Annotated in this window: 43 protein-coding genes, 1 tRNA gene, 2 rRNA genes and 1 pseudogene (2 of these 47 only partly in view); 22 read left to right on the top strand and 25 right to left on the bottom strand. The window is 42.3% G+C overall.

What is annotated here, in order from left to right; all coding sequences use genetic code 11:
- The 12 genes from DK428_RS08835 to proQ all read right to left on the bottom strand — a co-directional run.
- Positions 1-1,069, bottom strand: a 23S ribosomal RNA gene (locus DK428_RS08835) (it extends 1,828 nt beyond the left edge of the window).
- Positions 1,070-1,323: 254 nt separating this feature from the next.
- A tRNA-Glu gene (locus DK428_RS08830) sits at positions 1,324-1,399 on the bottom strand.
- A gap of 96 nt (positions 1,400-1,495) precedes the next feature.
- Positions 1,496-3,035 (bottom strand): 16S ribosomal RNA (locus DK428_RS08825).
- The 16S and 23S rRNA genes sit together here with 1 tRNA gene alongside, the layout of an rRNA operon.
- Before the next feature lie 379 nt (positions 3,036-3,414).
- The gene (gene sucD, locus DK428_RS08820; RefSeq protein WP_109059412.1) at positions 3,415-4,293 is read right to left on the bottom strand and encodes a succinate--CoA ligase subunit alpha; all 879 of its coding nucleotides are present in this window, start codon (positions 4,291-4,293) and stop codon (positions 3,415-3,417) included.
- An 11-nt stretch (positions 4,294-4,304) separates the two neighbouring features.
- A complete protein-coding gene (gene sucC, locus DK428_RS08815; protein ID WP_109065194.1) occupies positions 4,305-5,474 on the bottom strand; it encodes an ADP-forming succinate--CoA ligase subunit beta in 1,170 nt (389 codons plus the stop codon).
- Between the two features lie 93 nt (positions 5,475-5,567).
- Positions 5,568-6,773, bottom strand: coding sequence for a 2-oxoglutarate dehydrogenase complex dihydrolipoyllysine-residue succinyltransferase (gene odhB, locus DK428_RS08810; RefSeq protein WP_109065193.1), 1,206 nt, complete (start codon positions 6,771-6,773; stop codon positions 5,568-5,570).
- 131 nt (positions 6,774-6,904) lie between these two features.
- Positions 6,905-9,709 carry a 2-oxoglutarate dehydrogenase E1 component gene (gene sucA / locus DK428_RS08805; RefSeq protein WP_109065192.1) on the bottom strand — a complete coding sequence of 935 codons (2,805 nt, stop codon included), beginning with the start codon at positions 9,707-9,709 and terminating at the stop codon, positions 6,905-6,907.
- 244 nt (positions 9,710-9,953) lie between these two features.
- The gene (locus tag DK428_RS08800; RefSeq protein WP_005702723.1) at positions 9,954-10,592 is read right to left on the bottom strand and encodes an MBL fold metallo-hydrolase; all 639 of its coding nucleotides are present in this window, start codon (positions 10,590-10,592) and stop codon (positions 9,954-9,956) included.
- A 68-nt stretch (positions 10,593-10,660) separates the two neighbouring features.
- Positions 10,661-11,221 carry a peptidoglycan L,D-endopeptidase MepK gene (gene mepK, locus DK428_RS08795; RefSeq protein ID WP_109065191.1) on the bottom strand — a complete coding sequence of 187 codons (561 nt, stop codon included), beginning with the start codon at positions 11,219-11,221 and terminating at the stop codon, positions 10,661-10,663.
- Between the two features lie 70 nt (positions 11,222-11,291).
- Complete coding sequence (locus tag DK428_RS08790) at positions 11,292-12,812, bottom strand: L,D-transpeptidase family protein (protein ID WP_109065190.1); 1,521 nt, start codon at positions 12,810-12,812, stop codon at positions 11,292-11,294.
- An 84-nt stretch (positions 12,813-12,896) separates the two neighbouring features.
- Positions 12,897-14,954: a carboxy terminal-processing peptidase gene (prc, locus tag DK428_RS08785; RefSeq protein ID WP_109065189.1), complete on the bottom strand. Its 2,058-nt coding sequence runs from the start codon at positions 14,952-14,954 to the stop codon at positions 12,897-12,899.
- 68 nt (positions 14,955-15,022) lie between these two features.
- A complete protein-coding gene (proQ, locus tag DK428_RS08780; protein WP_157952198.1) occupies positions 15,023-15,649 on the bottom strand; it encodes an RNA chaperone ProQ in 627 nt (208 codons plus the stop codon).
- 214 nt (positions 15,650-15,863) lie between these two features.
- Here proQ and DK428_RS08775 point away from each other — a divergent pair, with 214 nt between their 5' ends.
- The 3 genes from DK428_RS08775 (at position 15,864) to DK428_RS08765 (ending at position 20,393) form a co-directional block, all read left to right on the top strand.
- A complete protein-coding gene (locus DK428_RS08775; RefSeq protein ID WP_109065187.1) occupies positions 15,864-17,144 on the top strand; it encodes a paraquat-inducible protein A in 1,281 nt (426 codons plus the stop codon).
- On the top strand, positions 17,110-19,761 hold the full coding sequence (locus DK428_RS08770) for a PqiB family protein (RefSeq protein WP_109065186.1): 2,652 nt from the start codon (positions 17,110-17,112) through the stop codon (positions 19,759-19,761). Before DK428_RS08775 ends, DK428_RS08770 begins: the two co-directional genes overlap by 35 nt.
- A gap of 287 nt (positions 19,762-20,048) precedes the next feature.
- The gene (locus tag DK428_RS08765) at positions 20,049-20,393 is read left to right on the top strand and encodes a YgiW/YdeI family stress tolerance OB fold protein (RefSeq protein WP_109065185.1); all 345 of its coding nucleotides are present in this window, start codon (positions 20,049-20,051) and stop codon (positions 20,391-20,393) included.
- 176 nt (positions 20,394-20,569) lie between these two features.
- On the opposite strand, the gene pepT is transcribed toward DK428_RS08765, so the two are convergent.
- On the bottom strand, positions 20,570-21,811 hold the full coding sequence (gene pepT, locus DK428_RS08760) for a peptidase T (protein ID WP_109065184.1): 1,242 nt from the start codon (positions 21,809-21,811) through the stop codon (positions 20,570-20,572).
- 267 nt (positions 21,812-22,078) lie between these two features.
- On the opposite strand from pepT, the gene potA reads away from it, so the two are divergent.
- From potA to cdd, 5 genes are all read left to right on the top strand, one after another.
- Positions 22,079-23,197: a spermidine/putrescine ABC transporter ATP-binding protein PotA gene (gene potA / locus DK428_RS08755; protein WP_109428567.1), complete on the top strand. Its 1,119-nt coding sequence runs from the start codon at positions 22,079-22,081 to the stop codon at positions 23,195-23,197.
- Positions 23,181-24,041 carry a spermidine/putrescine ABC transporter permease PotB gene (potB, locus tag DK428_RS08750; RefSeq protein ID WP_109065182.1) on the top strand — a complete coding sequence of 287 codons (861 nt, stop codon included), beginning with the start codon at positions 23,181-23,183 and terminating at the stop codon, positions 24,039-24,041. Before potA ends, potB begins: the two co-directional genes overlap by 17 nt.
- Positions 24,041-24,814 carry a spermidine/putrescine ABC transporter permease PotC gene (gene potC / locus DK428_RS08745; RefSeq protein WP_109065181.1) on the top strand — a complete coding sequence of 258 codons (774 nt, stop codon included), beginning with the start codon at positions 24,041-24,043 and terminating at the stop codon, positions 24,812-24,814. Before potB ends, potC begins: the two co-directional genes overlap by 1 nt.
- A 130-nt stretch (positions 24,815-24,944) precedes the next feature.
- On the top strand, positions 24,945-26,042 hold the full coding sequence (locus DK428_RS08740; RefSeq protein WP_162616595.1) for an extracellular solute-binding protein: 1,098 nt from the start codon (positions 24,945-24,947) through the stop codon (positions 26,040-26,042).
- A gap of 115 nt (positions 26,043-26,157) precedes the next feature.
- Entirely contained in the window at positions 26,158-27,054 is an 897-nt protein-coding gene (gene cdd, locus DK428_RS08735; protein ID WP_109065179.1) for a cytidine deaminase, read from the top strand.
- 82 nt (positions 27,055-27,136) lie between these two features.
- Here the strand turns inward: cdd and prfC are convergent, their stop codons facing one another.
- Complete coding sequence (gene prfC, locus DK428_RS08730) at positions 27,137-28,720, bottom strand: peptide chain release factor 3 (RefSeq protein ID WP_109065178.1); 1,584 nt, start codon at positions 28,718-28,720, stop codon at positions 27,137-27,139.
- Positions 28,721-29,599: 879 nt separating this feature from the next.
- Here prfC and DK428_RS08725 point away from each other — a divergent pair.
- The 7 genes from DK428_RS08725 (at position 29,600) to ggt (ending at position 37,341) form a co-directional block, all read left to right on the top strand.
- Positions 29,600-30,613: a porin gene (locus DK428_RS08725; RefSeq protein ID WP_109065177.1), complete on the top strand. Its 1,014-nt coding sequence runs from the start codon at positions 29,600-29,602 to the stop codon at positions 30,611-30,613.
- Between the two features lie 231 nt (positions 30,614-30,844).
- Positions 30,845-31,705: a phosphoribosylaminoimidazolesuccinocarboxamide synthase gene (locus DK428_RS08720; RefSeq protein WP_050693459.1), complete on the top strand. Its 861-nt coding sequence runs from the start codon at positions 30,845-30,847 to the stop codon at positions 31,703-31,705.
- 64 nt (positions 31,706-31,769) lie between these two features.
- Complete coding sequence (locus tag DK428_RS08715) at positions 31,770-32,600, top strand: SDR family oxidoreductase (protein ID WP_109065176.1); 831 nt, start codon at positions 31,770-31,772, stop codon at positions 32,598-32,600.
- 168 nt (positions 32,601-32,768) lie between these two features.
- The gene (gene argG / locus DK428_RS08710; RefSeq protein ID WP_109065175.1) at positions 32,769-34,106 is read left to right on the top strand and encodes an argininosuccinate synthase; all 1,338 of its coding nucleotides are present in this window, start codon (positions 32,769-32,771) and stop codon (positions 34,104-34,106) included.
- Positions 34,107-34,354: 248 nt separating this feature from the next.
- The gene (locus DK428_RS08705; RefSeq protein WP_109065174.1) at positions 34,355-34,600 is read left to right on the top strand and encodes a YgjV family protein; all 246 of its coding nucleotides are present in this window, start codon (positions 34,355-34,357) and stop codon (positions 34,598-34,600) included.
- A gap of 178 nt (positions 34,601-34,778) precedes the next feature.
- Positions 34,779-35,429 (top strand): IS1595 family transposase, encoded by a 651-nt coding sequence (locus DK428_RS08700; RefSeq protein WP_109092133.1) that lies wholly within the window; start codon positions 34,779-34,781, stop codon positions 35,427-35,429.
- Between the two features lie 139 nt (positions 35,430-35,568).
- Positions 35,569-37,341: a gamma-glutamyltransferase gene (gene ggt / locus DK428_RS08695; protein ID WP_109063673.1), complete on the top strand. Its 1,773-nt coding sequence runs from the start codon at positions 35,569-35,571 to the stop codon at positions 37,339-37,341.
- Positions 37,342-37,733: 392 nt separating this feature from the next.
- Here the strand turns inward: ggt and qseC are convergent, their stop codons facing one another.
- The 3 genes from qseC to DK428_RS08680 form a co-directional block, all read right to left on the bottom strand.
- Complete coding sequence (qseC, locus tag DK428_RS08690; protein ID WP_204352458.1) at positions 37,734-39,104, bottom strand: quorum sensing histidine kinase QseC; 1,371 nt, start codon at positions 39,102-39,104, stop codon at positions 37,734-37,736.
- Positions 39,088-39,759, bottom strand: coding sequence for a response regulator (locus DK428_RS08685; RefSeq protein ID WP_109063671.1), 672 nt, complete (start codon positions 39,757-39,759; stop codon positions 39,088-39,090). The genes qseC and DK428_RS08685 overlap by 17 nt, the downstream gene beginning before the upstream one ends.
- Positions 39,760-39,853: 94 nt before the next feature.
- On the bottom strand, positions 39,854-40,285 hold the full coding sequence (locus DK428_RS08680; protein WP_109063670.1) for a YgiW/YdeI family stress tolerance OB fold protein: 432 nt from the start codon (positions 40,283-40,285) through the stop codon (positions 39,854-39,856).
- Positions 40,286-40,406: 121 nt separating this feature from the next.
- On the opposite strand from DK428_RS08680, the gene DK428_RS08675 reads away from it, so the two are divergent.
- Both DK428_RS08675 and fdhE read left to right on the top strand, forming a co-directional pair.
- Positions 40,407-41,522, top strand: coding sequence for a pyridoxal phosphate-dependent aminotransferase (locus DK428_RS08675; RefSeq protein WP_109063669.1), 1,116 nt, complete (start codon positions 40,407-40,409; stop codon positions 41,520-41,522).
- Between the two features lie 89 nt (positions 41,523-41,611).
- Positions 41,612-42,529, top strand: coding sequence for a formate dehydrogenase accessory protein FdhE (gene fdhE / locus DK428_RS08670; protein ID WP_109063668.1), 918 nt, complete (start codon positions 41,612-41,614; stop codon positions 42,527-42,529).
- Between the two features lie 89 nt (positions 42,530-42,618).
- On the opposite strand, the gene cpdB is transcribed toward fdhE, so the two are convergent.
- Positions 42,619-44,595 (bottom strand): 2',3'-cyclic-nucleotide 2'-phosphodiesterase, encoded by a 1,977-nt coding sequence (gene cpdB / locus DK428_RS08665; RefSeq protein ID WP_109063667.1) that lies wholly within the window; start codon positions 44,593-44,595, stop codon positions 42,619-42,621.
- Between the two features lie 202 nt (positions 44,596-44,797).
- On the bottom strand, positions 44,798-47,023 hold the full coding sequence (locus tag DK428_RS08660; protein ID WP_109063666.1) for a TonB-dependent hemoglobin/transferrin/lactoferrin family receptor: 2,226 nt from the start codon (positions 47,021-47,023) through the stop codon (positions 44,798-44,800).
- A gap of 183 nt (positions 47,024-47,206) precedes the next feature.
- Between DK428_RS08660 and DK428_RS08655 the strand changes: the two genes are divergently transcribed.
- From DK428_RS08655 to DK428_RS08640, 4 genes are all read left to right on the top strand, one after another.
- On the top strand, positions 47,207-48,106 hold the full coding sequence (locus tag DK428_RS08655; protein ID WP_109063665.1) for a siderophore ABC transporter substrate-binding protein: 900 nt from the start codon (positions 47,207-47,209) through the stop codon (positions 48,104-48,106).
- A gap of 76 nt (positions 48,107-48,182) precedes the next feature.
- Positions 48,183-49,148, top strand: coding sequence for an ABC transporter permease (locus tag DK428_RS08650; RefSeq protein ID WP_048750275.1), 966 nt, complete (start codon positions 48,183-48,185; stop codon positions 49,146-49,148).
- On the top strand, positions 49,138-50,079 hold the full coding sequence (locus DK428_RS08645) for an iron chelate uptake ABC transporter family permease subunit (protein WP_109063664.1): 942 nt from the start codon (positions 49,138-49,140) through the stop codon (positions 50,077-50,079). Before DK428_RS08650 ends, DK428_RS08645 begins: the two co-directional genes overlap by 11 nt.
- An 11-nt stretch (positions 50,080-50,090) precedes the next feature.
- Positions 50,091-50,849 (top strand): iron ABC transporter ATP-binding protein, encoded by a 759-nt coding sequence (locus tag DK428_RS08640; RefSeq protein ID WP_109063663.1) that lies wholly within the window; start codon positions 50,091-50,093, stop codon positions 50,847-50,849.
- 113 nt (positions 50,850-50,962) lie between these two features.
- On the opposite strand, the gene fdhF is transcribed toward DK428_RS08640, so the two are convergent.
- Entirely contained in the window at positions 50,963-53,122 is a 2,160-nt protein-coding gene (fdhF, locus tag DK428_RS08635) for a formate dehydrogenase subunit alpha (RefSeq protein WP_239493762.1), read from the bottom strand.
- Positions 53,123-53,360: 238 nt separating this feature from the next.
- Here fdhF and DK428_RS08630 point away from each other — a divergent pair, with 238 nt between their 5' ends.
- The gene (locus DK428_RS08630; RefSeq protein WP_109063662.1) at positions 53,361-54,446 is read left to right on the top strand and encodes an ATP-binding protein; all 1,086 of its coding nucleotides are present in this window, start codon (positions 53,361-53,363) and stop codon (positions 54,444-54,446) included.
- Between the two features lie 373 nt (positions 54,447-54,819).
- Here DK428_RS08630 and DK428_RS08620 read toward each other — a convergent pair whose 3' ends face one another.
- The 5 genes and pseudogenes from DK428_RS08620 to DK428_RS08600 form a co-directional block, all read right to left on the bottom strand.
- Positions 54,820-55,533 carry an HvfC family RiPP maturation protein gene (locus DK428_RS08620; protein WP_109063661.1) on the bottom strand — a complete coding sequence of 238 codons (714 nt, stop codon included), beginning with the start codon at positions 55,531-55,533 and terminating at the stop codon, positions 54,820-54,822.
- On the bottom strand, positions 55,523-56,443 hold the full coding sequence (locus tag DK428_RS08615) for an HvfB family MNIO-type RiPP peptide maturase (RefSeq protein ID WP_109063660.1): 921 nt from the start codon (positions 56,441-56,443) through the stop codon (positions 55,523-55,525). The genes DK428_RS08620 and DK428_RS08615 overlap by 11 nt, the downstream gene beginning before the upstream one ends.
- A 77-nt stretch (positions 56,444-56,520) precedes the next feature.
- Positions 56,521-56,757, bottom strand: coding sequence for an oxazolone/thioamide-modified RiPP metallophore HvfA (hvfA, locus tag DK428_RS08610; RefSeq protein WP_109063659.1), 237 nt, complete (start codon positions 56,755-56,757; stop codon positions 56,521-56,523).
- A 34-nt stretch (positions 56,758-56,791) separates the two neighbouring features.
- Positions 56,792-57,232: an HvfX family Cu-binding RiPP maturation protein gene (locus DK428_RS08605; protein ID WP_109063688.1), complete on the bottom strand. Its 441-nt coding sequence runs from the start codon at positions 57,230-57,232 to the stop codon at positions 56,792-56,794.
- Positions 57,233-57,468: 236 nt separating this feature from the next.
- A pseudogene (locus DK428_RS08600) lies at positions 57,469-57,671 on the bottom strand (integrase core domain-containing protein); its annotated part runs 34 nt beyond the window's last position; the annotation flags it as partial.

Genomic DNA, 57,671 nt, shown 5'->3' with positions numbered 1-57,671 from the left:
GCTTCTAAGCCAACATCCTAGCTGTCTAAGCCTTCCCACTTCGTTTCCCACTTAATATAGACTTTGGGACCTTAGCTGGCGGTCTGGGTTGTTTCCCTCTCCACGACGGACGTTAGCACCCGCCGTGTGTCTCCTGAGTATCACTCTTCGGTATTCGCAGTTTGCATCGGGTTGGTAATCCGGGATGGACCCCTAGCCGAAACAGTGCTCTACCCCCGAAGGTGTCCGCTCAAGGCTCTACCTAAATAGATTTCGGGGAGAACCAGCTATCTCCCGGTTTGATTGGCCTTTCACCCCCAGCCACAAGTCATCCGCTAATTTTTCAACATTAGTCGGTTCGGTCCTCCAGTTAGTGTTACCCAACCTTCAACCTGCCCATGGCTAGATCACCGGGTTTCGGGTCTATACCTTGCAACTAATCGCCCAGTTAAGACTCGGTTTCCCTTCGGCTCCCCTATTCGGTTAACCTCGCTACAAAATATAAGTCGCTGACCCATTATACAAAAGGTACGCAGTCACCCTTGCGGGCTCCCACTGCTTGTACGTACAAGGTTTCAGGTTCTATTTCACTCCCCTCACCGGGGTTCTTTTCGCCTTTCCTTCACAGTACTGGTTCACTATCGGTCAATCAGGAGTATTTAGCCTTGGAGGATGGTCCCCCCATCTTCAAACAGGATATCACGTGTCCCGCCTTACTTGTCGTTAGCTTAGTACCATAACCTGGACTTCGAGTACGGGGCTATCACCCTGTGTCGCTGTGCTTCCCAGCACATTCCTCTGTCTCTGTCATTATCACTAACAGGCTCCTTCGCGTTCGCTCGCCGCTACTAACGAAATCTCGGTTGATTTCTTTTCCTCGGGGTACTTAGATGTTTCAGTTCTCCCGGTTCGCCTCATTATCCTATGGATTCAGATAATGATAGTGGGTTCTTCACCCACTGGGTTTCCCCATTCGGACATCTTGGATTAAACGCCTCTTATCGACTCATCCAAGCTTTTCGCAGATTAGCACGTCCTTCGTCGCCTCTGATTGCCAAGGCATCCACCTTGTACGCTTTGTCACTTAACCATACAACCTCAAGTATTCTTATAATTAATTCAATTTCATAAACTTAAAAGTTAATTTAAATCTAAAATCCACTTAAAATCACAACATTGAATCGAAAACACTTAACGTCGCTAAGCAGTAACAGTTAATTTATTAAGAGCAATCGCCTTTTATCAATTACTCTCACTCAGACTTTCTTGAAAGTCTCGTTTTCAGCTTGTTTCCGGTTTGTTAAAGAACAGGTTTTATAAAGAAGATGAATAATCATCTTTATATGGCGTCCCCACGGGGATTCGAACCCCGGTTACCGCCGTGAAAGGGCGATGTCCTAGGCCTCTAGACGATGGGGACAACATATAAAGATGCTCTCTTTTCTTCCTTTGCTTTGCTCTTCTCTTGTCTACAATCATCAGCCAAACTGTGTGGACACTTAAGTTCGTCTTTCGGTAAGGAGGTGTTCCAACCGCAGGTTCCCCTACGGTTACCTTGTTACGACTTCACCCCAGTCATGAATCATACCGTGGTAAACGCCCTCCCGAAGGTTAAGCTATCTACTTCTGGTACAACCCACTCCCATGGTGTGACGGGCGGTGTGTACAAGGCCCGGGAACGTATTCACCGCGACATTCTGATTCGCGATTACTAGCGATTCCGACTTCATGGAGTCGAGTTGCAGACTCCAATCCGGACTTAGACGTACTTTGTGAGATTCACTCCACCTCGCGGCTTCGTCGCCCTCTGTATACGCCATTGTAGCACGTGTGTAGCCCTACTCGTAAGGGCCATGATGACTTGACGTCATCCCCACCTTCCTCCGGTTTATCACCGGCAGTCTCCTTTGAGTTCCCGACCTAATCGCTGGCAACAAAGGATAAGGGTTGCGCTCGTTGCGGGACTTAACCCAACATTTCACAACACGAGCTGACGACAGCCATGCAGCACCTGTCTCATGGTTCCCGAAGGCACTCTCATATCTCTACAAGATTCCATGGATGTCAAGAGTAGGTAAGGTTCTTCGCGTTGCATCGAATTAAACCACATGCTCCACCGCTTGTGCGGGCCCCCGTCAATTCATTTGAGTTTTAACCTTGCGGCCGTACTCCCCAGGCGGTCGATTTATCACGTTAGCTACGGGCACCAAGCTCAAAGCCCAATCCCCAAATCGACAGCGTTTACAGCGTGGACTACCAGGGTATCTAATCCTGTTTGCTCCCCACGCTTTCGCACATGAGCGTCAGTACATTCCCAAGGGGCTGCCTTCGCCTTCGGTATTCCTCCACATCTCTACGCATTTCACCGCTACACGTGGAATTCTACCCCTCCCTAAAGTACTCTAGACCCCCAGTCTGAAATGCAATTCCCAGGTTAAGCCCGGGGATTTCACACCTCACTTAAAAGTCCGCCTGCGTGCCCTTTACGCCCAGTTATTCCGATTAACGCTCGCACCCTCCGTATTACCGCGGCTGCTGGCACGGAGTTAGCCGGTGCTTCTTCTGTGATTAACGTCAATCGTGATGCCTATTAAACATCACGCCTTCCTCGTCACCGAAAGAACTTTACAACCCGAAGGCCTTCTTCATTCACGCGGCATGGCTGCGTCAGGGTTGCCCCCATTGCGCAATATTCCCCACTGCTGCCTCCCGTAGGAGTCCGGGCCGTGTCTCAGTCCCGGTGTGGCTGGTCATCCTCTCAGACCAGCTAGGGATCGTCGGCTTGGTAGGCCATTACCCTACCAACTACCTAATCCCACTTGGGTTCATCCTATGGCATGTGGCCCGAAGGTCCCACACTTTCATCTCTCGATTCTACGCGGTATTAGCGACAGTTTCCCGTCGTTATCCCCCTCCATAAGCCAGATCCCCAAGCATTACTCACCCGTCCGCCACTCGTCAGCATAAGTACAAGTACTTACCTGCTACCGTTCGACTTGCATGTGTTAAGCCTGCCGCCAGCGTTCAATCTGAGCCATGATCAAACTCTTCAATTCAAAAAGTTTAATCGCTCAATACTGCTAGCTAATTAATCTATCTATAAATAAACGATTGTTTCGTAGCACTATTCAGTTCAATTTTAAAATTCTTTTAAAAACGAATCTTCAAGTGCCCACACAGTTTGTCTGATTGATTGTTAAAGAACAAAAAACGACGCGCTGTTTAGTGCTTTACAACGGCGCGTCGTTGTGGGGGCGTATTATAGGCTTTTATTCAACCCTTGCAACCCCTTTTTGCAATTTTTTGCAAAATATTTTTCGATTGATTATTTTTTGTTAAAACTAATGCTCTATTCAATAAAATTAGCATAAAAAAGTGCAGTGAATTTTCGCTATGTTAAAAAACGTTCGGAAAATCTACCGCACTTTTATTTCTTTAAAATGACTTATTCAATACTTCTCTCAATGCTGAGCCGATTTGTGCTAAACTTCTGACAGTTTTTACACCGGCAGCTTCAAGGGCTGCGAATTTCTCATCGGCAGTGCCTTTACCGCCACTAATGATAGCACCGGCGTGTCCCATACGCTTACCTTTAGGTGCGGTAACACCTGCGATGTAGCTTACAACAGGTTTGGTCACATGCTCTTTAATGAACGCCGCCGCTTCTTCCTCTGCCGAACCGCCGATTTCACCAATCATCACAATCGCTTCGGTTTGCGGATCGTCTTGGAATAATTTCAAAATATCTACAAAACTAGAACCCGGAATTGGGTCACCGCCGATACCAACACATGTAGATTGACCAAAGCCTTCGTCTGTGGTTTGTTTCACCGCTTCATAAGTCAAGGTGCCGGAACGGGAAACGATACCGATTTTACCTTTTTTATGAATATGGCCAGGCATAATACCGATTTTGCATTCTTCCGGTGTAATCACGCCAGGGCAGTTTGGTCCAATCATGCGTACACCGGTTTGATTTAAACGTTGTTTTACCACCAACATATCAAGAGTTGGGATGCCTTCGGTAATACAAACAATCAATTTAATGCCTGCATCAATGGCTTCTAAAATGGCATCTTTACAACCTGGCGCAGGCACATAAATTACCGTTGCGGTGGCACCGGTAGCTTCTACCGCTTCGCGTACCGTATTGAAAACCGGTAAGCCTAAATGGGTTGTGCCGCCTTTATTTGGAGAAACACCGCCAACTAATTTTGTTCCGTAAGCTAATGCCTGTTCGGAATGAAATGTACCTTGACCACCAGTGAAACCTTGGCAAATGACCTTTGTATCTTTATTAATTAAAATTGACATTTTTTTACTCCTTACGCATGACCATTTGCCGCTTTCACAGACTCTACCGCTGCATCCGTTAAGGTTTGCGCCGCAATAATATTCAAACCGCTGTTCGCTAAAATTTCACGCCCTAATGGCGCGTTATTACCTTCTAAACGCACCACAACCGGCACGTTCACACCCACTTCATTTACTGCCGCGATAATCCCTTCTGCAATGAGATCACAACGCACGATACCGCCGAAAATATTGACGAGCACCGCTTTCACATTTTTATCGGAAAGAATGATTTTGAAGGCTTCTGCAACGCGTTCTTTGGTTGCGCCGCCACCTACATCCAAGAAGTTCGCAGGTTGACCGCCGTGTAGCTTCACAATATCCATCGTGCCCATAGCAAGCCCGGCGCCGTTTACCATGCAACCAATATTACCGTCTAATGCCACATAGTTGAGTTGGAAACTTTCAGCCAAGGCTTCACGCGGATCGTCTTGACTTGGATCTTGCATTGCGGCTAACGCAGGTTGGCGATATAGCGCATTGCTATCCACCACAATTTTGGCATCTAAACAAAGGAGATTGCCCTCTTTTGTGACCACAAGCGGATTCACTTCTAATAAAGACAAATCTTTTTCTACGAACATTTTTGCCATTTGAGTGAAAAGATATACAAATTGTTTAACCTGCTCGCCTTTTAAACCTAATTTGAACGCAAGCTCACGACCTTGATACGGCATGCCGCCGGTCAGCGGGTCAATCGCCATTTTATGTAATAAGTGCGGTGTTTTTTCAGCGACTTCTTCAATGTTAATGCCACCTTCGGTGGACACCATGAAGACCACACGTTGCGAAGCGCGATCCAATACGGCACCTAAGTACAACTCACGTTCAATTTGTGCTTTTTCCTCTACATAAATGGTATTTACCGGCTGACCATTGGCATCAGATTGGAAAGTTACCAAGCGCTGTCCCAACCATTTATTGGCAAATTCTCTCACTTCCGCTTCATTGCGCACGAGTTTCACACCGCCCGCTTTGCCACGTCCTCCTGCATGCACTTGACATTTGATAACCCATCCGTCACCGTCCAGATGCTTAATGGCGTCTGCTGCTTCGTCTGCTGTTGAACAAGCAATCCCTTTGCTGACAGGCAATTGGTATTCGACAAAAAGTTGCTTACTTTGATATTCATGTAGATTCATAAAAAATCCTTGGTTAAATGCACTAATTTGCGTAATAACTTGTCTCGAGACAATAAAGAACCGCCTGTCTTACAAACAAGCGGTTCTTCTCTTTTAAATTTCTAACAATAATCTGGTTGGATCTTCCAACAATTCTTTGACTGTTACCAAGAAACCCACAGATTCGCGGCCGTCAATTAAACGGTGATCATAGCTTAGCGCCAGGTACATCATTGGACGAATCACCACTTGGCCATCAATAGCCACCGGACGATCTTTAATGGCGTGCATACCCAAAATCGCACTTTGCGGCGGGTTGATGATTGGCGTGGACATTAAGGAACCGAACACACCGCCGTTAGTGATCGTAAAGTTACCGCCGGTTAAATCTTCCACGGTCAATTTGCCATCACGGCCTTTTTCTGCCAACGCCTTAATAGATTTTTCAATTTCCGCCATAGAAAGTTTGTCACAATCACGCAATACCGGCGTCACCAAACCGCGAGGCGTAGAAACGGCAATACTTACGTCAAAATAGTTGTGATAAACCACGTCATCACCGTCAATGGAGGCATTCACTTCCGGATAACGTTTTAAGGCTTCCACTACAGCTTTAATGTAGAAAGACATAAAACCCAAACGTACGCCATGTTGTTTTTCAAATTTTTCACCATATTGTTTACGCAAACTCATAATCGGTTGCATATCCACTTCATTGAATGTGGTTAACATGGCAGTGTTATTTTTGGCTTCCAACAAACGTTCTGCAATGCGTTTACGCAAACGGGTCATCGGCACGCGTTTTTCGCTGCGGGCGGCATAAGAGACGGTGCTGACGGTATTTTCTACCGGTTTCACAGCAGCGGCACGTTTTGCAATAACCGCTTCGACGTCTTCACGGGTGATACGACCGCCCACGCCAGTCCCTTTCACCTCAGTGGCTTGTACATCATGTTCCGCCAATAAACGGCGAACTCCCGGGCTTAACACATCAGAGGTATGAGGCTCATCCGGCACTTCGGTACGACGATCCGCCGGGGTCGGTTCTGCCGTTTTTTCCATTGCTGCAGCAGCTGCTGAAACAGAATCCTCCAACGTACCGAGCAATTGTTTGCTCACGACAGTAGCACCCTCACCTTGCAAAATTTCGGTAATAATGCCATCCGCTTGCGCCGGCACTTCAAGCACCACTTTGTCGGTTTCAATTTCCACAATCACTTCATCACGTTTCACCGCATCCCCTGCTTTTTTATGCCAAGTGGCAACGGTGGCATCGGCAACTGACTCGGGCAAATCCGGCACGAGAATTTCAATAGTCATGATTTTATTCCTTTTGTGTATTCATTTCGCTAAGTATCAATTTATTGCACTTAAAGTGCGGTCGTTTTTCAAGACGTTTTTTAACGGAAAAAACAGTTTTAAAATCCACCGCACCTTACGTCATTTCGTTATTAAAGCGTTAAGGCATCTTCCACCAATTGCTGTTGCTGTTTAGTATGCAAAGACAAATAACCTACCGCAGGTGACGCAGATGCCGGACGGCCGGCGTAAGTTAATTTTGCTTTTGTTGGAATCACCGCTTCAAAGTTATGTTTGCTGCTATACCAAGCACCTTGATTTAACGGCTCTTCTTGGCACCACACCACATCTTTTACATGAGCATATGGGGCAAGCACCGCTTTGACGTCTTCGTGTGGGAACGGATAAAGTTGTTCAATACGAATAATAGCGACATTGGTTTGCCCGTTTTTACGGCGTTGTTCCAATAAATCGTAATATACCTTACCGGCACACATCACGACACGTTTCACTTTTTTCGGATCAAGTTCATCAATTTCACCGATAACCGTTTGGAACGTTCCGTTGACCAATTCTTCCATACTGGACACCGCTAACGGATGACGCAATAAGGATTTCGGCGAGATACCAATTAATGGACGACGCATTTTACGAATGGCTTGGCGACGTAACATATGATAAACCTGAGCCGGCGTCGACGGAATGCACACCTGCATATTTTGCTCCGCGCAAAGTTGTAAATAACGTTCCAAACGGGCCGAAGAGTGTTCCGGCCCTTGTCCTTCATAGCCGTGCGGAAGCAACATGACCAAGCCGCACATTCTTCCCCACTTTTGTTCGCCTGAACTGATAAATTGGTCAATGACGATTTGAGCACCGTTGGCGAAATCGCCGAATTGCGCTTCCCAAATGGTAAGGGTTTTCGGATCCGTTGTGGCATAACCATATTCAAAAGCCAACACGCCTTCTTCCGTCAATACGGAATCCCATACCTCAAAGCGACCTTGATTGGCGTGCAATTGGGTTAATGGCACATAGCCGGTACCGTCTTTTTGATTATGCACCACAGCATGACGATGGAAAAATGTGCCTCGACCCGCGTCTTCACCGGATAAACGCACATGAGTGCCTTCATCTAATAAGCTGGCATATGCCATAGTTTCGGCCATTCCCCAGTCTAATGGTTTCTTGCCTTTTGCCATTTCCATACGATCCGCATAGATTTTTTCGACACGCGGATGCGGCTGCACATAATCAGGATATTGAGACACCCGTTTTGCCAACGTTTTAAAACGCTTAATTGGGAAATGGCTTTCATATGGTGTTGTCCAATCGTAGTTAAGATATTGCAACCAATCCACTTTTGCCATATCCATTGGGCGCCATTCCGGCACAACACATTCACCGTTATCTAAAGCATCACGGTACAAATTGGAGATTTCAGTGGCATCTTCTTCAGTAATCACGCCTTCTTGAATTAAACGATTGGCGTACACCTTCGGCGGTGTCGGGTGTTTTTTGATAATGCCATACATCATCGGCTGGGTAGCTAATGGTTCATCAGCTTCGTTGTGGCCATGACGACGATAAGAAATTAAATCAATGAAAATATCCCGTTTAAAGACAGCACGATATTCCACCGCCATTCGGGCGGCAAACGCAACTGCCTCCGGATCATCGCCGTTCACGTGAATAATTGGCGCTTGAATCATTTTCGCAATGTCAGTACAAAATTCGGTAGAACGGGTATCGTTCGGGTTAGAGGTCGTGAAACCGATTTGGTTGTTGATCACAATACGAATCGTACCGCCCACCTTATAACCGCGAGCATTGGACATATTCAGTGTTTCTTGCACGATACCCTGACCTGTTACCGCAGAATCGCCATGTACGGTAATTGCTAACACTTTGTTATGTTCTTTATCTTGTTTACGGGTTTGTCTCGCACGTACGGAACCAATAACGACCGGGCTCACAATTTCCAAGTGAGACGGGTTAAAAGCAAGTGTCAGATGCACTTTTTTATCATCTACCGCAAAATCGGAGGAGAAACCTTGGTGATATTTCACATCGCCGGTGCGCTTGTTATCAGCATGTTTACCGGCAAACTCATCAAATAATTCGCTCGGACGTTTACCGAAGACGTTGACTAACATATTTAGACGACCACGATGTGCCATCCCCAACACCACATCATCCATACCGTTACGGCTGGCGTGGCGGATGATCTCTTTCATCATCGGAATAAACGCATCGCTTCCTTCCAAAGAGAAACGCTTGGCTCCCGGGAATTTCGCCCCTAAATAACGCTCTAAACCGTCCGCCGCCGTTAATTCTTTCAGCAAATTGATTTTTTCGTCTTTACTGAAAAGCGGCTGTTCAATCCATTTTTCTTGTTTGCTTTGCAACCAATTACGCTGTTCCATATCATGAATGTGCATAAACTCGAGACCAATGTTACCACAATAGGTTGCTTTCAAATCGCGGGCTAAATCACTGAGTTTAATGCTTTCTTTGCCATAAACGGCATAGTCAATATTGAAACTTTCATCCAAATCGGCGTCGGTTAATCCATGTTGATGATAATCTAATTCAGGTACAGAGGAAGTTTTCCAACGGTAATAATTGAGGGGGTCAAGTGTGGCTTCAATGTAGCCACGAGAACGGTATGCGTTAATGAACTGTAAAACTTTGACTAATTTCGCACTCGCTTCCGGGTCAATCACGGTAACGCTCTGCCCATGATTTTCTCGCGCTAAACGACGGAAATAATCGCGTACTGTCGAATGGGGTTGCTCAGGTGCGGTGGATTTTGGCAACGTTTCGAAAATCGCCTGCCAACTGGCATCCACGCTTTTCGGGTCTTCAAGATAGCGTTCATAAAGATCCTCAATATAAGACTGATTCGCTCCACCTAATGCACTAGAGGTGAGCAATTCCTGTAAAGAATGCTGCATACATACCACCTTTAAATTAATACGCTAACAAACAACGTGACGATAGATAAACATAGAAGAGTTCTACTCTTCAGAGAGGGACACATTATGCCTGAGAAATAAAATCCATACTGTGATCCAGATTTGAATTTTTACAAAAAAATAACTTTTTATCTCCTTTTTGGCTACAAGTGCAGTGAACAAACGCGATGTTATAATGGAAAAATGCCGTATTTTTTCACCGCACTTCATTTGTAAAAAACAATTACTCCGCTTTTACATAAGGATTTGTTTGCTTTTCGGTGCCAATCGTAGTGTAAGGGCCATGACCGGCAACAATAATCATATCATCCCCCAAGGGATATAACTTTTCACGAATAGACGCAATAATCTCTTCATAGCTTCCGCCAGGAAAATCCGTACGACCAATGCCGCTTTTGAATAATACATCACCGGTAAAAGCGATGCGTTTTTGATGCTCGATAAAACCGATATGGCCAGGCGTATGGCCGGGCAAATGTAATACTTCAAAGGTAAAATCGCCTATCGTTAACACTTCCCCTTCCTGATCCAACCAACGATCAGGTTCAAAAGCAGCCACTTCAAATAAGGTACCGAACTTTTCCGATTGTTGCGGCAGGCTTTTAAACCAATAATCGTCTTTGGAATTTGAACCTAAAATTTGCACATTGAAATGTTGCTTCAACTTTTCTGCCGCGCCGACATGATCCAAATGGCCGTGCGTAAGCAAAATCACCTGTAAATTCAATCCTAATTCTTCAATACGCTTAATGAGTTTATCGGCCTCACCACCCGGATCAATAATAGCAGCATTGTTATTCTCATCCCAAATTAATGAACAATTTTGCTGAAATGCCGTCACCGGAATAATTTCAATATTCATCGTCTCTCCCTGTTACCTTGTATAAAAAAACCGCAACAAAGTGCGGTTCAAAATTTGACTATTTTTCACTAGCTGCCATTCCATGTACGAACCGGACCGGTGTCCATGTGAACAAAATTACTGCGTGGATAATAACCTACTCCACCATCTTGCAGAGATTGTACCGCATCACGCAATTTTGCTAATGGTACACCATCAATCCGGAAATCAATGGCCTGACCACGAATATGATAGCTATTGCTTGCCACACCACGACTACGACGGTGCATTGCAGCGTTACTGGCGGCAGAGCGATAACCACAAATAATTTGAATTTCGGTGTTGCGCAAACCTAACTGTTGCTGAACCCGATAGAATTTTGTAAACAACTGTGGATCCATTTTATGTACCTGATTGGTACGTTTATCACGTAGGAAATGATCAAGAAGTCGTAACGTATTGGCACTGAAACCACGACCAAGGGCAAATTCGGCACTTAATTTTTCCCCGGTATTGATGTTGCGAAAACTCAACATTCGCGGTCTTGGTGTTGAAACCGCTGCTAACACTGTATCAGGCAATAATGCTGCGCCCAACACAATTCCTCCTAGCGATAACCACTTACGACGGCCATGGTTAATATTACTCATCTTTTATTCCTAAATATTGTTACAAATCGTTGTTTTTGACTGATTCCGCCAAACTTAGTTCAACCCATAATTACTGAACATATTGCTTTAAAACATCCCAGTCAATATAGCTCAAATTCGGGGCTTTGTCATAACCGTAAATATCCGGCAAAGTATGAACTTGATCTTTATCAACCCATGCGGTGACATAATATAAAAAGACCGGATTATCGGATTTAATACTGGCTGATGTGGTTTTTCGACTTTTCAACACACTTTGTTTTCGTTCATCGCTCCAACCTGCCTCTTTCAACAAAATTGTCGCCAGTTGATCGGATTTTTCCACACGCACACAACCGGAACTTAAATCACGTTTTTTATTACCAAATAAGTTGCGTTTTGGTGTGTCATGTAAGTAAATGGCATCAGTGCTAGGCATATTAAATTTATAGTTACCCAAAGCACTATTGTCGCTTGGTGCCTGACGTAAACGGTACGGGAATTTCTTCGCTGTCATGTTTTCCCAGTCGATGGTATAAGGATCGATTGTATTGCCGTTGTCATCAATAATCGTATAGCCATTACGATAAATGTAACTCGGATCTTTTCGTACTTTCGGAATAATGTCTTCGTTAATTAAACGGGTTGGGGCATTCCACGGCGGATTCACAACCACATTACTTAAACGACTAAACATAACCGGTGTTTTACGTTCTGATTTTCCGACAATCACGCGGGAATTTAATACCACTTCCCCATCGCGGTAATAAGTTAATTGATAACTTGGAATATTCACGAAAATACCATTTTGGAAAACCGGCAAAATTCGCAAACGTTGTGCATTAATTGCCAAACGATGTAGCTCGGTAATTTTATTTTTATCCACACCTTTTACAATCAACTCCTTCACTTTACCTAAGGTTTGCTTAAACAAAGGATTATCACTGGAAAGGTTTTTTACGAAAGCCAAATTATCGTTATTTTTGACTGCACTTAGCCACGCGGACAGTTGGTTTTCATCAAACTTACCTGCTTTATAACTATTTTCCGAATACAACCACTTTTGCGCTGAACGTTGCACATTATTGGCATAATACAAATAATCTAAAAAAGCATCGGTTAAAATGATATCTTCAATTAACTCCCCTTTGCCAACGGAGTCACTCACTGCATTCAACGCGCCGGAAGAACGTTTAGAAACCCCTGCGGCAACCATAAGCGCATAATCATGTAAAAATTGTTGCTTGGCTTGAGCATCCGTCCAAAGAGGAGAAAAGTTATTCTCTGCGTAAATTTTTGCAATAAGCGGTTTAAATTGCAGCTGAGTATCACCGATACGCTCAACTAAAGCCAGCTCGGCTTGCTGTTGTTTTTCGGCAGCTAAACGCTCTTCTTCCGCTTTTTTCTCGGCAGCCAGACGCTCCTCTTCCGCTTTATTTTCCAATTCTAACTGTTGCGTAGTTAAATTGACTTCCTGCTGCGGCAAAGGCTGTTCAGCAGTATTATCCGCAACCTGAGGCGCCGTAGGTTTAACCTCTTCAGCGGCAACATTTCCTACATGAACCGATATCATTAACGCCAATGTTGCTAATTTAAAAAACTTTGTACTCATAAATAATAGTTCCTTAATTCATCTTCTTGAAAATTTACGCAAAAACGACCGCACTTTTAAAAGTGCGGTCTAAAAATAAAACGTTTACTTATTCGCAGATTTATTCACTTCTTTTATCTCCGTTTTTTCTCCGCTAAATTTTACCGCATCTACCGCAATAGCCGCCGCTTCTTTTAAGAAGAAATCCGGTGCTTCATAATCTTTAGGCAAATCATTAATGTCTTTCAACGGTTTCTTGCCTTCACGTTTAAAGCGGGCATTTAAATCTTTCAAACGTTTATCATCGTCTTTATCGTTTTCCGCTTTACGTTTTTCATAATTCAACGATAAGAATTTACGATCACGACGTTCATCACGTACCTTCAAATCTTCATTTAATGCAATAAATTCAGGATTTTTTGCTATTCTGTCGCGATGTCTTTTCGTTAATTCGGCGACTGAATCACGCGCTTTTGCCACTTCGGAATAATTCACAGATGGAATTTTATCCCAAGGTAAAGCGTTATCTTCTTTCTCTTCGCCATATTCTTTCATATCGATGACATTAGAGAAGGTAATATCCGGTGCCACGCCTTTCAATTGTGTACTGCCACCGTTAATCCGATAGAATTTTTGGATGGTGTATTGAATTAAACCTAATGGGGTTTGATCCAAATCATACACAAAGTTTAATGAACGACTTTGTTGTACCGTACCTTTACCGTAAGTATTTTGACCAATAATAATACCACGATTGTAGTCCTGAATCGCCGCCGCAAAAATTTCGGAAGCGGACGCACTAAAGCGATCAATCATCACTAATAACGGACCTGTATATTGTTGAGCATTGTCCGGATCTTCGTGAACACGAATGCGTTGATAAGCATCTCGTACTTGTACTACAGGACCATCGCTAATAAATAAACCGCTTAACCCTACAGCCTCCGTCAAAGCACCACCACCGTTTTCGCGCAAATCAACAATTAACGCAGAAACATCTTTGGTTTGCATTTCAACAAGCAATTTCTTCACATCATCCGTTAAACCAAGATAAAAACTTGGAATTTTAATAACGGCCACATTCACGCCATCAACTTTTTCAATCGTTAATTTAGCAGCTTGGTCTTCAATACGGATTTTGTCTCGAACCAGCGTCACAATACGGGATTTTCCACCTTTTGCCGGTTCTACTTCTAAGCGAACTTTAGAGCCTTTTTTGCCTTTAATTTTGTCAACGACATCTTCTAAACGCCAACCGACAACATCTTCAATCTCACCTTTCTCTTGGCCTACACCGACGATTTTATCCCCGGCTTTTAGTTTTTTACTGCGTTCTGCAGGAGCACCCGGGACTAAAGACTTAATACTGGTTTCATCATCTTCAGATTGCAATGTGGCACCGATACCCTCTAAAGAAAGGTTCATACTTTCATTAAAGCTTTTTGCAGTGCGGGGGGCCAAATAACTGGTATGGGGGTCAATCTCGCGGGCAAAGGCGTTTAAATAGGTTTGCACTACATCATCTGCCTTGGTTTGAGTTAAACGACGAATGGCTAAATTGTAACGTTTAACCAATTTGTCTTTAATTTCCGGCCATTTTTTATCTTTTAACTTCAAACTGATAATGTCGTTTTTAACTCGCGCTTCCCATAATTTCTCGGCATCGGCTTCTGTTTTTGGCCAAGCAGCTTTTTCACGATCAATTTCAATTTGATCATCACTACTTAAATTTGGCTCTTTATCCAATAAAGACAACGCATAACGGTAACGATCGTAACGGCGCTTCATCATTAAATCATACATATTGAAAGCAATATCCAATGTGCCGGCATTTAATTCGTCATCAATTTTTTTGCCATATTTTGCACGCATTTCATCAACATCGGATTGCAAAAAAGTCGTACGATTAAAATCGAGTGCTTTAAGGTAACGATCAAAAATCTTTTCGGAAAACTCATCGTCAAGTTGAAATTTACGATAATGGGATTGTGTTAGACGGGTCGTTGCACGCTTAGTCGCAAACATATTTGCTTCAGAAGGTTGCAAAGTAACAAGATCGCTTACTTTTAACTTTGGTTGAACCGCATCCACAACACCGGCATCAAGAACAAAGGTTCCTAACACAAGTGCGGTCAAATAATTTTTCGTTTTTGTAAATTTCATTCAGACTTTCCTAGTAAATACACAACAAAATAAAGTTATCCGATAAGATAACTTCATTAAAATTCAAGTTAGGCAAATAAACGATCTGCTGTAATGTTTACCACTAAGCCGTTGTCCAATTCGACACGGGCCGTGTCACTAGAAAACGCTAAAACTACGGCGTTTTGTGCACGTTCCCCTACCTTCACTTTAACCTGTTGGCCTTTTTGTAATGTTGCCATATCAATGCTAGTTAGCGCCACTTTCGGTTTGCGCGGTTTGCGGGCAGGCTTTTCGCCTTGTTTATCAGTACGCTTATGATGACGAGACGGGCGTTTTTTCTCAGCATCGCCTTTGGCTGCTTTTTCAGTCACCCGTTTTTGAGCGACTGCCGCTTTGGCTTCAGCTAATTGTTGTGCAGCGTGTTCGATATGTTCTTGCTCCAACTCACCGGCAGGGTTCCCCTCCAGATCTACACGCACCGCTCCGGCTTTACAGCCATGTAAATAACGCCAGTTTGAGGTATATTGACGCAAGGCTTGGCGCAATTGGGTTTTACTGACGCGCTCATCATCTTTTAAGGCCTCGCTGAGATCTTGAAACAAACCGATTTTTAATGGTTTTGCTTCCCCTTCAATAGAAAAACATAGCGGAAATTTTTCCGCCAAATAAGCAATAATCTCTTTGTTATTAGCTAATTTTTGCACTTCTGTCATTACGAAATCCTGCATAGATTTTAAGTAGAAAAACTTGCCATAGTTTAGCTTAATTTCAGAAAAAATGACAATTAATAATCGATTTACCTCTCAATAAATAATAAATTCTTGCCAAAATGACCGCACTTTTTATGTTTAAGTTATGTAAAGTTGTACAAAAAATCTAAAATACGGTATAGAATACGGCCTCTTTTATACTTAGGTAACATAATTAATGACAGCAAATTCATCCGTAAATTTTGCCAACGCCAATTTTTACCGCATAATGCGTTGCGGAGGTTGTAATGCGGTGGTTAGAATTTCCGCCTTACAACAAGGGCAAAGCGCCGTTTGTCCGCGCTGTCATAATGTCTTATATGCCACCAGTCGTTGGAGCTTAAAACGTTGCTCCATTATCGCCCTTTCAATATTGATTTTAATGCCTTTTGCCTTAACCTATCCGCTTCTTAGCATTGATTTACTTGGCGAAAAAATTAATGCATCAGTCTGGTTGGGCGTGTGGAAAATGGCTACTCAAGGATTTTCTTATACGGCATTCTTAATCTTTATTTGCGCCGTATTTATGCCGATTGCCTTTGCGCTATTGGTAATTTTATTGCAGCTATCAAAAATGATGAAAATCAAGCCGCGCAATTTGCTGATTTCTCTCGGGTATATCAAGCCCTGGGTGATGTTTGATGTTTACTTGGTTGCGCTAGGCGTGAGTATGTTTAAAGTGCGTGAATACGCTACACTCGAAGTGGATATCTATTTAATTGCATTCGTTTTCACCGCACTTTTAACCACGTTATTATTTATTAAAATTAATCCTAACGAAGTATGGAACGATTTTTACCCGCAAAGCAAAGTCGTTAATGAACTGACTCGAACTGAGAGCTTGCGTTATTGCCATTCCTGCCAGTACAGTTTTATCAATCCGCTATCGGATCGCAAGGGGCGGGAGATTTGCCCCCGTTGTTTTTCACAAATAGATATTCCCCCCTCTATTAAATTGCAACGCACCTGGGCACTGTTACTTGCCGGGATAATCATGCTATTCCCCGCCAATTTATTACCAATGTCAGTGGTTTATTTAAACGGTACGCCTAGCGAAGATACATTAATGTCGGGTGTAATAAGCTTTATGGAGATGGGGAGCTATTTCATCGCCTTTATTGTGTTCACCGCCAGTATTTTTGTGCCGATTGGCAAAGTACTGATTATGTTATATTTGCTCATTTGCGTACATTTCAAACTCAAACATTCCATCCGTTGGCAAATGCGCTTATTACATATCGTGCATTTCGTCGGACGTTGGTCTATGTTAGATTTATTCGTATTGGCATTAATGATGTCCTTGGTTACACGCGGACAAATTATTGATTTTTCTGTAGGTACGGCAGCGTTTTATTTCGGTGCAACGGTATTTTTAACAATGATTGCAGCGGAACAATTTGATAGCCGCTTAATTTGGGAAATATATGACAAACAACAAGCAAAACACACCAACTCATGAAACCGACGTATCGGCACAAATTCGTCAAAATAAACGAATTTCACCCTTTTGGTTACTTCCGTTCATTGCCCTTTGTATCGGCGCTATTTTGTTCTTCCAAATTGTGCAAGAGCAAGGCATTAGTGTTCGGATTAGTTTTTCCAATGGTAATGGGATTATAGCGGGTAAAACCCAGATTCGTTATCAAGGATTGCAGATCGGTGTGGTGAAAAAAGTGAATTTCACCGATAACTTACAAAAAGTAGATGTCGTCGCTAATATTTATCCTGAAGCCAAAAGCGTACTCCGTCAAAACACTAAATTTTGGTTGGTTAAGCCAAGCGCTTCTTTAGCCGGAATTTCCGGTCTGGATGCGTTGGTTTCCGGTAACTATATTACTTTACAACCGGGCAATGGCGATACCAAACATGAATTCACTGCGGAAACGGAAGGCCCAATTGCACAACTTAATCCCGGCGATTTATTAATTCATTTGGTTTCTGAGGACTTGGGTTCAATTTCCATTGGCGCATCTATCTATTATAAAAAAATGCCGGTAGGTAAAATCTATGACTATCATTTCACCGAAGATGGCAAAAAAGTCGAAATTGATGTGGTCATTGACAAACCTTATGCCAAATTCGTGAAAAAAGACAGCCACTTTTGGAACATCAGTGGCATTACTGCCAACATTGGTGTTTCCGGCTTAAATGTAAACATGGATAGTTTAAACTCCGTGGTGCAAGGCGCCGTTGCCTTTGACTCACCAAACGAAAGCCCAAACGCCGAAATGAATGAGAAATATACCCTTTATTCTAATTTAGAAACGGCCAAGCGTGGTATCAATATTCAAGTGAACATTCCAAACACCGCAGGATTAGAAGAAGGCAAAACCCGTGTGTACTTCCAAAATACGGAAATCGGCGTCTTATCGAAACTAAGTGCGGTGGAAAATAACGATGAAATTTTAAGTGGTTCATTGCTCATAGATCCAAACCTTACCAATTTATTTAAAGCCAACTCCAACATTGTGCTACGCATGAAAAAGCCGGGACTCGGTGATTTAACCGATGTACAAAAACTGTTGCGTGGAAAATATTTTGAAGTATTACCGGGGTCAGGCGACAACAGAATGGCGTTTGATGTTATTAAAGAAAGCGAACTGTTACTAAAACAACCTAATACCTTGGTACTCAATCTCACGGCACCGGAAACCTACGGCGTTAGCGAAGGGCAACCGCTGATTTATAACAACATTCAAATTGGTGAAATTGTGGAGCAGCATGTAGATACCGATAATGTGAAATTTAAAGTGGCCATAGCCGGAGAATATCGTCATTTAATTCATGGCGACACGCTCTTTATTGCTGCTTCTAATTTTGATGTCAGTATCGGCATTGACGGTTTGCGTTTTGAAACCGCCACACCGGAAAAATGGCTACAAGGCGGCATTCGCGTGGTCGCAGGCAACGCACAAAGCAAGCCTAAAGACACTTATCCGCTTTACAGTAATTTAAGCAACGCAGAAGCCGGCATTACTGATGCTCAACCTAAGCCGACAATCACCTTAAATACCACTAATCTACCAAGTATTAGCAAAGGCTCCTTGGTGCTTTATCGTCAGTATGAAGTCGGGAAAATTTTAGATATCCGTCCGCAAACGCAAAACTTTGCGGTAGATGTGTTTATTTATCCGAAATATCAGCATTTATTAACGGAAAAAAGCCTCTTCTGGGTGGAAAGCGCTGCACAAATTGATATTACGCCAAAAGGCATTAGTATTCAGGCCACTCCTGTCGCTCGTTCTCTAAAGGGGGCAATCAGCTTTGATAACAGTGGCGGTAAAAATAATCACACCCTTTACCCAAATGAATTACGGGCGAAATCTGCCGGCCAACAAATCACGTTAATCGCAGATGATGCCACCAACCTTAGCAAAGGCATGGCATTACGTTATCTTGGGTTAAACATTGGTGAAATCGATAGTATTCAGCTCGACCAAAAAAATAACAAAATCATCAGCAAGGCCTTAATTAATCCAAATTATATGGCGCTCATTGCCAAAGAAGGATCGCGCTTTAAAGTGATTTCACCACAAATTTCCGCAGGTGGCATTGAAAATATCGATAGCCTGTTACAACCTTACATTGACGTGGAAGTCGGATCCGGTAAAAGCAAAACACAATTTACCCTAAGCCAATCCGTCAGTAATAGCATCAAATATACCAACGGGTTGCCACTTGTTCTAGAAACCAACGATGCACAAAACATCACAGCCGGATCACCGATTATGTATCGAGGTGTAGAAGTCGGCACAATTAAAAACTTAGAATTGAACTTCTTGGGCGACCGAGTATTTATCAACATTCTTATCGCCTCGAAATATCAACATTTGGTGCGCCAAAACTCCGAATTCTGGATCTCCTCCGGCTATGATTTCAACCTTAGTTGGTCCGGTGCACAATTTAATACCGGTAGCGTACAAGAACTGTTAAAAGGCGGCATTTCCTTCTCTACCCCATCCGGCACGGTGGTACACGGACAAGCAAAAGCAAATCAACATTTCTTGCTACAAATCAAACGTCCGGAAGGTGCACAAAAATGGAATCAGGGTGCATTACCGTCAGCAAAAAATTGATGGGAAAAACGACCGCACTTTAGAAAATTACAATGAGAATAATGGCTCGTGTTTCTTGACGAGCCATCATGAGGGACTTAGCGAGCCGATAAGGTGATGACATTATTAGTCAAACCGACGATTATTGTTGATAGCGTTTTGTCCAATGTAAAACTTTTGTAAAACAAATAAACTTAAGAAAATTTAAGAATTTTTTAAGAAATCCTATCTATAATGCATAACATTCCAAGGTTGAAAGAAACATCTGTGATTTCACCTGACAACTATCCATTATTTAGAAGGTTTCTATGAAAAAAATAATTACATTAGCAACATTACTTGCGTTATCTTCCTCTGCCTTTGCAGGTTTCCAAGACACCAACGCTGGAAATTACATCACCAATGTGCAAACGGCAAAAAAACAGTACGATAACACGCCGGTAACGTTAGAAGGTTACTTTATTCGTCAAATCGATGATGATGAATTCATTTTCCGTGACAACAGCGGTGAAATTAAAGTAGATGTAGAAGATCGTGCTTGGTTCGGCGTGAATGTCACACCAAATGATCGCGTTCGTATTCACGGTTCCGTGGATAAAGAGTTTGCTGAAGCAACGACCATTGACGTATATCAGATACAAAAAATCAACTAATCTTTTTTATATTCCCCAAAATCGCACGCGTCTTCGGGCGCGTGCCGAATGAAAGTCTTACATATAATACAGCAGAACCACTCCAACAAATCGATTTTCGCAAGGACAGCTTGATATCTGCTCTGCAAAATAGAAGTGCAAAAGTGCGGTCGTTTTTGGCGGCATTTTTTATGCAGTTATTTTCTCATCACTAACTCTACCAGCTTCACAATCACATTCACCGCGTCTTTCATGCCTTCAAGCGTAATCAATTCATGCTTACTGTGAAAGTTATATCCGCCGGTAAAAATATTCGGGCAAGCCAACCCTTTTTCTGCTAACCAGGCGCCATCGGTGCCACCTCGAATGAGTTTATGACTCGGTGTAATCCCGCATTGTTTCATGGCGAGATCCGCCAATTCGATAGATTGAGGTACTTGTTTTACTGCCTCGTACATATTTTTATAGCTATCGGTAAGTTCTAGCTCAATCGGTTTTGGTAAACGTTTTTGTTCATTAAATTGATCTACTAAATCGCGGATAAATTGTTTACGTTTTTCAAATTCGATCGCATCAAAATCCCGAATAAGATAATGTAGCTCCGCTTTCTCAATCTCTCCCAAAAAATGATTTAAATGAAAAAAACCTTCCCGTTGCTCAGTGTTTTCGGGGGTTTCTGCCTGCGGGAAAGATTGCTGAAACTCACAAGCCAAGGCTAATGCGTTAATCATTTTATTTTTTGCCGAACCGGTGTGAATATTGCGTCCGTAAAAAGTCACTTTGGCGGAGGCGGCATTAAAGTTTTCGTATTCCAGCTCCCCCACCGTGCCACCATCAATTGTATAAGCCCAATCACACGGAAAATCATCGAAAGGAAAAAATTGCATACCGAGACCGATTTCTTCATCAGGTGTAAATGCAATACGAATATTGCAATGAGGTAAATTTTCCGTTTTTAAGCGATAAAGTGCAGTCATAATTTCCGCTATTCCGGATTTGTTATCAGCACCCAATAAAGTATTTCCATCAGTTACAATCAAGGTTTTGCCAATGAGCTGATGCAAAAAAGGATAATAGACAGGGCTGATAAATTCTTCGCCGATACCTAAAGCAATGTCACCGCCACGATAATTTTCGATAACTTCAGGCTGTACGTTTTTGCTGCTACAATCAGGCGAGGTATCTAAATGCGAAATGAGGCCGATAGTGGGCGCGTTTAAATCCACATTAGAAGGTAAAAATGCCGTGAGAACACAATGTTTACTCAACACAATGTCTTGTAATCCCAACGCCACAAGTTCTTGTTGTAAGTGTTTAGCAAGGGTAAGTTGACCTGAAGAGCTAGGTGAGTTTTTTGCACCTAGTTTAGATTGAGTATCATAAGCAACATAATTAAAAAAACGTTCCAAAACCGGTTCTTTAGATAGTAAATCTTGCATAATTTTCCTCCCTTATTTTTATCTATTTTGCTTTCCCCAAAATACATGAAAAAAATCGCATTTAGTCTAGCGGTAAAACGTAGCCAGTTCCTTGATATATAACAAATATTCTAGTTTTTATTAAAAATCACTATTAATTACTTTTCATTATGCCCCGATCACTATATCATTAGCTCCTATTTTAAGTCGCCCCTGCATGATTTTGCAGGTTTTTATTTCTACTCAGTACCAACTTATTTGGTGAAATTAGGGAGAAAACCAAAGCTAGTGGAAAATCCAGTTCAAAACAAGCCAATTATTGAGCTTCGTTCTCTTACTAAATCATACGGAACCAACACCATTCTTAAAGATTTTAATCTAACTATTAATAATGGTGAATTCTTAACTATTTTAGGCCCTTCCGGTTGCGGTAAAACCACCGTTTTACGCTTACTTGCAGGTCTTGAAGAATTAGATTCCGGTCATATTATTTTGGACGGTGAAGATATCACTAATGTGCCTGCGGAAAAACGCCACATCAATACCGTATTCCAAAGTTATGCCTTATTCCCACACATGACGATTTTTGAGAATGTCGCCTTCGGTTTGCGTATGCAAAAAGTCGCAGAAAGCGAAATTAAACCTCGCGTTCTGGATGCCTTGCGTATGGTGCAGTTGGAAGAGATGGCAGATCGTAAACCAACCCAGCTTTCGGGTGGTCAACAACAACGTATCGCTATTGCCCGCGCAGTAGTAAACAAGCCTAAAGTATTATTGCTTGATGAATCCTTATCCGCGTTGGATTACAAATTACGTAAAAAAATGCAACAAGAATTAAAAATGTTGCAACGCCAATTAGGTATTACCTTTATTTTCGTGACACACGACCAAGAGGAAGCGATCACGATGTCCGATCGTATTGTGTTGTTGCGTAAAGGAAAAATTGCACAGGACGGCTCCCCGCGTGAAATTTATGAAGATCCGGCGAACCTGTTTGTTGCGCGATTCATCGGCGAAATCAACGTGTTTGATGCTACCGTCATCGAACGCAAATCCGACAATACCGTACTTGCCAATGTGGAAGGCCGTGTGTGTGGTATTTACACGGATATTCCGGTGGAAAAAGATCAAAAACTTCAAGTACTGTTGCGACCTGAAGATATTCTGATTGAAGAATTGGATGAGCATGAGCATTCTAAAGCCATTATCGGTCACATTATTGACCGCACTTACAAAGGTATGACCCTTGAATCCACCGTAGAATTCGAACACAACGGTAAACGCGTATTGGTTAGCGAATTCTTTAACGAAGATGATCCGGATATGGATCACAGTATCGGTCAACGTGTAGGCATTACATGGCACGAAGGTTGGGAGGTCGTACTCAACGATGAAGATAATCAATAATAAATTTCAGAAAATTACTGTTGCGATTATCTTCGGTTGGCTAATCTTCTTTGTGCTAATTCCAAACTTATTGGTATTAGTCGTAAGTTTTTTAACCCGAGATGGTAGCAACTTCTATGCTTTGCCATTTAACTTTGATAACTACATCAACCTGTTTAATCCGCTTTATGCGCAGGTGGTGTGGAACTCATTGTATATGTCGGGCATTGCCACCATTATTTGTTTGCTGATCGGCTATCCGTTCGCTTTTATGGTTAACAAAATTCATCCGAAATATCGACCGCTCTTGTTATTCCTTGTGGTATTGCCATTCTGGACTAACTCCCTTATTCGTATTTATGGTATGAAAGTATTCCTTGGTGTAAAAGGTGTGTTGAATACCATGTTGATGGATATGGGGATTTTGAGTGAACCGATTCGCATTCTGAACACTGAAGTGGCGGTCATCATCGGTTTAGTCTATTTGCTGTTACCATTTATGATTCTACCGCTCTATTCCGCGATCGAAAAACTTGATGGACGTTTATTAGAAGCCGCAAAAGACTTAGGCGCAAATGCAGTTCAGCGTTTCTTCCGTGTGATTCTTCCATTGACTATGCCGGGCATTGTTGCCGGTTGCTTGTTGGTATTGCTACCTGCAATGGGCATGTTCTATGTAGCCGACTTACTTGGTGGTGCGAAAGTATTGTTAGTGGGTAACGTGATCAAGAGCGAATTCTTGATTTCCCGTAACTGGCCATTTGGTTCGGCAATCAGTATCGGTTTAACCATTTTAATGGCATTGTTGATTTTCGTTTACTATCGTGCAAATAAATTGCTAAACAAAAAAATGGAGTTGGAATAATGAGCCGTTTACTACGTAATATTTTTATGTTTGTGGTGTACGCTTATTTGTATATCCCAATCATCATTTTAGTAACTAACTCCTTCAACGAAGACCGTTATGGTTTAAGTTGGAAGGGTTTCAGCTGGAACTGGTATGAACGTTTATTTAACAACGACACCTTAATTCAAGCAGCTATTCATTCCGTAACGATTGCTTTCTTTGCAGCTACGCTTGCCACTATTGTTGGCGGTTTAACAGCAATTGCGCTTTATCGCTACCGTTTCCGCGGTAAACAAGCTGTGAGTGGAATGTTATTTATCGTAATGATGTCGCCGGATATCGTCATGGCAGTGTCTTTACTTGCCTTGTTCATGGTTGTTGGCATTTCATTAGGCTTCTGGTCCTTATTATTAGCCCATGTGACCTTCTGTTTGCCTTATGTGACGGTAACCATCTTCTCCCGCCTAAACGGCTTTGACGCAAGAATGTTAGAAGCGGCGAAAGATTTAGGGGCAAGTGAAATAACCATTTTACGCAAAATCATTCTTCCGCTCGCCTTGCCTGCGGTGGTTTCCGGTTGGTTATTAAGTTTCACCATTTCACTGGACGATGTTGTAGTGTCCTCTTTTGTGAGTGGTGTAAGCTATGAAATCCTACCGTTGCGTATTTTCTCCTTGGTGAAAACCGGGGTTACGCCGGAAGTAAACGCGCTTGCAACCATCATGATTGTGCTTTCATTATTACTTGTTGTTGCCAGCCAATTTATCGGCAGAAAACACAAAGACATCTAGTCATAATAATGCTTCACAAATAATTTAATAGCACATACAATACGCCTTGACGCACAATCAAGGCGTTTTTTTATACCTGTATTTCATGCAGGTGGTTTTTTTTCACCTCTTTTACGGAGAACAAACAAAAATGAAAAAATTTGCTGGTTTATTTACCGCAAGTATGATCGCAGTTGCACTTACCGGTTGTAACGATAAAGAAAACAAACAAGCGCAAACCACGCCGGAAGCCCCTAAAGCCGAAGCGCCCGCAAATGATACCGTGTATCTTTACACATGGACTGAATATGTACCGGACGGTCTTTTAGACGATTTCACCAAAGAAACCGGTATTAAAGTGATTGTGTCAAGTCTTGAATCAAACGAGACAATGTATGCAAAATTAAAAACCCAAGGAGCCTCCGGTGGCTATGACGTAATTGCCCCAACTAACTATTTTGTGGCCAAAATGGCACGTGAAGGTATGTTAGCCGAGTTAGATCACAACCAATTGCCGGTGATCAAAGAACTTGATCCGGACTGGTTAAATAAAGCTTACGACAAAGGCAATAAATATTCCCTTCCGCAATTATTAGGTGCACCGGGTATTGCTTTCAATACCAATACCTACAAAGGTTCTGAATTCACCTCTTGGGGAGATTTATGGAAACCGGAATACGCCAACAAAGTACAGTTGCTTGATGATGCACGTGAAGTATTCAACATCGCGTTGTTAAAACTAGGCCAAGATCCAAATACCCAAGATCCGGCGATTATCAAACAGGCTTACGAAGAATTATTGAAATTACGTCCAAATGTTCTTTCTTTTAATTCCGACAACCCGGCAAACTCTTTCATTTCCGGTGAAGTGGAAGTCGGTCAATTATGGAACGGCTCTGTGCGTATTGCGAAAAAAGAACAAGCGCCTTTAAACATGGTGTTCCCAAAAGAAGGCCCCGTGCTTTGGGTAGATAACCTTGCAATTACATCTACCTCTAAAAACCCTGCAGGCGCACATAAACTTATTAACTATCTGTTAGGTGCGAAAGCCGCGGAAAAATTAACCTTAGCTATCGGCTATCCAACGGCTAACCTTGAAGCGAAAAAAGTACTGCCAAAAGAAATCACCGAAGATCCGGCGATTTATCCACCGGCTGAAATACTACAAAAAAGCCATTGGCAAGATGATGTAGGTGATGCTATTCAATATTATGAACAATATTACCAAGAACTGAAAGCGGCAAAATAATCGATTTAAATAAATGCAAAGTGCGGTCGAAAATTTATCTAAAATATTGACCGCACTTTTTTTATCTAAAATGCTAAGATAAGGACACGATTATCGAAAATAAAAGGAGATTGCCATGTCAATTCATATTTCAGATAAAATTCAACATGCTCTACACCATATTAATCCCAATGAATTAGCCCAAGACGTTTGGCATATTTTAAAAGAACAAAAATTCGTCGGATTCTTACCGCACTTTGTCGTTCAACATCTTTGTAATAAATATCAGTTAACAGTACAACAACTGGCTCTCGCGCTACTGCCTATTGCAGCCTGGTATGCCACTACACCAATTTCAAACTTTAATGTCGGCGCGATTACCACAGGCGTAAGCGGAAATTTTTACTTCGGCGCCAACCAAGAATTTAGTAGGACCGATATTCAACAAACCATTCACGCGGAACAAAGCGCTATTAGCCATGCTTGGATGCGTGGTGAAAAACAAATCACTGACATCACCGTCAACTACACCCCCTGCGGTCATTGCCGTCAATTTATGAATGAACTCAATGGCGCAGACAAGCTACAAATTCATTTGCCACACAGTCAACATAATTTATTACATCAGTATTTGCCCGACGCTTTCGGTCCAAAAAATCTGAATATTCACTTGCATCTATTGGATCAGCATGATAATCAACTTACGTTAAACACAGAAGACCCAGTGACAGCACAGGCACTTGCAATGGCTAATCAAGCCCATGCTCCATATTCCAATACCTGCAACGGCGTCGCAATTCAAACGCAAGATCGACAAATTTATCATGGAAGCTATGCTGAAAATGCGGCGTTTAATCCAAGCCTGCCGGCATTACAGGTGGCGCTAAATCATCTCATATTAAGTGGCGAAGAAGTGCAAAATATTGCACGGGTGGTGATGGTAGAAAAATCTGCATCACTTAGCTATAAAGCCATGGCGGAAGAACTGCTTGGTACATTGACGAATGTGAAATTGGAGTATATTGCGATCTAACGCTATCTGATAAAACACCGAAAAAAATGACCGCACTTGATTTCTCAAAGTGCGGTCTTCTTTTTTAACGTTTTTGAACGGCTTAATGTTCGCGGGTTTTGAAGAATGTCACATCAGGGTAACGCTCTTGCGCAAGGTTGAGATTGACCATAGTCGGGGCGATATAAGTGAGGTTATCACCACCGTCTAACGCCAAGTTTTGCTCGTTTTTACGTTTAAACTCTTCAAATTTTTTCGCATCGGTACATTCAACCCAACGCGCTGTTGCCACATTAACGGTTTCGTAAATGGCTTCTACGTTGTATTCGGATTTCAAGCGCGAAACGACCACATCAAACTGCAACACGCCCACTGCACCAACGATTAAATCGTTATTCAGCAACGGACGGAAAACCTGCACAGCGCCTTCCTCGGAAAGCTGTACCAAGCCTTTTAATAATTGTTTTTGCTTGAGTGGATCTTTCAAACGAATACGACGGAATAATTCCGGTGCAAAGTTTGGAATACCCGTGAATTTTAGATCTTCCCCTTGAGTAAACGTATCGCCGATTTGAATCGTACCGTGATTGTGCAAGCCGATAATATCACCGGCATAAGCCTCTTCCGCATGCGCGCGGTCACCCGCCATAAAGGTTAAAGCGTCCGAAATCACCACATCTTTGCCGATACGTACATGTTTGAGTTTCATGCCTTTTTCGTATTTTCCGGACACGACGCGTAAGAACGCAACACGGTCGCGGTGTTTCGGATCCATATTGGCTTGAATTTTGAACACAAAACCACTGAATTTTTCCTCATCGGCAGACACTTTACGCACGTCTGCCTGACGGGCTTGTGGCGCCGGCGCCCATTCTGTTAAGCCGTCAAGGAAATGATCCACACCGAAATTCCCTAACGCCGTACCAAAAAAGACCGGTGTCAGTTCACCGTTTAGGAATAAATCTAAGTCAAATTCGTTGCTGGCGCCTTTTACCAGTTCTAATTCATCACGTAATTGTTGTGCCAAATCGTCACCTACGGCGTTATCCAATTCCGGATTATTCAAGCCTTTTACAATTCGCACTTCTTGAATAGTGTGCCCTTGCCCGGTTTGATAGAGATAGGTTTCATCTTTGTATAAATGATACACGCCCTTGAACAATTTGCCACAGCCGATAGGCCAAGTAATGGGCGCGCAGTGAATTTTCAACACGTTTTCCACTTCGTCCAACAACTCCATCGGATCACGAATGTCACGGTCAAGTTTGTTCATAAACGTGATAATCGGTGTGTCGCGCAAACGGGCAACTTCCATTAATTTAATGGTGCGATCCTCAACCCCTTTCGCAGAATCAATCACCATCAAACAGCTATCCACAGCGGTTAAAGTGCGGTAAGTATCTTCAGAGAAATCCTCATGCCCCGGGGTATCCAGCAAGTTCACCAAACAATCGTTATATGGAAATTGCATCACAGAGGTGGTAATGGAAATCCCACGTTGTTTCTCCATTTCCATCCAGTCGGATTTCGCGTGCTGCGCAGAACCTTTGCCTTTTACCGAACCGGCTTTTTGAATGGCGTTGCCGTAAAGCAACACTTTTTCAGTGATGGTGGTTTTACCCGCGTCGGGGTGAGAAATAATCGCAAAGGTGCGACGTTTGTTAACCTGTTCTTGTGGGTATGTCATGATTTGTCTGTTACTTATTTGATTTAAGAAGAATAAAGAAAACCGTCTTAAGACGGCCGATAAATTAGTCGCGCAACTATATGCTTTTTAGCCCGTTTTTTCAAGCCTGGAAATGCAGGCCGACCATTTCTTAAAAGGTGGTAATCCATTTATTCATATAGTGCCGACAATAAAAAGTGCGGTGTTTTTTCAGATTGTTTTGCTTTAAAACGAAATTATGTAGCAGTTGCACAAAGCTGAAATGACGGTCACTGAGCTAGTCAAAGTGTAAGTCATTTCAGCTTCTCCGATACACAAAACGAATGCTTCGACAAGCTCAGCAAGCGTTTTGTGCATTTGCTACATAATACCGCTTTAAACGCATTCGATATTGACCGCACTTTAAACTGAAAATACAGAAAATAGGATAGCCTTTCATTTCAAATGGAGTGAAGGAGTTTTCTACCTCATTGTTTTTAAAAGCGAATTCACACAAAACCTTGTGATCCAAGTCACAAAATTAAAATGAAATCCCTCTCTAAATTTAAAATGATTTATTTTATTTTTTGTTAAATTTTAAAATTATTAAATAATCTTATAAATCATACAATTACAAAAAACACTAGATAAATCTTCGTTAAAAAAATATCAAAAATGTGATCTAAATAACAATTTTTCATGCAATAAAAAATAGTCAAAATAAATTAACACTTTGAAATTTAAACAAATTTATTTTTTAGCAATATTTAGAGCTCAGTTGACATCATAAAAATCATTGATTAGCGTTAATTCAAAATTAAGAAATACGCCATCAAATAATAAAAAATGGAGTGAAATTTCTCAATTTTAGTAAAGGGAATTACCATCAATTTTGTTAAAACCAACTACAAGGTGACCAATATGAAAAAAACGCTTATCGCATTTGCACTTGCGGCCATGGCAGCTACTTCAGCAAACGCTACTGTCATTTATAAGAATGAAGGCACAAAAATTGATTTAGACGGACGTGGCGCACTAGAAATCGTCAAAGTAAAAGGTAAACGTACCGATTTAGTGGACCGCGGTTCCCGCGTACGCGTTCGCGCATTCCAAGAACTGGGTGGCGGTTTTACAGCATTAAGTGCGGTTGAACTCCGTTTCACAACGAACGGCACTGTAGGTGACGGCGTAAAAACCCAACGTTTATTCGTGGGATTCTCACATGAAGATGTAGGGTCATTAACCTTCGGCCGCCAATTAACATTAGGCGACCACATTCCTAAAGCAAACTACTCTTACGAATTAGGCGGCAACGTTTTACACGATTCCGCACCTAAAGCCGTTCATTTTATGTCAAATAAATTTTCCGGCTTCCGATTTGCAGCAGACTACTATTTCGGCGAAGCAAATAAATCCGAAGCCGCAAACGGTCAAGGTTACGGTGTAGGCGCATTCTATGATGGTCAATGGGATGATCTAGCCGTAAGATTCGGTTCCGGTTATGTTGAAATCATCAAAGGCATCACTCCGGCAGATGACTACAAACAAAAAATGCTAGGCGTTGGCTTTGATGTAAAATATAAAACTGTCAGCCTTGGTTTAGACTGGGCACACGGCCACTCACCTAAAGGTCACAGAGGTTATAATTTCAAACATAGCATGAGTGCTAAATATGAAAAAATCGACCGTTTCGACTTAGGTTTTAAAGTCGAGTTAACAGAGAAAAATGCTCTTTACGGTGCATATTTATGGGGTACCGGTAAAAATGAAGGACAAGCTAACGGTAAACACAGAGGCTGGGTACTTGGCGTAGATCATAAATTCAGCAAACAGATTGCCGTTTACCTTGAAGGTGGAAAAGCACAAGTTAAAGAAAACGGCAAAAAAGTGGCTGATGCGGGTCGTGTGGGGGTAGGTGTACGTATCCTGTTCTAATTTTTAACACAATGCTACTGTCTTTTTTTGAGGCCGACGACGCGAGTCGTCGCTCTTTTTGCTTCTATACGCTAGTGCATTATAAAACGCGATAAAAATCGACCGCACTTTATGATGTGCTAACACAGATAAATACAATTCATACGGTTATCCATAAAAAATGCAAACGTTTGCGTCAAAAATGCGGTACAATACGCGCCACGATTTTTACGCAGATAAAAAGGGAATAACATGACACAACTTAGTCTAAAAAAAATCTATTCGGGCAAAGTCCGCGATTTATATGAAATTGATGATAAACGGATGCTAATGGTAGCGACAGATCGTTTATCGGCCTTCGATGTGATTTTAGATGATCCGATTCCGCGTAAAGGCGAAATTCTTACCAAAATTTCCAATTTCTGGTTCAATAAACTTGCCCATATCATGCCAAATCACTTCACCGGCGATAGCGTTTATGATGTGCTCCCAAAAGCCGAAGCGGACTTGGTAAAAGATCGCGCCGTAGTTTGTAAACGCTTAACCCCAATTAAAATCGAGTCCATTGTTCGCGGTTATTTAACCGGCAGCGGTCTGAAAGATTATAAACAAACCGGTACCATTTGCGGCTTAGAATTACCAAAAGGCTTGGTGGAAGCCAGTAAATTGCCTGAGCCGATTTTCACACCGTCCAGTAAAGAAGAAATCGGCAATCATGACATTAATATCAGCTATGCCGAATGCGAAAAACTCATTGGTAAAGATTTAGCGGCACAAGTGAAAGAAAAAGCCATCGCTCTTTATACTGAAGCGGCAAAATACGCACTAACCAAAGGTATTATCATTTGCGACACTAAGTTTGAATTCGGCTTAGATGAAAACGGCACATTAACATTGATGGATGAAGTATTAACGCCGGATTCCAGTCGTTTTTGGTCGGTAGAAACCTATCAAGAAGGCACAAATCCGCCATCCTTCGATAAGCAATTTATTCGTGATTGGTTGGAAAATAGTGGTTGGAATAAACAACCACCGGCACCGAAAGTGCCTGCAAATGTCATTCAAAAAACCGTTGATAAATATCAAGAGGCCTTGGATTTATTGACGAAATAGCTTTAAAGGTATTCCCGCTATGCATTAGAATAGTGGGAGTTTTTATAATTGGAATAGGAGTAATATGAGGTCGGTCGCCATTGTCGGGTTAGGTTGGCTAGGTTTGCCACTAGCACGACATTTAAAAAATCTAGGCTGGGATGTAAAAGGAACAAAACGAACCCACGAAGGTGTAGAACAAATGCGTTTAATGCGTTTGGAAGCCTATCATTTAGAACTCACCCCTGAAATTAATGCCGATCCTGACGATGTCAGTGCACTACTCAATGTTGATTCGTTGATCATTAATATTCCACCAAGCCAATATTTTTTTGATCTCAATCAGTACGTCCAAAGCGTACAAAATTTGGTTAACGAAGCCTTGTTACATGGCGTTAGTCATATTATTTTTATTAGCTCCACTTCTGTTTTTCCTGATATTTCCGCTTATTTTGACGAGTCTGTTACTCCACAACCGGATAGCGATATTGGTCGAGCATTGGTTGAAATCGAAAACGGATTAGCTCAGATGCAAGACATTGATTGCGACATTATTCGTTTTGCAGGCTTAGTTGGTAACGATCGCCACCCGATTTACTCTCTTGCCGGTAAACAGGAGCTTAAGTGCGGTCATTCTCCGGTGAATTTGGTCCATTTAGACGATTGCGCCCGTGCCATTCAATTATTGTTAGAAACGCCCGGAGGCTATCGCTTATACCATTTGGCCGCACCAATTCACCCGACGCGGGAAGAATATTACCGCCACGCCGCAGAAAAATACGCGCTGGAACCACCGCACTTTATCAGTACGGAACACGATCCGCAGCGTATTATCATGGCTGAAAAAATTTGCAATGAATTAGAATTTGTTTACCAGTATCCGGATCCGAATTTAATGCTTCCAACAGAAGGATAACCATGTATTCGTTTTCTCCCCGGGGTATTAATTGCCCTGGGTTAAGTATAGTTTTCCCTTTTGGAAAATCTAAAACAGTTCTAAAAGGGCTAAATGATGAATAACATGGGTTAATAATTGACCACAGCACACAGAAATTATCACAAACACAAATAAGGAAAGAAAAATATGTCAAATACTATTTTGCAACACTTACCTAAAGGTGAAAAAGTCGGCATCGCCTTTTCCGGTGGCTTAGACACCAGCGCGGCTTTGCTTTGGATGCGCCAACACGGTGCAATTCCTTGCGCTTACACTGCCAATTTAGGCCAACCGGATGAAGATGACTACGATGCAATTCCACGCAAAGCGAAAGAATACGGCGCAGAAATGGCACGCTTAATCGATTGCCGCACCCAATTAGCCCAAGAAGGTGTCGCCGCCATTCAGTGTGGCGCGTTTCATATTTCTACCGGCGGTTTAACATATTTCAATACCACCCCCTTAGGCCGCGCCGTCACCGGTACCATGTTGGTGTCTGCCATGAAAGAAGATGACGTAAATATTTGGGGCGACGGTAGCACCTACAAAGGCAACGATATTGAACGTTTCTATCGCTACGGCTTAATGACCAACCCAAATTTAAAAATCTATAAACCTTGGTTGGATCAACAATTTATCGATGAATTAGGCGGCCGTTTTGAAATGTCCAACTTCTTAATCGAAAATGGCTTTGATTACAAAATGTCCGTTGAAAAAGCCTACTCCACCGACTCCAACATGCTTGGTGCAACCCACGAAGCCAAAGATTTGGAATTTTTAAATTCCGGTATTCGCATCGTTAACCCAATCATGGGCGTTCCGTTTTGGCGTGAAGATGTGAAAATCAACGCGGAAGAAGTGACCGTGCGTTTTGAAGAAGGCGTACCGGTAGCATTAAACGGCAAAACTTTCGATAATATCGTGGAATTGTTCTTAGAAGCCAACCGTATTGGTGGTCGTCACGGCTTAGGTATGTCCGACCAAATCGAAAACCGCATCATCGAAGCCAAATCTCGCGGCATTTATGAAGCCCCGGGCATGGCGCTATTGCACATCGCTTACGAACGTTTGGTCACCGGTATTCACAACGAAGACACCATTGAACAGTATCGTATTAACGGCATTCGCTTAGGTCGTTTGCTATACCAAGGTCGTTGGTTCGATCCGCAAGCCTTAATGTTGCGCGAAACCGCCCAACGTTGGGTTGCCCGTGCCGTTACAGGCGAAGTCACCTTAGAATTACGCCGCGGTAACGACTATTCCTTACTCAATACCGAATCTCCGAACTTAACCTATCATCCGGAGCGTTTGAGTATGGAAAAAGTGGAAAATGCGCCGTTTGATCCGGTGGATCGTATCGGTCAATTAACCATGCGCAACCTTGATATCACCGACACCCGCGACAAACTCGGCATCTATTCCCGCACCGGTTTGCTTGCGAAAAACAAAGATTCCGCGCTACCGCAGTTATACAAAAAAGCATAAAAAAACGCTGAAAAAAATCACCGCACTTTTGAGATTGGCGAACGCGCTGAACGCCTTTCTCAAAAGTGCGGTTAATTTTCGCAGGATAAAATAACTCTGATCTATAGGGCGCATTATATGCGCTTTTTTACCACAAAAACGCCGCTAAAACCCGAGCGCACTCTCGCCTCCATTTGTAAAGATTTTGCAACTGTTCGCTATTTGCCATATTATACCCACCTCTTTTACCCCCCCATTTGAGGTAATTTATGTTTGAAATCGATTCCGTTGAAATTTTAGGTTATGTCGCAACATTGATTGTCGCTGCGTCTTTTTTATTTAAATCCATCGTTCCGCTTCGTATCGTTAACAGTATCGGCGCCGCATTATTCGTAATTTACGCCCTCATCACCCAAACCTACCCGGTGGCACTGTTGAACGCATTTTTAGTCGTCGTACATATTTATCAGTTATGGCGTTTAAAAACGGCTAGTAAGATTACCCACGTAAAATAGTCCCCCTTTTTCGACCAAAAGTGCGGTCAGTTTTTTCGTATTTTTCATAATACATGACCGCCCTCTTTTCTTTATTCTACAAAACGAAATCACATAAAATTTATTTATCTGAAACATTAAAAAAAATGGGGCTGTACTAGATAACGACTAAATCTTTCATTTAGATTAGAATGCTTAAATGAGAAAAAGTCGCTTAAGTCAGCATAAACAAAATAAACTCATTGAACTGTTTGTCGCAGGTGTTACGGCTAGAACAGCAAGTGAGTTGGTAAATGTAAACAAAAATACAGCCGCTTATTACTTTCACCGATTACGTTTACTCATTTATCAAACAAGCCTGCATTTGGAAATGTTTGAAGGAGAAATTGAAGCCGATGAAAGCTATTTCGGCGGTATTCGCAAAGGTAAGCGTGGTCGTGGCGCAGCAGGCAAAGTCGCGGTATTCGGACTTCTCAAGAGAAATGGTAAAGTTTATACCGTAGTTGCACCAAATGCTCAATCAGCAACACTATTGCCAATTATTCGTGAGAAAGTTAAGCCTGACAGCATTGTTTACACTGACACTTACCGTAGTTATGATGTGCTTGATGTCAGCGAATTTAGTCATTTCCGCATCAATCACAGTACGCATTTTGCTGAAAATCATAACCATATAAACGGAATTGAGAATTTTTGGAACCAAGCAAAACGTCATTTGCGCAAGTTTAATGGCATTCCCAAAGCGCATTTTGAGCTGTATTTGAAGGAATGCGAATGGCGCTTTAACAACAGTGAAATAAAATCTCAAATTTCCATTCTAAAACAATTGGTTAAAGAGATTCTGGTCTAGTTATCTAGTACAGCCCCAAAAAAAATCAAAACATGATCTAAGTCACAAATTCATCGCTCACCTTACTATCTCTTGTTGTTTTAATCACAAAAAGTAGGTTAACCTCAAAGCAGTTATTGCACACACAACAGGAGAAAATATGAAAAAACTCGCCACCAAATGCTTATTTAACAGTTTAGCGCTTTCTATTGCCCTCGCAGTGGGAAGCCCATTTGCCATAGCTAATCAACCGGCTAGCACACCATCAGCAACGGAATTGGCAGCAGCGCGTTATGACAGTGCCAATGATATCTTCCATCCTGTTTATGCCAAACAGGGCATGGTTGCCAGTGAACAAGGTTTAGCCACTCAAGTGGGCGCAGACATTTTACGCCAAGGTGGTAACGCTGTTGATGCGGCCGTTGCCGTAGGCTTTGCGCTGGCGGTGGTTTTGCCTAACGCAGGCAATATTGGTGGCGGTGGCTTTATGGTATTGCACGATGCCAAAAGTGGCGGCAATTATTCCGTGGATTTCCGTGAAACAGCTCCGTTGAAAGCAGATCGTGATATGTATTTGGATAAAGACGGTAACGTGATTGACGGTCGTTCTCTTTACACTCATTTTGCCGTAGGCGTGCCGGGCACTGTTGCCGGTATGGAATACACCTTGAAAAAATGGGGCACAATGTCCCTCGCTCAAGTCATTGCACCGGCCATTAAATTGGCAGAAAAGGGCTTTGTAGTTGGCCCGATGTTAGCAAGTACATTAAAAGAAGAAAAAGACAATTTAGGCAAATGGCCGCAATCAAAAGCCATCTTCTTTAAAAATGGCGAGCCATTGCAAGAAGGCGATTTGTTAGTGCAAAAAGACTTGGCTAACTCTCTAAAACTGATTGCCAAACAAGGGGCAAAAGCCTTTTATGAAGGCGATATTGCCAAGAAAATTGTCGCTGAAATGGAGAAAAATCAAGGCCTAATCACGCTGGAAGATTTAAAAGGCTACAAAGTTGTGGAACGTAAACCGATTGAAGGCGAATATCGCGGTTATAAAGTGGTGACTATGCCGCCACCAAGTTCCGGCGGAGTGCATTTAGTGCAAATTTTGAATATTTTGGAACGCTATCCGATGGCTGATTACGGCGTGAACAGTGCCAAAAGCATTCATTATTTGGCGGAAGCGATGAAACTTGCCTATGCTGACCGTTCCGAATATTTAGGCGATCCTGATTTTGTAAAAATTCCGGTAACAGGCTTAATCTCGAAAAAATACGCTGATGAATTAGCCCAAGATATTAGCGACAGTAAAGTGAAAGCGGCAAGTGAAATTAAACCGGGTAAGCCGCAACCTTACGAAAGTGACCAAACCACCCATTTTTCCGTTATGGATAAGCATGGTAATGCGGTGGCGGTGACCTATACCCTCAACTTTAACTTCGGTAGTGGCATTGTGGCAGAAGGCACAGGAATTCTGTTAAATGACGAAATGGATGATTTCTCCGCCAAACTGGGCGTACCAAACGCTTTTGGGCTTATCGGTGGTGAGGCCAATGCCATTGCGCCGCAAAAACGCCCGCTTTCATCCATGACGCCAACCTTAGTGATGAAGGACAATAAACCGTGGTTAGTCACCGGTAGCCCGGGTGGCGCACGAATTATCACGACCGTGCTACAAAGTATCGTCAATACCATCGACCACAAAATGAACCCAGCGGAAGCTATCGTGACCCCGCGCGTTCATCATCAATGGTTGCCTGATGAGTTACGTATAGAAGAAGGCTTAAGTCCGGATACCTTGTCTTTACTCAAAGCACAAGGTTACAACATTAAAGAAAAAGCCCCAATGGGACGGGTTCAAATCATCCAAGCCACCGAAAATGGCTTCTATGGTTATTCCGACCCACGCAATCCTGAAGGGAAAACAATCGGGTATTAAGAGCACGCCTACTTTTCTTTGTTGTTATGCGAAGAAAAGTAGGCAAAAAGAAACATCCTCGGATAAATTGCTTATCTTTTCTTAGCGTTAATTTTCCTAAAAATTAACGTATGTTTAGGCAATTTACACGGGGATTTTATTTTTGCATCAAAAAGTGCGGTCAATTTTCTAAGTATTTTTCGAAATTATGTAGCAGTTGCACAAAGCTGAAATTACGGTCACTGAGCTTGTCGAAGTGTAAGTAATTTCCCGCATCTCCGATACACAAAACGAATGCTTCGACAAGCTCAGCAAGCGTTTTGTGCATTTACTACTTAATACCGACATTTTTTCAATATAACACCTCAAAAAATAAAAGGCCGCATTGTTACGCGACCTTTTAATCACATGGATTACAACAAAATCTCCGCCAGTAATCCGGTTCTGACACCGTTCGAATCCGTCGTATTTTTTAACCGCACTCTATAATGATGTAGCTCAGCAATGCGGTGAACGATAGATAAACCTAAGCCACTGCCCTTTTCATTTTGTCCTGCGGGACGGTAAAAACGCTGACCGAGTTTTGCCAGATCGGCGTCGTCAACACCACCACCATTATCTTCCACTGAAATTTTGTGTTTCTTCAACTGTACTTTGATCCGACTGCCTTCTGGACAATAGCGAATCGCATTGTCAATCAGGTTGCGTAACATTAACGAGAGCAATAGCGGTTGCCCTTTTTGTATAGACGGAATACCGGCTTCTTCAAATTGAATGTCGATTTGGCGTTTTTCCGCATGGAAATACAACTCGCCAATAAGCGATGGGATCAGTTGTTGCCAGTGAATTTCCTGCAAATCATCCAATTCTTTCAGGTTATCTAAACGGGATAAGGTTAATAATTGTTCAATAAGTTGTGTCGCGCGATCAATGCCTTTGGTGAGATTATCCAATGCCTGTTCACGTAAAACAGAATCATCGCCGGCAATTTGCGCCACTTCCGTTTGAATACGCAATGCGGCCAGTGGGCTGCGTAACTCATGAGCGGCATCGGAGGTAAAACGACGCTCGCGCAATAACATCGTAGAAGTGCGGTCGAAAAATTGATTCAAACTGTGAATCAATGGCAACACTTCAGAAGGCAGATTGTCGGTTTTGAGCAATGAGGTGTCATCAGGCGTACGCTGTGCGACTTGCTCGCCGATTTGTTTTAGACTACGTAATTCTTTATGGATAATAAAAACAAGCACCGCCAATAAAAACGGCAAACTGGCAAACCAAATCCACATTTGCCCGAATACCATTTGATTGATCAGATCATCGCGATATTCCTGTTCTTGTCCCACTGCGATTATAAGCTGACCGTCGGCAGCCGGAAGCCAAAATATACGCCAGTCTTCATCATCACCCCGAATATGACTTTGAGAGAAGCCTTTTTTCGGAGAAAAAATAAAATTATCGCCATTTTCACCATCACTCAGCGCAATATTGCCATCAGGGGTGAAAATAGCAAAAGCCAATGCATCGTCATTAAATTTCGATTTTTTAAATGGTGGTCGTTTAAATTCACGATGATGGCCAATTAAAATATTGCGTAAATCGGAAGATGCCAACCGTTCGGCAAATAAGATTTGTTGTGCGTCAAAGACTTGATTGACTTCTTGGCGAACTTGAAACCACGCTACCGCTGTTGAAAGCAACCATATAAAAATAGACACTAGCGAAAGAATTGCGATGAGCCGGAAACGCAAACTACTATTGCGCCAATTAATCCTCTTCATCATTTTTTCCTAAAGCATAGCCCACACCATGTACGGTTCGGATAAATTGTTTACCGAGTTTTTGGCGTAAATTATAGATATGTACTTCCAACGCATTACTACTCACTTCATTATCCCAGGTGTAAAGTTTTTCTTCAATAAAATGACGGCTAAGCACGCGCTCTTTGTTCAACATAAACAGTTCGAGCAACTTATACTCTCGAGTAGTGAGGAAAATTTCCTGATCACGCAAAAATACCTTGCGTTGATTTGGCTCAAAGCGTACCAAACTGTGTTGAATCACAGGATTGGCGTGACCATAACGGCGGCGAATTAATGCATGCAAGCGTGCTACCACTTCTGCTAAAGCAAAAGGTTTACATAAGTAATCGTCTGCACCGCGTTGCAAACCTGTAATGCGCTCATCTACGGTATCCCGTGCAGTGAGAATCAACACCGGCACATCAATACCTTTCTGGCGCCAAGCTTGCAATACATCTAAACCATCCATTTTCGGCAACGTCAAATCTAATACGACCGCGTCATAAGGTGCCGATTGGGCGGCTTCCAAGCCGATTTTACCATCGGTGAACCAATCCACCGCAAAACCTGATTTGGTTAAGCCGATTTGAATCCCATTACCGATTAACGGATCGTCTTCAATTAATAAAATACGCATAAAAAACCTACCGCACTTTTATTGAAAATACATTTACCCAAATAAACAAAAAGTGGCATGACACCACTTTTTGTATCTCCTTTTTTATTGGAGGTTATTTTACAATTTTTTCTACGCGATCAATATCAACTTCTGTTTTTTCCCAGGATTTATCCACTTCACCGTAAAGTTTCACTTCATCATTTGGTGAAATATCTTGTCCGCGCCATGCTTTACGCTCAATTTCTACACGGATTTCACCGGTGCTATCTTTAAAAATAAAATCGTCTTTACCCACTTGTTTTACAATGTGTCCTTGTAAAATGATGTATTGATCATCTAACCAAGAATTGGCTTCAGAGGCCTTACTCACACTTTGATTTGAATTGATGAAACCACCACGTTTGAAATCATCTTTGTAATGATGTTGTTGAGGTTGCTGTTGTGGCTGTTTTACGCTTGGACCTTGAAAACCGCCCTCGGCAAATGCGCCTGTTACGGCAACGGTTGATAATGCTAAAATTGTTGCTAAACTAACTTTCTTCATTTTTCAATCTCCTTTGTAAGGTTAATCATACAAAGCCCCTTCGCTTTGTTGAGAACTATTAAACCAACGGAACATTAAGAAAGTATTAAGAGAATCATTTTTTATCAAATAAGGAAAATATATGCGCTATGACCAAATGTCTGCTTTCATTGTGATGGATATTGTACGGGAAGCAGCAAAATACCCCAATGCCATCCACTTTGAAATTGGTCAACCGGATTTGCCGCCATCGGATAACGTAAAAGCCGCCTTACAAAATGCGGTGACACAAAATCAATTTAGTTACACAGAAAGTCTTGGATTGAAAGCGTTACGGGAAAAAATCGCCGACTATTATGACCGCACTTATCAAGTCAACATTAACCCCAATCGCATTTTACTTACCCCCGGTACCAGCGGCGCATTTTTAGTGGCTTACGCCCTCACCTTAAATAACGGTGACAAATTAGGTTTAACGGATCCGTCTTATCCTTGCTATAAAAATTTTGCTTATATGATGGATATTCAGCCGGAATTCATGCCGGTGGATAAACAAGATTGTTATCAATTAAGTGTAGAGCAATTAAAACGCCACAAAATTAAAGCACTACAAATTTCCTCGCCGGCAAACCCGACAGGCAATATTTATACAGCCGAACGTTTGAAAGCCCTCAACGAATATTGCCGCGAACACGACATTGCGTTTATTTCCGATGAGTTGTATCACGGTTTGGTGTATGACGAAACCGCAGCAACAGCATTGCAATTTAACGACAAGGCTTATGTGATTAACGGTTTTTCCAAATATTTCTGTATGCCTGGCTTACGCTTGGGCTGGATCATCGTGCCGGAGGATAAAGTGCGTGAAGCGGAAATTATTGCGCAAAACATCTTTATTTCCGCACCGACATTAAGCCAATATGCGGCATTAGAAGCCTTTGATGAAGCACATTTAGCCCATGTGAAACAACAATTCCAAGCACGCCGCGATTTTTTATACAACGCCTTAAAAGACATTTTCACCATTGAATTTAAACCGCAAGGCGCTTTTTATTTATGGGCGGATGTATCTAAATACACCGATGACAGTTACGAATTTGCCAAACAAATGCTCCATGAAATTCAGGTCGCCACGACACCGGGAATTGATTTCGGCCAAAACGGCACGAAGCATTATTTGCGTTTTGCTTACACGCGCAATATCGAGCATTTGCAAGAAGGGGTAAACCGCATTAAACAATGGCTAGCGAATAAATAAAAATTACCCGTTTCGGTCATTGAATGGCAAATTTATGCGCCTATAATAAGTACGAATTTTTACTTTCTATCACCCAAAAATGAAAAATTATGAGTATCCGAATCCTTCCCGAAAATGAAATTAAACACGCGGCTGCGTTTTATACCGCGCCACCACTGTTGTTCTCCAACCCGAAAAATTTATATCAACGCCGCGCCGCGCGTTTAAGAGAATTGGCACAGGAGCATCCGCTTGCTGATTATCTGTTATTCGCTGCGGCGATTGCAGATGCCCAATTGGAACTGCTGGAAAACATGCCGATTCCAAAAGAACCGCGTTTGCAGGCGCTTTCCGGTGAACAATTGGCGAATAAACCGTTGGATATAAAAAACTGGCAACGTGATCCGATTTGGCGAAAATTATTGACCGCACTTTTGGAAAAATTGAAACCCTCTGCCAACGACCAGATTCTCACGACAATCGAATGGTTGGAAAAAGCCGCCGATAGCGAATTGGAAGACTTTGCCGACAACCTGTTGACACAAGAATTTGCTAACATTTCCAGCGATAAAGCAGTGTTTGTGTGGGCGGCATTATCCTTGTATTGGTTCCAATTAGTGCAACAAATTCCACATAATGCCAAACAAGAAAGCTCAGAGGAGCTACATATTTGTCCGGTTTGTAGTTCTTCCCCAACCGCCAGTATGATTCATTTAGGCACAAATCAAGGTTTGCGCTATCTGCATTGTTCTTTATGCGAAAGCGAATGGAACATGGTTCGTACACAATGCACCAACTGCGGGCAAAGCAGTGACTTGGATTATTGGTCATTCGATGAACATTTAGCCGCGATTCGTAGCGAAAGTTGCGGAAGTTGCCGTAGTTACCTGAAAGCCTTATTCCAAGAAAAAGATCCGAAAATCGAGGTCATCGCTGACGATTTGGCGTCTATCTTTTTAGATATGGAAATGGAGAAAAAAGGCTTTATGAAAAGCGGTTTGAATCCGTTTGTGTTCCCGGCGGAATAAATCAAACGGTTCAAAAAAAACTGTGAAAAAACCACCGCACTTTAACAAGAAAAAAGGCATCCATCGGATGCCTTTTATTTTTGGAAGAATTATTTGCCGGATAAATCAATTTGATATACCGCAAATCCCACTTCATCAGTGCCCACCTGTTTCATTGGGTATTGGGCGTTTTCTTTGATAAATTGCGCCGTTTGTTCGCTTGGTGACGTTTCAAAGCGGACATCTAATTTATCATTGCCTTTAATTGGCACGAAGCGCCAGTTCTTGTCGGCACGTGGGTTCACTGCACCGTCTTTTTCACTGGTGGCTTTGATGTAATCTGCCAACACTTGGCGGTTTTCATCCGGCGCAGCGTAAACAATGTGCTTGTCGCCGGTGCCCGGGAATTTATTACCGTAAGCACGGTAGTTATTGGTCGCGATTAAGAATTCCGCTTTCGGATCCACCGGTTTGCCTTGGTAAGTCAGATTCACCACGCGGTGTGCATTTGGGTTGATTAACTTGCACTCGCCGTCATAACGTGGCGGTTGGGTTAAATCGTATTCGTAATTGACACCGTCGATCACATCGAAGTTATAGGTGCGGAAGCCTTCCCAATCCAATAAAGATTGTGGTTTATCGCTCGCCGGATCGATTTGCTTAAACATCCCCGCGCTGCATTCCAACCATTCTTTCAGTTGCTCGCCACTGACTTTCACGACCACCAAGGTATTCGGATACAAATACAAATCCGCTGCATTGCGGAACGTTAACTCGCCTTTGTTCACTTCGGTGTAGCCTGTCGGATCGTTTTTACGACCGCCCGCTTTAAACGGTGCGCCCGCACTTAAAATTGGCAAGCCAGCCATGGCCGGTACGCTTGGAGCAACTTTTTCCACATAGGCTTTTTGCGCTTGGTTAACAATTTGAATGGTTGGATCATCTTGCACCAATGCCAAATAGCTATACATATTGTCGGTAGCTTTACCAATCGGCTGTGATACGAATTTACGGGTCGCTTCATGGGTTTCTTTTAAAAGTGCGGTCATTTCCGGGTCATTTTCTGCCAACGCCTTTTTGTTTTCCGCATCATAAATCGGACGTAATACCGCTTTGCCGTCGGTCACAATCCATTTGCCGTTATGCTCGCTCAATACCAAATCCACGACACTGATATTGTTCGCCCAATAGCCCGCCATGCTTTCCGGCACGCCTTTTACGGTGCCTTTGGCAATATCCGCATTTGGTGATTTGGCAAATTCTTTATTCGGGAACAAGCGGTGGGAGTGACCGAAAATCACCGCATCAATGTGCGGCACATCGGCAAGATAGAACGCGGAGTTTTCTGCGCCCTCATGATACGGCTCGTCGGATGGGCCGGTATGTGCTAATGCAACGATAATATCCGCGCCTTTTTTCTTCATTTCCGGCACATATTTTTGCGCACTTTTTACAATGTCGCGGGTTTCCACCTTGCCCGTTAAATTGGCTTTATCCCACACCATAATTTGCGGCGGCACAAAACCGATATAACCGATTTTTAGCTTATGTGACTTGCCTTTATTGTCCACCACCGTTTTTTCCTGAATCACATAAGGCGTGTAATAAGGCTCCTCTGTTCCCACTTTCACCACGTTGGCGTTCACAATCGGGAACTTCGCCTGTTTAATAGCATCGGCTAAATAATCCAAACCGTAGTTAAACTCGTGGTTACCCAATGTTCCCACTTCATAATGCATAGCATTTAAGCAATCCACCGCCGGGTTCGGTTTACCTTCTTTATAGCCCACTGCCGCTTGATAATCGGCAATCGGGTTGCCTTGAATCAAATCGCCATTATCCACCAACACGCTGTTTTTTACTTCCGCACGGGCTTGACGAATCAAACTTGCCGCACGGGTAAAACCGAATTTCTCTGTCGGCGCGTCTTTGTAATAGTCAAAATCCGTCAAGAAACTGTGAATATCGGTGGTACCGATAATGCGTAAATCGACTTGGTTATCGCTTTTCGCGAACGCCATGCGATGACAACTGAGCGCCAGTACGCTGCTCGCGCCGATTTGAATAAAACGTCTTCTATTTATCATAATAAGCTCCGTCGTTAGGAAAAGTAAGTTAGGAAAAATACGGCGTTATTGTAAGTAAATTGCGAGGGCTTTGAAAGGAAAAGTGCGGTCGTTTTTGACCATAAATTTTGGCTAGGCAAGACAATAAATTTGCCGAAAAAAATGACCGCACTTTAAAACAACATGGAGGTTGGCAAAAGTGCGGTCGAAATTTCAGCTGTTTTTAAAACTCATAACGAATGCCGACGTTAAAATTACGTCCCGGTGCGCTGTAACGATCAGCATTGCCGGAAGTAATCGCCAATGGGATACTGAGCGGATCGCGACCTTGATCCTGCGTTGCTTTACTTAACAAGGCAAGATAAGAAATGTCGTTCCAGTTCCAGTATTTTTTATTAAACAGATTGTTTACATTGGCGGTTAACGTCAGATTTTCCACCGGCTTCCAATAAACGCCTAAATCAAACAATGAATAACTGCCTGTCGGGTTGTACAAGTACGCGGAAGATTGTTCAATATCTTTATCGGATTTACCACGGTTATAAGTCCATTGAATATTGGCGCCATAGGTGTCCCCTTCATAGCCTAAACCGAATTTCACTTTTAACGGTTGAATACTATTAATTGGTGTTTTAACGCCGTTATTGGTGGCTCTGCCGCGACTGTAAGAAATGCCTTTCGTCAAATAGAAATCATCATAAAACGTCCATTTCACATCGGCAGTAAAACCATACACTTTGGCCTTATCTAAATTGTCGTATTGAATAAAGGTGGTATAACCTTGCGTTGGTTTGGATACCCAATCAATAAAGTTTTTATAGTGGTTGTAATACCCGGTGACCAAATATTGCAGTTTTTCATTTTGACCTTTCACCCCGATTTCAAAGTTATCGGCGGTTTCGGAACGCAAATTAGGGTTACCGACCACCGCGACATTAGCGGTTTGAGGCCCTAATCCCGGAATGAAATAATTAACGCTTTCAAAGAAATAAGAGGTTAATTGTTGTGGTGACGGCGTTCTTATACCACGGGAATATTGTGCATATGGAATAAATTCCGGTGCGGCACGATATTCTAAACTTAACTTCGGCGCAAATTTGGTTTCAGAACGTTTTGCCGGTTGGAATTGTGCCACGTCACTATGACTACCGGAAGGCGTCATCCGATAATGCACAAAACCGACTTGCGGCGTGACAACCCATTTTCCAAAAGCAATTTCATCTTCAAAATAGCCTGTAATTTTATGCTGTTTCGTGTCTGATGTCGGTTTTCCATTGAAATTAGCGTGGCGCGAATTGCCGTAAGCAGGACGTTCATAGTGCAAATAATTTGTCGCTTTGGTGTGGTTGTAACTTAAACCATAACGCAGAACTTGCGGAATATTTCCATCAATAAAGCTCATTAAATTGCTGTTAATACCATACGTTTTATAGTTAACGTTAGATTCTTCAAAACGGTAATTATTCGTTCCTAAACGATGACGATAATTATCGGTACCGGCATTTTGATAATAAACCTGTGTTTTCGCATTTTGTAACCAACCGTGCTCATTATTATAATCGTGGCTGAATGAAAAACGGCTACGTTTCACGCGGTCAATGGAATAGCCTTTGGTTTGAATACCGGTGGCTCTGTCAATGTTGGTATCATTTAATGTCAGTAAATCGGTCTTAATTTTTTTACGTTGATATTCAAAAGCGGCACCAACCCGATGTTGATCATTTAGCTGATAGTAATGTTTGGTAAGAACATAATTATTTTGCGTGTCTGCCGGATTTGGTTCGGTACGGTTTACGCCGGTACCGCCATTAGTGCCTTTGTTTTTGGTTTGATCGCCGTTACGAATGGTGGTCATTACCATGCCTTGATAAGCACCGATTTTGCCTGCGCCGCCAACAGTGCCGTAAACGGAATTATCGGCGCTGTTATAACCGCTTCCAATAAAGCCGCCGAGGGCGCGCCCCTTCAACAAATCAACAGGTTCTAATGTAGCGAAATTCACGCTGCCCGATAAACTGTTGGCAGAACCGGCATATTGCACATCGGCGCTACGCAAACTACTCACATCCACATAATCGGCACGTCCGAATTCCACGCCATAAGAAATAAAATGTTTGCTTTCTTGTGCTTCCGGCAATGGGATGCCATCTACCGTTGTGGTCACACGGTTCCCCTGCAAACCACGAATATTCACGCCTTCTCCACCGGAACGCGCCGTTTGCAATTGACTGACGTTGACGTCTAATTTATTGGAAAATAAATCTTTAACATCTTTTGCTTGGCGTAAGTAAATATCTTTACGATCTACTTTGGTATTGACCAACGTATCGCTGGTTTCAATTTCAACCACAGAAATTTCTTCTAATTGACTGGTTTCTTCCGCCAATGCCATATTTTGATAGGTACAAACCGCTACAACCAATGCCGCCAACTTTGTTTTTTTAAGCATAGTAACTCCATATTTATAATTAAGAATTATTCTCGATTATATAGGTGAATAATGGGATAACCAACTAAAATTCTAGGAATATGAAAAATCGTTTTTAACATTCGAAAATTTAGGTTTACCTTCTAATAAATCTCGTTAAAATACATGAGAATTATTTTCAATTATATTTTAAGGAGATTTATGATGTTGAAAAAAACACTGCTAACATTAACCTGTATCGCGATGGCGACATCTGCGTTAGCGAAAGAAATCAGCATTCCGACGGCGCGTGGTGATGTTACGTTAAATGCACCACCCGCCAAAATAGCGGTGTTTGATACCGGCAGTTTGGATACGTTACAAGCCTTGGGTGTGAAAGTCGATGGCGCAGCGGATGTGGCAAAAGTCCTTCCTTATTTAAAACCAACCTTAGATTCGGCAAAAAATGTCGGTACCATTTTTGAGCCAAACCTTGAAGCCTTAAATGAACTTAAACCTGATTTAATTATTGTCGGGACCCGCACGGCGAAAAAATTTGATGATGTCAGCGCCATTGCAAAAACGATCGATTTAACCGATAACGGCGATAAATTAGTAGAAAGCGGCATTCAACGCATTGACAGTTTCGGCCGTTTATTTGATAAACAAGCGGCTGCAGATAAGTTAAAAGGTGAATTGGAAACCTTATTAAAAGACACTAAAGCAGCCGTGAAAGACAAAGGGAACGGTTTAATTATTTTAGTCAACGGTGGCAAAATTTCCGCATTCGGTAGCGGTTATCGTTTAAGTTTTATCCATGATGAACTTGGCGTACCAATGGCGGATCCGAGCATTAAAGGTACCGGTCATGGCCAACCGGCGAGCTTTGAGTTTATTGAAAAAACCAATCCTGACTGGTTGTTTGTGTTAGATCGCATTTCTGCTATTGGCGAAGAAGGTAAAACCGCCAAAGAAGTGTTGGATAATGAATTGGTTCGTCGCACTAAAGCCTGGAAAAACGGTAATGTCGTTTATCTCAGTAGCGCCTCCTACTTAGCCCCGGGCGGTGCGGAACAATTAAAAACGGACTTAAACGCGATTAAAACCGCTTTCGAGAAAAAATAATCACGCTTATCGTTCTCTCCGTTGTATCGCCTTCATGCCAAGCGGAGAGAACGTTTTTATTACTTAAAAAAACATCATGTCTGGAATTTTCACGTTAAATCGGATTAATTTTTTAATTCTTGTATTACTCGCCGCATTAAGTATTACCGTGGGCGTAGCCGATTTCCATTGGTCTCAATTTTTTTCTCAACCGGAACAAATGCAAGTCCTGTTAGTCAGTCGATTGCCTCGTACCTTCGCCGTGATTTTAGTGGGAGCGACCCTTGGCGTGGCAGGCATGGTATTACAAATTGTCTTAAAAAATCGCTTTATTGAGCCGGGCATGATCGGTGCCAGTCAAAGCGCGGCATTGGGAATTTTATTAACCAGCCTATTATTTCCAAGCGCCGCCTTGCTTCTCAAAATGTCCGTCGCCACCGTCTCCGCACTCATTGGCATGGGTATTTTTACCTTATTGTTACAGCAATTGCCGCCACATCAACGTCTCATGGTGCCGTTGGTGGGGATTGTGTTCGGTAATATTATTGAGGCGATGACCACCTTTCTTGCCTACGAAACAGACAGCTTACAAACCTTGTCCATTTGGTTTTCCGGCGATTTTTCCGGCATCTTGGCAGGACGTTATGAATTATTATGGCTTACCGCCGCCCTTGCTGTGGTGGTTTATATTATGGCCGATCGTCTGAGCATTACCGGACTGGGGAAAAATATAAGTACCGGCTTAGGGATTAATTATCGTCAAATGACGTGGTTTGCGTTAATTGTAGTGGCTATGATTACCGCGGTAGTCGTAGTCACCGTTGGGCAAATTCCCTTTATCGGCCTGGTTGTACCGAATATTATTTCCCGCTTAGCCGGTGACCGATTACGCCAAAATCTGCCTTCGGTTGTGTTGCTCGGCGCCAATTTGGTCTTGATTTGCGACATTATAGGTCGAGTCATTAACGCACCTTATGAAGTACCGATTTCGACCATTTTCGGCATTGTCGGCACATTGATTTTCCTCTATTTGTTATTTAAGGGGAAAGCCAATGCAAAATAATCGCGTCATGTTATTACTCGGTGCCCTACTCACGTTTGCTTGCATCTTTTTTATGACCTATCATGCCAATGGTAACTGGGATTTCATTTTGCCGTTTCGTGGAAAGAAACTGTTGTTATTGCTGATGATGGCTTACACCATTGGCATATCTACATTACTGTTCCAAACCCTAACCAATAACCCGATTCTAACACCCAGTATTTTAGGCTTTGACTCCTTATATTTATTGGTGCAAAGCATTTTAGTGTTTCTCTTCGGCGGGATTGGATTTACGCAACTCAATGTGGCCGGCAAATTTGCTTTTGAAACTTTGCTTATGTTGCTTGGCGCACTCCTGTTATTCCGTACACTCAGCAAAAACAACAGCGACCTCGCCCGCATGATTTTAGTAGGGATTATTTTCGGTGTGCTTTTCCGCAGTGTAAATAACCTGCTACAGCGCATGATCGATCCCAATGAATTCGCCGTTGCACAAGGATCTTCCTTTGCCAGTTTTAACACGGTGAACCCAACCTTATTATGGATTGGTACTGTCATTACATTGGTCAGCGCCCTGTGGATTTGGCAACAACGTTTTAAATTAGATGTACTCCTACTGGGGCGTGAACGCGCTATCGGATTAGGCTTGGAATATCATCAGTTCAGCCGCCAATTACTCATTTGCTGCGCATTTTTAGTGTCAATTTCCACCGCACTTGTGGGACCTATTCTGTTTTTAGGCTTATTGGTGTGTGCCATCGTCAATGCCATCAGCCCGACCATGCACCACAGCATTCGCATCCCAATGACGTTTATGGTGTCGGCCATCACATTAGTAAGCGGTCAAGCCGTGTTCGAACAGGTAATGAAGATGCAGGGTGTGCTTAGCGTAGTTATCGAATTTGTCGGTGGATTGGTGTTTATCTATTTGATGTTAAGACGGGCAAAATAAAGGAATTTCTTGTGATAAAAATTGAAAATATAACCTATAAAATTAATCAGGCGACGATTTTAAATAACATTAATCTCACCATCCCAAACGGTGGCATTACCGCATTGATCGGCGCTAATGGTGCCGGTAAATCTACGCTACTCTCTTTGGTTGCGCGCTTAAATCCGATTCAACAAGGGCAAATTTGGCTAAATGATATGGATATTGCCACCACGCCATCACGCACAATTGCGCAAAACCTGGCAATTCTGACCCAAGATAACGTGATTCATAGTCGCATTACGGTAAAAGATTTGTTGATTTTCGGCCGTTATCCGCACCATCAGGGGCGCCCGACGGAAGAAGACAATGCCATTATCCGCGATGCCTTGCAACGTTTTGAATTAGCACCCTTAGCTAATCGTTTTCTTAGCGAACTTTCCGGCGGTCAACGTCAACGCGCCCTGATTGCCATGACCTTCTGTCAAAAAACCGATCATGTACTGCTTGATGAACCATTAAATAACCTCGATATGTTCCACGCCCGCGAGCTCATGCGCTTGCTACGCCAACTTACCGATGAACTGGCACTGACAACGGTAATGGTGGTGCATGACATCAATATGGCGGCCGCCTATGCCGACACCATTGTCGCCATGAAAAACGGTGAAATTGCCATGATCGGCACGCCGGAAGAGATGATTACCAAGGAGAATTTAAAAACGGTATTTAATTTAGAGGCGGAAGTGTTGGATTATCAAGGGAAACGATTGGTAGTGCACCATATGTAACCTATGGTGCGTTTTGACTTCATCAAAAAAGCCATTCAAAAAACACTCGAAAAAACGACCGCACTTTCATCCTTAAAAGTGCGGTCATTATTTTAGCTAAATTTATACAAACCCTAAGCCACTAATGCGGTTTGTTTCAAGCGGTTTTTGAGTTTGGTATATTCCGTTACCACATAGCGTTCTGCCCAAGCTTGGTCGTCAATTTTTTCAATACGAACCGCGCTGTATTTGTATTCCGGCGTTCTAGAACCCGGGTTCAAATGTTCGGCAGTTAATTCGTTACATTTACCAATCCACCATTGATAGGTCATATAACAAGCACCTTTGTTGGTTCGGGTACTGACATCGGCACGGCAAATCACTTTACCGCGTGACGAAGCAATCCAAACCAAGTCATTGTTTTTAATGCCTAACTTTTTAGCGTCTTGATCGTTCATTTGTACGAATCCCGGCTCATCGGCAAGGGCGGCAAGTGCTCGGCAGTTACCGGTCATTGAACGGCAGGAATAGTGCCCCACTTCGCGCACGGTGGAAAGCACCAATGGGAATTCTTCAGACATTTCTTCCATTGGCGGTTCCCAGTCACAGGCAAAGAATTCGGCTTTACCGTTTGGACGGTCAAAGATTTGGCCTTTATACAAATATTGCGTACCTTGATCTTCAGGACCTTCATCGGTACAAGGCCATTGAATATAACCCAAGCCTTCCATTTTTTCGTAAGTTGCCCCTTTGTAAATCGGACAAAGCTCACGCAACTCGTCCCAAATTTCTTTGGTGTTGTTATAGTGCATCGGGTAACCCATTGCAGTGGCAATTTCGCTAATGATAACCCAGTCATCTTTGACGTTGCCGGTCGGTTCAACGGCTTTATAGAACCGTTGGAAACCACGGTCGGCAGCACTATACACGCCCTCGTGTTCGGCACAGGAGGTTGCCGGCAATAACACGTCCGCCTCCGCGGCAGTTTGGGTCATGAAGATATCCTGCACAACTAAGAATTCCACTTTCTCAAAGGCTTTTTTAACGGCATTAATATCAGGCTCCGTTTGTAACGTATCTTCGCCCATAATATAGAAGGCCTTGATTTTATCTTCCATGATAGCTTCCGGCACTTCACTTAACGGCACGCCCGGTTTAGTCGGGATTGATGGAACGCCCCAAGCTTTCGCAAATTTCGCATTAATTTCAGGGTTCGCAAAACTTTGATAACCCGGCAATGTGTTGAATAACGCACCCATGTCGCAAGCGCCTTGTACGTTGTTTTGACCACGCACCGGATTCACCCCAACATTTGGTTTGCCGAGATTGCCGGTGAGCATTGCCAAACTTGCCAATGCACGAACGGCTTCTACTCCTTGACGGAATTGGCAAACCCCCATACCCCACAAAATAGTTGCTGTTTCCGCTTTGGCATAAGTACGGGCGATTTCACGCAACATTTCAGGTTCGATACCGGTGATATGTTGAGTGGATTCAGGCGTATAAGCCTTCACGACCTCATAGAACGCGTCGAAGTTTTCGGTGTGTTCGTCAATGAATTTTTGATCTTGCAACCCTTCTTCCAAAATCACATTCATCATGGCATTTAAGAACGCCACGTTAGACCCGTTGGCAAGCGGCGCATAAATATCCGCAATTCGGGCAGTTTCGATTTTACGAGGGTCACACACAATGATTTTCGCCCCTTTTGCTTTCGCGTGATTAATTCGACGCGCCACAATCGGGTGAGAAGTAGAGGCATTATAGCCAAAGATAAACACGCACTTGGTATCCTCAATCTCAACGATTGAGTTGGACATTGCGCCATTACCCACTGATTTGAGCAGACCTGCTACAGATGGGCCATGTCACACACGTGCACAACAGTCAATGTTGTTATTGCCTAATACCGCACGGGCGAATTTTTGCATCACGAAGTTCACTTCGTTGCCCGGTCCACGGGAAGACCCCGTTACCATGATGGATTCGTTGCCGTACTTTTCTTTAATTTCTTTAAGACGGTTAGCAGTGTAAGAAATAGCTTCTTCCCAGCTCACTGGGGTGAACGGTTCGCCACGTTTGTAGCGGATCATCGGTTGAGTCAATCGAGGAGTCAGGATTTTTGTGTCATGTACAAAGTCCCAGCCATAATATCCTTTTAGGCATAACTCCCCTTCGTTTGTTCTGCCGTTTGCACCTTCAGCTCCCACAATTTTGTTGTTTTCCACCAAAAGATGGATTTTACAACCTGAGGCACAATACGGACATACGGTAATCACTTTTTTGATAGTCATAGTAATGTCCTTATTTGAGATACAACACGAGATTAAAATAATTATTTTAAGGTATATATTACCCCTAAAACCCACCTATAGACTTACAAAAACTATGGATTTATTGATTTAGAACAGGTTTTGAATAAATTCTTTTAGAAATTGTAAGGATATTGTTTTTACGTCGTAATTATGTAAAATTATGCAACTAAAACATAATTATGCTAAGTAAACATAATAAAACATAGCGAGGCACATAATGAAAGTAAAATCCGATCCGCTTTACTACCCGAGAACCGAACTGGCGGATTTATTGGTTCGCAATCTTGAAGAAGGCATTAGCTCCGCTTTCACCCTATTTGCGCCGCGTCGAATGGGGAAAACCCAATTTCTGCTAAACGATGTGAGCAAATCCGCCACGGAACGCGGTTTTAATGTGTTCTATTTCAGTTTCATGAACGAACACAGAGAAGCCATTCAAAACGAATTCCGCCAAGCGCTCATAAAATTCTTAAGTGAAATCAGCCCGACGTCCGCCTTAAAAGACATCAAAAGCGTCAATATCTTGGGCGTCGGTATCGAAAAAGCCGAAACCGACATACCGGAATTACCGATAAACGTCCTCATTGATGAAATCGCCAAGGATAACAAACCCACATTAATGTTACTAGACGAAGTACAGGAACTGGCGCGCATTCCCAAAACCGAGGGGCTGATTCGCTCTTTACGGACAGGGTTGGATACCAATAAAAGCAAGGTTAAAGTGATCTTCACCGGCTCATCAACCAACGGCTTACGAGAAATTTTCGACGACATCAAAGCGCCGTTTTTCCATTTTTCTCACACCATCAAATTTCCCACCTTGGATCAAAAATTTACCGATTATTTAGCCGACATTTATCAACGCCGCACAGGAAACAAAATTGATAAAACGACATTTTTTGCGTTATTTGAAAAACTCCAATTCACCCCGCTCTATTTGCGGGCCATTACGCAAGACATGATTATTGATCCGAGTTTGCCCCTCGAAGAGGCCGCCGAATCTCGTTTAAGCCAAATTCACGAAGGCTCGGACTACAGCAAAGAATGGCAAAACCTAACCGCCTTAGAACAACAAATTTTGCTTTGCATACAACGGGGCGAATCCGCTTTATACAAACAGGAAATTCGCCGACAAATTGCCGACATTCTCGGATTAAGCGGCGCCGTGTCCACCAGCACAATGCAAACGAATATAAAGAAATTAATGAATAAGGAACTCGCTACCAAGCAAATTGACGGTCGATTAACATTAAACAGCGGATTGTTTAATCAATGGTTAGTGGATCATGTGCTGGTTGATTGAAATGAATGTTCTATTTTGTAGATCAAAGTGCGGTGGATTTTGCGGACGTTTTTTAAAATATCCGGTATTATGCAGCAGTTGCACAAAGGTTTAACCGATTAAAAACCTTAAAATTCCTATTGAAATTTTAACTCAATAGGGATGTAGTGATCAGCTAATTCAACAGTCCCCGATAGGTTGTTTTTGTTAAAACAGGTGGCAAACCTTGATTGTAACGATGTGGGCGAACAAAATTGTAATACATCACATAAACTCTCACATCGTCCATCGCTTGCCCCAAGGTTATATAGTCGCCCTCTTTGCATCCATTCATATTTAAAGCTGCGAAACCAACGCTCCATTGGGGCATTATCCCAACAGTTACCTCGGCGACTCATACTTTGGGATAAAGCACTTCAGCATTAATCCAATTCACCCAAGTGTTTTCCAATAATGGAATTAAGGGGGTGCTATCTTCAACTACGGTATTCAAGGCAGATAATACATCTTCTAAAGACGAAGGTTGTTCTTGTATATAACTTAATAGCCAAAAGTCAAGTTCAGATAAGCGTTGTTGCAGAATATTAAAATCGCTATCCCGCCATATAACAGCTTGCATAGGTTTTTTATCAAATTGTTTAAAATCGCTTGATAAAAAATCGACTTCATAGCTTTTTAAATAAGCTGCATCAGATAACTGCATTACGCTATACTTATTCCACTCAAATTTTTCAGGTACTTTTGCTAAAGAAACTTCTGCAAGTAATTGAGTATTTTCAAAATCCATCAATGCCAGTATATTGGCATCAAAACTCTCTTTTTCTTGACAAAATAAGAGAAATTCTCCAGCAATATCTTGAAAATAAGGAGAATGTGATTTTCCTGTTAATACAAACATTTCTTTTGTCTGAGACCAACTCTCAGCAGAAACGTGTTTAGGCGCTTCAACAAAACAACGGTCAATAAAACCAAAGATGTTATTTCGAACTAAACGAGCATAAACAGCAAGGCGATTCGGAGCATAACCATTTAGAGGTTGAGCATTAGCCGATCGAACTGCTGTGGCAAGTGCTTTTTGTGTTTCAATAAGCGAAGGTTTAGGCTGCATAGGATATTACCTCTTTTTGAGCATATTTTTGCTGTAGTTGTGCAATATGTTCAACTTCAGCATAAAGTTCTGCAAATGGAGGGAAATTGAAATCACGCTCTAATAATGTTGGCGGAATGGCAGGTAGTCGTTGATAGGCATATTCTAATAAATCCCACACAGTACCTTTTACTGCCTCACCGTGCGTATCAATTAATAACTCTGGTAAATAGCGATATGCTCCTTTTATTTTATTAAATGATTCTCCTTCTAAATCCTCCACAACTTGTGCTGCAGAATGTTCTTCGTCGTGTCCGGCAATATGAATGTAATTGACACGTTTCACATTTACTTGTTCTAAAAAAACATAAGGATCAAGTAAACCGTGATTGACGCCATTTACATAAATATTATTTACATCTAAATGAATACCACAATCCGCTTCTTGTGCAATAGCATTTAAAAATTCTACTTCATTCATTGTGCTGGTGGGAGAGTGTAAATAATAAGAGGTGTTTTCTAATGAAATTTGTAATTCTAAAAAATCTTGCACATAGCGGATTCTCTGTGCTACGTGTTTTACAGCTTCTTCTGTAAATGGCATAGGTAATAAATCATATAAATGCCCTTCACATTCACAATAACTCAAATGTTCAGAAAAAAATGTCGAATTATATTGAGTCATTAATGCTTTAGTATTTTTTAATAACTCGCGATCAAGAGGTGCTTGCCCGCCTAATGAAAGTGATAGTCCGTGTACCGCAAGTGGATATTTTTCCGCTGCCTGATCAAATTTATAACGAGCAGCCCCCCCCATTTTTACCCAATTTTCTGGAGCAATTTCCATAAACTGAATCGCATTATTTGATGATAAATTCAAAAAATCATCCGCTAAATCTCGGCGATACCCTAATCCTGCACCTTGTAACATAATTATTTACTCCTTTTAATACAACACTGGTGTAAATTTACACCAGTGTTATGCATGGCATCTAGATTTAAATACGATTATTTAGAACCGCATTTACCTTCACCACATTTACCTTCTGCGGCTTTCGTTTCGTTTGCGCCACATTTGCCTTCTCCGCATTTACCTTCTGCAGCTTTTGTTTTCACACATTTATCACCCACACAAGGTGTTGCAGCTTTATCTGTACTGCTTGATTTTGGCTCAGCGTGTGCAACAGTAGCTACTGTCATCGTTAATGCTCCTGCTAATGCGGCTAAAGTGGATAATTTTTTCATTTAAATCTCCTAGAATTTGATATTGAATATATAGTTAGAGGAATTTCAACCAGCTTTTAGTTGGATAAACCTTCTTAATAAGCGTGTCTAAAGAGAGTTTCCCTGCTCCCTGCGTAATTAAGATTAATAAAGTTACCACATAAATTAAGGGTAATTTATAACCATTATCACAAACGTTATAACCTGAATCGGCGTGAATGCTATACCACGCGACAGAGATTAAAATCGTTAAACTTAATGCACTAAAACGTGTTAGCACCCCAAATATCAGCAAGAATGGGAAAATTAATTCAGATCCCATTGCAACGTGCCAATTAATATCGGCTGGAATAAGATTAAATGGAAAAGGAAAACGATCTTGTATTTCAGTAAACCAATTTTGACCATTCCATTTTTCTAACCCTGCCTCTAAAAATTCCCACGCAAGAAAAAAGCGTAAAATCAATAAACTCACGCCGCTGCTGATATCTTGCATCTTACAATCTTTCATTTTTTTCCTCTGATTGATTACCTATTTTATGAAACTATTTAGTTCATTATGGTAGGAAATGCTTCCTAGTTATTCTATTAGTCGGAGATAAGCCTTTTTTCTTACACTTTTTTTTCAAAAAATTGAAAATATTATTTTTTGTAAAAATGCAGATAACATTAAGGGCAGAGATTCTAATAATCTTCGCCCTTTTATCTTTTACTGATTAATGTAGTGATCAGCTAATTCAACAGTCCCCGATAGGTTTTTTTTGTTAAAACAGGCGCCAAACCTTGATTGTAACGATGTGGGCGAACAAAATTGTAATACATCACATAAGCTCTCACATCGTCCATCGCTTGCCCCAAGGTTAGATAGTCGCCCTCTTGCATCCATTCATATTTAAAGCTGCGTAACCAACGCTCCATTGGAGCATTATCCCAAC

The organism is Aggregatibacter kilianii (assembly GCF_003130255.1).
GTDB lineage: Bacteria > Pseudomonadota > Gammaproteobacteria > Enterobacterales > Pasteurellaceae > Aggregatibacter > Aggregatibacter kilianii.
Note: the sequence above shows the minus strand (reverse complement) of the source record. Positions and strands in the feature narration are given on the sequence as shown.

Bases quoted from the DNA above. Each gene is read 5' to 3' on its own strand.
- sucD (WP_109059412.1), bottom strand. From the start codon at position 4,293: ATGTCAATTTTAATTAATAAAGATACAAAGGTCATTTGCCAAGGTTTC.
- sucC (WP_109065194.1), bottom strand. From the start codon at position 5,474: ATGAATCTACATGAATATCAAAGTAAGCAACTTTTTGTCGAATACCAA.
- odhB (WP_109065193.1), bottom strand. From the start codon at position 6,773: ATGACTATTGAAATTCTCGTGCCGGATTTGCCCGAGTCAGTTGCCGAT.
- sucA (WP_109065192.1), bottom strand. From the start codon at position 9,709: ATGCAGCATTCTTTACAGGAATTGCTCACCTCTAGTGCATTAGGTGGA.
- DK428_RS08800 (WP_005702723.1), bottom strand. From the start codon at position 10,592: ATGAATATTGAAATTATTCCGGTGACGGCATTTCAGCAAAATTGTTCA.
- mepK (WP_109065191.1), bottom strand. From the start codon at position 11,221: ATGAGTAATATTAACCATGGCCGTCGTAAGTGGTTATCGCTAGGAGGA.
- DK428_RS08790 (WP_109065190.1), bottom strand. From the start codon at position 12,812: ATGAGTACAAAGTTTTTTAAATTAGCAACATTGGCGTTAATGATATCG.
- prc (WP_109065189.1), bottom strand. From the start codon at position 14,954: ATGAAATTTACAAAAACGAAAAATTATTTGACCGCACTTGTGTTAGGA.
- proQ (WP_157952198.1), bottom strand. From the start codon at position 15,649: ATGACAGAAGTGCAAAAATTAGCTAATAACAAAGAGATTATTGCTTAT.
- DK428_RS08775 (WP_109065187.1), top strand. From the start codon at position 15,864: ATGACAGCAAATTCATCCGTAAATTTTGCCAACGCCAATTTTTACCGC.
- DK428_RS08770 (WP_109065186.1), top strand. From the start codon at position 17,110: ATGACAAACAACAAGCAAAACACACCAACTCATGAAACCGACGTATCG.
- DK428_RS08765 (WP_109065185.1), top strand. From the start codon at position 20,049: ATGAAAAAAATAATTACATTAGCAACATTACTTGCGTTATCTTCCTCT.
- pepT (WP_109065184.1), bottom strand. From the start codon at position 21,811: ATGCAAGATTTACTATCTAAAGAACCGGTTTTGGAACGTTTTTTTAAT.
- potB (WP_109065182.1), top strand. From the start codon at position 23,181: ATGAAGATAATCAATAATAAATTTCAGAAAATTACTGTTGCGATTATC.
- potC (WP_109065181.1), top strand. From the start codon at position 24,041: ATGAGCCGTTTACTACGTAATATTTTTATGTTTGTGGTGTACGCTTAT.
- DK428_RS08740 (WP_162616595.1), top strand. From the start codon at position 24,945: ATGAAAAAATTTGCTGGTTTATTTACCGCAAGTATGATCGCAGTTGCA.
- cdd (WP_109065179.1), top strand. From the start codon at position 26,158: ATGTCAATTCATATTTCAGATAAAATTCAACATGCTCTACACCATATT.
- prfC (WP_109065178.1), bottom strand. From the start codon at position 28,720: ATGACATACCCACAAGAACAGGTTAACAAACGTCGCACCTTTGCGATT.
- DK428_RS08725 (WP_109065177.1), top strand. From the start codon at position 29,600: ATGAAAAAAACGCTTATCGCATTTGCACTTGCGGCCATGGCAGCTACT.
- DK428_RS08720 (WP_050693459.1), top strand. From the start codon at position 30,845: ATGACACAACTTAGTCTAAAAAAAATCTATTCGGGCAAAGTCCGCGAT.
- DK428_RS08715 (WP_109065176.1), top strand. From the start codon at position 31,770: ATGAGGTCGGTCGCCATTGTCGGGTTAGGTTGGCTAGGTTTGCCACTA.
- argG (WP_109065175.1), top strand. From the start codon at position 32,769: ATGTCAAATACTATTTTGCAACACTTACCTAAAGGTGAAAAAGTCGGC.
- DK428_RS08705 (WP_109065174.1), top strand. From the start codon at position 34,355: ATGTTTGAAATCGATTCCGTTGAAATTTTAGGTTATGTCGCAACATTG.
- DK428_RS08700 (WP_109092133.1), top strand. From the start codon at position 34,779: ATGAGAAAAAGTCGCTTAAGTCAGCATAAACAAAATAAACTCATTGAA.
- ggt (WP_109063673.1), top strand. From the start codon at position 35,569: ATGAAAAAACTCGCCACCAAATGCTTATTTAACAGTTTAGCGCTTTCT.
- qseC (WP_204352458.1), bottom strand. From the start codon at position 39,104: ATGATGAAGAGGATTAATTGGCGCAATAGTAGTTTGCGTTTCCGGCTC.
- DK428_RS08685 (WP_109063671.1), bottom strand. From the start codon at position 39,759: ATGCGTATTTTATTAATTGAAGACGATCCGTTAATCGGTAATGGGATT.
- DK428_RS08680 (WP_109063670.1), bottom strand. From the start codon at position 40,285: ATGAAGAAAGTTAGTTTAGCAACAATTTTAGCATTATCAACCGTTGCC.
- DK428_RS08675 (WP_109063669.1), top strand. From the start codon at position 40,407: ATGCGCTATGACCAAATGTCTGCTTTCATTGTGATGGATATTGTACGG.
- fdhE (WP_109063668.1), top strand. From the start codon at position 41,612: ATGAGTATCCGAATCCTTCCCGAAAATGAAATTAAACACGCGGCTGCG.
- cpdB (WP_109063667.1), bottom strand. From the start codon at position 44,595: ATGATAAATAGAAGACGTTTTATTCAAATCGGCGCGAGCAGCGTACTG.
- DK428_RS08660 (WP_109063666.1), bottom strand. From the start codon at position 47,023: ATGCTTAAAAAAACAAAGTTGGCGGCATTGGTTGTAGCGGTTTGTACC.
- DK428_RS08655 (WP_109063665.1), top strand. From the start codon at position 47,207: ATGTTGAAAAAAACACTGCTAACATTAACCTGTATCGCGATGGCGACA.
- DK428_RS08650 (WP_048750275.1), top strand. From the start codon at position 48,183: ATGTCTGGAATTTTCACGTTAAATCGGATTAATTTTTTAATTCTTGTA.
- DK428_RS08645 (WP_109063664.1), top strand. From the start codon at position 49,138: ATGCAAAATAATCGCGTCATGTTATTACTCGGTGCCCTACTCACGTTT.
- DK428_RS08630 (WP_109063662.1), top strand. From the start codon at position 53,361: ATGAAAGTAAAATCCGATCCGCTTTACTACCCGAGAACCGAACTGGCG.
- DK428_RS08620 (WP_109063661.1), bottom strand. From the start codon at position 55,533: ATGCAGCCTAAACCTTCGCTTATTGAAACACAAAAAGCACTTGCCACA.
- DK428_RS08615 (WP_109063660.1), bottom strand. From the start codon at position 56,443: ATGTTACAAGGTGCAGGATTAGGGTATCGCCGAGATTTAGCGGATGAT.
- hvfA (WP_109063659.1), bottom strand. From the start codon at position 56,757: ATGAAAAAATTATCCACTTTAGCCGCATTAGCAGGAGCATTAACGATG.
- DK428_RS08605 (WP_109063688.1), bottom strand. From the start codon at position 57,232: ATGCAAGATATCAGCAGCGGCGTGAGTTTATTGATTTTACGCTTTTTT.